The 57,085-nt window shown below is 65.1% G+C and carries 57 protein-coding genes (2 of these 57 running past the window's edge); 29 read left to right on the top strand and 28 right to left on the bottom strand.

The genetic code is table 11. The features are described from left to right. Nucleotides 1-105: the 5' end (the start) of a TM0106 family RecB-like putative nuclease gene (locus MVA47_RS04285; protein WP_247206807.1), read on the bottom strand. 1,593 nt of this gene lie to the left of the window's left edge; the window shows 105 of its 1,698 coding nt (coding positions 1-105); the start codon lies at nt 103-105; its stop codon lies off the left edge, out of view. A gap of 135 nt (nt 106-240) precedes the next feature. On the opposite strand from MVA47_RS04285, the gene MVA47_RS04280 reads away from it, so the two are divergent. The 6 genes from MVA47_RS04280 to MVA47_RS04255 all read left to right on the top strand — a co-directional run bounded on the left by MVA47_RS04280 (nt 241) and on the right by MVA47_RS04255 (nt 4,439). Next, nucleotides 241-936, top strand: coding sequence for a DUF6474 family protein (locus MVA47_RS04280; RefSeq protein ID WP_247206806.1), 696 nt, complete (start codon nt 241-243; stop codon nt 934-936). An 86-nt stretch (nt 937-1,022) separates the two neighbouring features. Further along, nucleotides 1,023-1,415 (top strand): YtxH domain-containing protein, encoded by a 393-nt coding sequence (locus tag MVA47_RS04275; RefSeq protein ID WP_247206805.1) that lies wholly within the window; start codon nt 1,023-1,025, stop codon nt 1,413-1,415. Between the two features lie 88 nt (nt 1,416-1,503). Beyond that, a complete protein-coding gene (locus MVA47_RS04270) occupies nt 1,504-2,205 on the top strand; it encodes a YcnI family protein (protein WP_374474089.1) in 702 nt (233 codons plus the stop codon). Between the two features lie 11 nt (nt 2,206-2,216). Next, the gene (locus MVA47_RS04265; protein WP_247206804.1) at nt 2,217-2,729 is read left to right on the top strand and encodes a copper resistance CopC family protein; all 513 of its coding nucleotides are present in this window, start codon (nt 2,217-2,219) and stop codon (nt 2,727-2,729) included. Between the two features lie 4 nt (nt 2,730-2,733). Continuing rightward, nucleotides 2,734-3,660 (top strand): copper resistance D family protein, encoded by a 927-nt coding sequence (locus MVA47_RS26945; RefSeq protein WP_247206803.1) that lies wholly within the window; start codon nt 2,734-2,736, stop codon nt 3,658-3,660. A gap of 113 nt (nt 3,661-3,773) precedes the next feature. Next, complete coding sequence (locus tag MVA47_RS04255; RefSeq protein ID WP_247206802.1) at nt 3,774-4,439, top strand: hypothetical protein; 666 nt, start codon at nt 3,774-3,776, stop codon at nt 4,437-4,439. Here MVA47_RS04255 and MVA47_RS04250 read toward each other — a convergent pair. Beyond that, nucleotides 4,428-5,093 (bottom strand): NAD(P)H-dependent oxidoreductase, encoded by a 666-nt coding sequence (locus MVA47_RS04250; RefSeq protein WP_247206801.1) that lies wholly within the window; start codon nt 5,091-5,093, stop codon nt 4,428-4,430. The two genes, MVA47_RS04255 and MVA47_RS04250, sit on opposite strands and share 12 nt — an antisense overlap. A 62-nt stretch (nt 5,094-5,155) precedes the next feature. On the opposite strand from MVA47_RS04250, the gene MVA47_RS04245 reads away from it, so the two are divergent. After that, a complete protein-coding gene (locus MVA47_RS04245; protein WP_247206800.1) occupies nt 5,156-5,569 on the top strand; it encodes a MerR family transcriptional regulator in 414 nt (137 codons plus the stop codon). On the opposite strand, the gene MVA47_RS04240 is transcribed toward MVA47_RS04245, so the two are convergent. The 3 genes from MVA47_RS04240 to MVA47_RS04230 all read right to left on the bottom strand — a co-directional run bounded on the left by MVA47_RS04240 (nt 5,536) and on the right by MVA47_RS04230 (nt 8,529). Next, nucleotides 5,536-6,090 carry a DUF1990 family protein gene (locus MVA47_RS04240; RefSeq protein WP_247206799.1) on the bottom strand — a complete coding sequence of 185 codons (555 nt, stop codon included), beginning with the start codon at nt 6,088-6,090 and terminating at the stop codon, nt 5,536-5,538. The two genes, MVA47_RS04245 and MVA47_RS04240, sit on opposite strands and share 34 nt — an antisense overlap. A gap of 81 nt (nt 6,091-6,171) precedes the next feature. Then, nucleotides 6,172-7,509: an APC family permease gene (locus tag MVA47_RS04235; protein ID WP_247206798.1), complete on the bottom strand. Its 1,338-nt coding sequence runs from the start codon at nt 7,507-7,509 to the stop codon at nt 6,172-6,174. A gap of 171 nt (nt 7,510-7,680) precedes the next feature. Continuing rightward, nucleotides 7,681-8,529: an SDR family oxidoreductase gene (locus tag MVA47_RS04230; RefSeq protein ID WP_247206797.1), complete on the bottom strand. Its 849-nt coding sequence runs from the start codon at nt 8,527-8,529 to the stop codon at nt 7,681-7,683. A gap of 247 nt (nt 8,530-8,776) precedes the next feature. Here MVA47_RS04230 and MVA47_RS04225 point away from each other — a divergent pair, with 247 nt between their 5' ends. After that, entirely contained in the window at nt 8,777-8,980 is a 204-nt protein-coding gene (locus MVA47_RS04225; RefSeq protein WP_308280481.1) for a hypothetical protein, read from the top strand. After that, on the top strand, nt 8,973-9,404 hold the full coding sequence (locus MVA47_RS04220) for a DUF309 domain-containing protein (protein ID WP_247206796.1): 432 nt from the start codon (nt 8,973-8,975) through the stop codon (nt 9,402-9,404). The genes MVA47_RS04225 and MVA47_RS04220 overlap by 8 nt, the downstream gene beginning before the upstream one ends. 40 nt (nt 9,405-9,444) lie before the next feature. Here the strand turns inward: MVA47_RS04220 and MVA47_RS04215 are convergent, their stop codons facing one another. The 3 genes from MVA47_RS04215 to MVA47_RS04205 all read right to left on the bottom strand — a co-directional run bounded on the left by MVA47_RS04215 (nt 9,445) and on the right by MVA47_RS04205 (nt 11,821). Next, nucleotides 9,445-10,998 (bottom strand): succinic semialdehyde dehydrogenase, encoded by a 1,554-nt coding sequence (locus MVA47_RS04215; RefSeq protein WP_247206795.1) that lies wholly within the window; start codon nt 10,996-10,998, stop codon nt 9,445-9,447. A gap of 10 nt (nt 10,999-11,008) precedes the next feature. Further along, nucleotides 11,009-11,494, bottom strand: a complete 486-nt coding sequence (gene rraA / locus MVA47_RS04210; protein WP_247206794.1) for a ribonuclease E activity regulator RraA — start codon at nt 11,492-11,494, stop codon at nt 11,009-11,011. Between the two features lie 87 nt (nt 11,495-11,581). After that, entirely contained in the window at nt 11,582-11,821 is a 240-nt protein-coding gene (locus tag MVA47_RS04205) for an RNA-binding S4 domain-containing protein (RefSeq protein ID WP_023955130.1), read from the bottom strand. A gap of 62 nt (nt 11,822-11,883) precedes the next feature. Here MVA47_RS04205 and lysX point away from each other — a divergent pair, with 62 nt between their 5' ends. Genes lysX through MVA47_RS04185 form a run of 4 tightly spaced genes read left to right on the top strand, consistent with a single transcriptional unit; the run spans nt 11,884 to nt 17,837 of the window. Beyond that, nucleotides 11,884-15,255: a bifunctional lysylphosphatidylglycerol synthetase/lysine--tRNA ligase LysX gene (gene lysX / locus MVA47_RS04200; RefSeq protein ID WP_374474084.1), complete on the top strand. Its 3,372-nt coding sequence runs from the start codon at nt 11,884-11,886 to the stop codon at nt 15,253-15,255. A gap of 19 nt (nt 15,256-15,274) precedes the next feature. Further along, nucleotides 15,275-16,033, top strand: a complete 759-nt coding sequence (locus tag MVA47_RS04195) for a hypothetical protein (RefSeq protein WP_247206793.1) — start codon at nt 15,275-15,277, stop codon at nt 16,031-16,033. A 41-nt stretch (nt 16,034-16,074) separates the two neighbouring features. Then, entirely contained in the window at nt 16,075-16,908 is an 834-nt protein-coding gene (locus MVA47_RS04190) for a class II glutamine amidotransferase (RefSeq protein ID WP_247206792.1), read from the top strand. Nucleotides 16,909-16,958: 50 nt separating this feature from the next. Further along, nucleotides 16,959-17,837: an alpha/beta fold hydrolase gene (locus tag MVA47_RS04185; protein ID WP_247206791.1), complete on the top strand. Its 879-nt coding sequence runs from the start codon at nt 16,959-16,961 to the stop codon at nt 17,835-17,837. 17 nt (nt 17,838-17,854) lie between these two features. On the opposite strand, the gene MVA47_RS04180 is transcribed toward MVA47_RS04185, so the two are convergent. From MVA47_RS04180 to MVA47_RS04135, 10 genes are all read right to left on the bottom strand, one after another. Beyond that, on the bottom strand, nt 17,855-18,022 hold the full coding sequence (locus tag MVA47_RS04180) for a hypothetical protein (protein ID WP_157366776.1): 168 nt from the start codon (nt 18,020-18,022) through the stop codon (nt 17,855-17,857). A 413-nt stretch (nt 18,023-18,435) separates the two neighbouring features. Next, nucleotides 18,436-19,329 carry a cutinase family protein gene (locus tag MVA47_RS04175; protein ID WP_247206790.1) on the bottom strand — a complete coding sequence of 298 codons (894 nt, stop codon included), beginning with the start codon at nt 19,327-19,329 and terminating at the stop codon, nt 18,436-18,438. Nucleotides 19,330-19,487: 158 nt separating this feature from the next. Continuing rightward, a complete protein-coding gene (locus MVA47_RS04170) occupies nt 19,488-20,954 on the bottom strand; it encodes a glutamate synthase subunit beta (RefSeq protein WP_247206789.1) in 1,467 nt (488 codons plus the stop codon). Beyond that, nucleotides 20,947-25,533: a glutamate synthase large subunit gene (gene gltB, locus MVA47_RS04165; RefSeq protein WP_247206788.1), complete on the bottom strand. Its 4,587-nt coding sequence runs from the start codon at nt 25,531-25,533 to the stop codon at nt 20,947-20,949. Before gltB ends, MVA47_RS04170 begins: the two co-directional genes overlap by 8 nt. Before the next feature lie 308 nt (nt 25,534-25,841). Beyond that, nucleotides 25,842-26,453, bottom strand: coding sequence for a response regulator transcription factor (locus MVA47_RS04160; protein ID WP_247206787.1), 612 nt, complete (start codon nt 26,451-26,453; stop codon nt 25,842-25,844). Further along, a complete protein-coding gene (locus MVA47_RS04155; protein ID WP_247206786.1) occupies nt 26,450-27,559 on the bottom strand; it encodes a sensor histidine kinase in 1,110 nt (369 codons plus the stop codon). The genes MVA47_RS04160 and MVA47_RS04155 overlap by 4 nt, the downstream gene beginning before the upstream one ends. Before the next feature lie 12 nt (nt 27,560-27,571). After that, a complete protein-coding gene (locus MVA47_RS04150; RefSeq protein ID WP_308280480.1) occupies nt 27,572-28,216 on the bottom strand; it encodes a PaaI family thioesterase in 645 nt (214 codons plus the stop codon). 57 nt (nt 28,217-28,273) lie between these two features. Then, on the bottom strand, nt 28,274-28,570 hold the full coding sequence (locus tag MVA47_RS04145; RefSeq protein ID WP_247206785.1) for a putative quinol monooxygenase: 297 nt from the start codon (nt 28,568-28,570) through the stop codon (nt 28,274-28,276). A 46-nt stretch (nt 28,571-28,616) separates the two neighbouring features. Next, nucleotides 28,617-29,408 (bottom strand): ABC transporter permease, encoded by a 792-nt coding sequence (locus MVA47_RS04140; protein ID WP_247206784.1) that lies wholly within the window; start codon nt 29,406-29,408, stop codon nt 28,617-28,619. Then, nucleotides 29,405-30,331, bottom strand: a complete 927-nt coding sequence (locus MVA47_RS04135) for an ABC transporter ATP-binding protein (RefSeq protein ID WP_247206783.1) — start codon at nt 30,329-30,331, stop codon at nt 29,405-29,407. Before MVA47_RS04135 ends, MVA47_RS04140 begins: the two co-directional genes overlap by 4 nt. Before the next feature lie 94 nt (nt 30,332-30,425). Between MVA47_RS04135 and MVA47_RS04130 the strand changes: the two genes are divergently transcribed. Further along, complete coding sequence (locus MVA47_RS04130; protein ID WP_247206782.1) at nt 30,426-31,184, top strand: ABC transporter permease; 759 nt, start codon at nt 30,426-30,428, stop codon at nt 31,182-31,184. A 24-nt stretch (nt 31,185-31,208) separates the two neighbouring features. Here the strand turns inward: MVA47_RS04130 and MVA47_RS04125 are convergent, their stop codons facing one another. Genes MVA47_RS04125 through MVA47_RS04110 form a run of 4 tightly spaced genes read right to left on the bottom strand, consistent with a single transcriptional unit; the run spans nt 31,209 to nt 35,507 of the window. After that, the gene (locus MVA47_RS04125; RefSeq protein ID WP_247206781.1) at nt 31,209-32,312 is read right to left on the bottom strand and encodes a glycerate kinase; all 1,104 of its coding nucleotides are present in this window, start codon (nt 32,310-32,312) and stop codon (nt 31,209-31,211) included. Continuing rightward, a complete protein-coding gene (locus MVA47_RS04120; protein ID WP_247206780.1) occupies nt 32,309-33,175 on the bottom strand; it encodes a sugar phosphate isomerase/epimerase in 867 nt (288 codons plus the stop codon). Before MVA47_RS04120 ends, MVA47_RS04125 begins: the two co-directional genes overlap by 4 nt. After that, on the bottom strand, nt 33,172-34,353 hold the full coding sequence (locus MVA47_RS04115; RefSeq protein ID WP_374474073.1) for a dihydrodipicolinate synthase family protein: 1,182 nt from the start codon (nt 34,351-34,353) through the stop codon (nt 33,172-33,174). Before MVA47_RS04115 ends, MVA47_RS04120 begins: the two co-directional genes overlap by 4 nt. Continuing rightward, complete coding sequence (locus MVA47_RS04110) at nt 34,350-35,507, bottom strand: Gfo/Idh/MocA family protein (RefSeq protein ID WP_247206779.1); 1,158 nt, start codon at nt 35,505-35,507, stop codon at nt 34,350-34,352. The genes MVA47_RS04115 and MVA47_RS04110 overlap by 4 nt, the downstream gene beginning before the upstream one ends. Nucleotides 35,508-35,717: 210 nt before the next feature. Between MVA47_RS04110 and MVA47_RS04105 the strand changes: the two genes are divergently transcribed. The 4 genes from MVA47_RS04105 (at nt 35,718) to MVA47_RS04090 (ending at nt 39,618) form a co-directional block, all read left to right on the top strand. Then, nucleotides 35,718-36,755, top strand: a complete 1,038-nt coding sequence (locus tag MVA47_RS04105; RefSeq protein ID WP_247206778.1) for a LacI family DNA-binding transcriptional regulator — start codon at nt 35,718-35,720, stop codon at nt 36,753-36,755. Between the two features lie 112 nt (nt 36,756-36,867). Next, nucleotides 36,868-37,743, top strand: a complete 876-nt coding sequence (locus tag MVA47_RS04100) for an ABC transporter permease (protein WP_062795980.1) — start codon at nt 36,868-36,870, stop codon at nt 37,741-37,743. 32 nt (nt 37,744-37,775) lie between these two features. Continuing rightward, a complete protein-coding gene (locus tag MVA47_RS04095; RefSeq protein WP_031331413.1) occupies nt 37,776-38,798 on the top strand; it encodes an ABC transporter substrate-binding protein in 1,023 nt (340 codons plus the stop codon). Nucleotides 38,799-38,808: 10 nt separating this feature from the next. Then, nucleotides 38,809-39,618 (top strand): ABC transporter ATP-binding protein, encoded by an 810-nt coding sequence (locus MVA47_RS04090; protein WP_062795982.1) that lies wholly within the window; start codon nt 38,809-38,811, stop codon nt 39,616-39,618. A gap of 69 nt (nt 39,619-39,687) precedes the next feature. On the opposite strand, the gene MVA47_RS04085 is transcribed toward MVA47_RS04090, so the two are convergent. Both MVA47_RS04085 and MVA47_RS04080 read right to left on the bottom strand, forming a co-directional pair. After that, nucleotides 39,688-39,885: a hypothetical protein gene (locus MVA47_RS04085; protein WP_247206777.1), complete on the bottom strand. Its 198-nt coding sequence runs from the start codon at nt 39,883-39,885 to the stop codon at nt 39,688-39,690. Nucleotides 39,886-39,973: 88 nt separating this feature from the next. Next, the gene (locus MVA47_RS04080; protein ID WP_247206776.1) at nt 39,974-40,855 is read right to left on the bottom strand and encodes a LysR family transcriptional regulator; all 882 of its coding nucleotides are present in this window, start codon (nt 40,853-40,855) and stop codon (nt 39,974-39,976) included. Between the two features lie 41 nt (nt 40,856-40,896). On the opposite strand from MVA47_RS04080, the gene MVA47_RS04075 reads away from it, so the two are divergent. The 5 genes from MVA47_RS04075 to MVA47_RS26940 all read left to right on the top strand — a co-directional run bounded on the left by MVA47_RS04075 (nt 40,897) and on the right by MVA47_RS26940 (nt 47,045). Then, nucleotides 40,897-42,207, top strand: a complete 1,311-nt coding sequence (locus MVA47_RS04075; RefSeq protein ID WP_374474069.1) for an MFS transporter — start codon at nt 40,897-40,899, stop codon at nt 42,205-42,207. Between the two features lie 51 nt (nt 42,208-42,258). Continuing rightward, complete coding sequence (locus tag MVA47_RS04070) at nt 42,259-43,650, top strand: glucose-6-phosphate dehydrogenase (NADP(+)) (RefSeq protein WP_247206775.1); 1,392 nt, start codon at nt 42,259-42,261, stop codon at nt 43,648-43,650. 131 nt (nt 43,651-43,781) lie between these two features. After that, nucleotides 43,782-45,587, top strand: a complete 1,806-nt coding sequence (locus MVA47_RS04065; RefSeq protein ID WP_247206774.1) for an amidohydrolase family protein — start codon at nt 43,782-43,784, stop codon at nt 45,585-45,587. Then, complete coding sequence (locus MVA47_RS04060; RefSeq protein WP_247206773.1) at nt 45,588-46,037, top strand: nuclear transport factor 2 family protein; 450 nt, start codon at nt 45,588-45,590, stop codon at nt 46,035-46,037. Nucleotides 46,038-46,244: 207 nt separating this feature from the next. Further along, nucleotides 46,245-47,045 carry a YsnF/AvaK domain-containing protein gene (locus MVA47_RS26940; RefSeq protein WP_247206772.1) on the top strand — a complete coding sequence of 267 codons (801 nt, stop codon included), beginning with the start codon at nt 46,245-46,247 and terminating at the stop codon, nt 47,043-47,045. Between the two features lie 48 nt (nt 47,046-47,093). Here the strand turns inward: MVA47_RS26940 and MVA47_RS04050 are convergent, their stop codons facing one another. From MVA47_RS04050 to MVA47_RS04040, 3 genes are all read right to left on the bottom strand, one after another. Beyond that, nucleotides 47,094-47,663: a YdeI family protein gene (locus tag MVA47_RS04050; protein ID WP_247206771.1), complete on the bottom strand. Its 570-nt coding sequence runs from the start codon at nt 47,661-47,663 to the stop codon at nt 47,094-47,096. Nucleotides 47,664-47,784: 121 nt separating this feature from the next. Further along, nucleotides 47,785-48,195, bottom strand: a complete 411-nt coding sequence (locus MVA47_RS04045) for a DUF779 domain-containing protein (protein WP_247206770.1) — start codon at nt 48,193-48,195, stop codon at nt 47,785-47,787. Nucleotides 48,196-48,248: 53 nt separating this feature from the next. Further along, nucleotides 48,249-49,772, bottom strand: coding sequence for an aldehyde dehydrogenase family protein (locus tag MVA47_RS04040; protein ID WP_247206769.1), 1,524 nt, complete (start codon nt 49,770-49,772; stop codon nt 48,249-48,251). A gap of 253 nt (nt 49,773-50,025) precedes the next feature. On the opposite strand from MVA47_RS04040, the gene MVA47_RS04035 reads away from it, so the two are divergent. The 6 genes from MVA47_RS04035 to MVA47_RS04010 all read left to right on the top strand — a co-directional run bounded on the left by MVA47_RS04035 (nt 50,026) and on the right by MVA47_RS04010 (nt 56,259). Further along, complete coding sequence (locus MVA47_RS04035; RefSeq protein WP_247206768.1) at nt 50,026-50,607, top strand: TetR/AcrR family transcriptional regulator; 582 nt, start codon at nt 50,026-50,028, stop codon at nt 50,605-50,607. A gap of 31 nt (nt 50,608-50,638) precedes the next feature. Further along, nucleotides 50,639-51,508, top strand: coding sequence for a TIGR03619 family F420-dependent LLM class oxidoreductase (locus MVA47_RS04030; RefSeq protein ID WP_247210571.1), 870 nt, complete (start codon nt 50,639-50,641; stop codon nt 51,506-51,508). Between the two features lie 50 nt (nt 51,509-51,558). Continuing rightward, entirely contained in the window at nt 51,559-52,215 is a 657-nt protein-coding gene (locus tag MVA47_RS04025; RefSeq protein ID WP_247206767.1) for a hypothetical protein, read from the top strand. Between the two features lie 11 nt (nt 52,216-52,226). Further along, on the top strand, nt 52,227-53,402 hold the full coding sequence (locus MVA47_RS04020) for an alkaline phosphatase family protein (protein WP_247206766.1): 1,176 nt from the start codon (nt 52,227-52,229) through the stop codon (nt 53,400-53,402). Nucleotides 53,403-53,515: 113 nt separating this feature from the next. Further along, nucleotides 53,516-54,325, top strand: a complete 810-nt coding sequence (locus MVA47_RS04015; protein ID WP_247206765.1) for a UbiA family prenyltransferase — start codon at nt 53,516-53,518, stop codon at nt 54,323-54,325. A 278-nt stretch (nt 54,326-54,603) separates the two neighbouring features. Further along, nucleotides 54,604-56,259, top strand: a complete 1,656-nt coding sequence (locus MVA47_RS04010; RefSeq protein WP_247206764.1) for an MFS transporter — start codon at nt 54,604-54,606, stop codon at nt 56,257-56,259. On the opposite strand, the gene MVA47_RS04005 is transcribed toward MVA47_RS04010, so the two are convergent. Then, on the bottom strand, nt 56,248-57,085 hold the 3' portion of the coding sequence (locus MVA47_RS04005) for a hypothetical protein (protein ID WP_247206763.1). 509 nt of this gene lie beyond the right edge of the window; 838 of the gene's 1,347 nt are visible here — the last part of the coding sequence; the start codon falls outside the window, past its right edge; its stop codon occupies nt 56,248-56,250. The genes MVA47_RS04010 and MVA47_RS04005 overlap by 12 nt on opposite strands.

Genomic DNA, 57,085 nt, shown 5'->3' with positions numbered 1-57,085 from the left:
GAATCGGGAATCGAGGGCAAGCCGATGTTCGCAACCGCTCAGATCCCTGGGACTGAGCAGCGGCGGTCTTGTCGGGCCGGATGGCACCGATGAACGAGTTGCCATCCACACCATCCTCTCCTCACCGATCTGGGGCACCTGCCGTACCCCCGCTATGTAATGCTTGTACCGCAACTGCAGGACAATTTCGTCAACCGCCGACGGCGATGCTCGACCACGCTAACGAGAGGTCCCCAACGCATGGGTTTGTTCAGTTCCGGACGCAAGGGCCGGGCGCAGCGCAAAGCTGAGGCCAAGGCCCTCAAGGCGAAGGCCAAGCTCGAAGCCCGCCTCGAAGACAAGTCCGGGCGCAAGTTCGCCAAGGAAGAGCTCAAGCAGCAGCGCAAGCTCGCCAAGAAAGCGCGCAAGGCGCAGGCCAAGTCGGACAAGAGTGCACTGAAGATCGCTGACAAGACGAACTCGGCGAGCGTCAAGATCGCGCAGGCCAACGCCAAGGCGGTCGCCGATGGCAAGGTGCTCTCGCCCGCTCGGGTCAAGCGCTATCTGCAGGTCGCAAAGGTGCTGTCGCCGATCCTGGTGCCGATCGCCTACCGCGCCAGCACTGCCGCCCGCGAGCAGATCAGCCGAATCCAGGCCGATCGCGCAGGTGTCCCTGTTGCCGAGCTGAACAAGTACAGCGGCCATGGCGCCGCTCTGTCGGCACGCATCGCCGGTGCGAACTCCTCCTTGCAGACCCTCACCGCCAAGCATCCGTCGGACGCCGAGACCAAGACCTTCGCGTCGACGATGAACCAGCGGCTGTCCGACCTGTCCACCGCTGTTGCGGCAGCCGAACACATGCCGGCCGCACGGCGCCGCAGTGCGCACGCCGCCATCAGCCGTGAGCTGGCCGCCATCGACGCCGACCTGCTCGCACGCCTCGGAGTGCGTCCCTGACCGCTCTGTCCATCCTCCTGACCGCCCCGGCGCTGGCAATTGCTGCCCACGGGGCGGCTTCAGGCGTTTTTCCTGACTCCGCGGGGATGCTGCTGCTCCTGCTGGTCGGAGTCGTCGCGGCCACCCTGTGTCGTCGGCTGAACTCCCCGCTCGCCCTGCTCGCGGTGCTGACCGGCGCCCAGATCTCCGGGCACGTGCTCCTCTCGGCCACCGCAGACCCGATGGCCCATGCGCACGGGTCGCAGACGCTGATGTTGGTGACCCACCTGATCGCGATCCCGGTGTGCGCGTTGCTCATCGCCGGCGGTACCTCGCTGTACGGGGTGATCACGTCGGTCCTGGCCGTCGTGCGCCGCCTCCTGAGCGGCCCGGTTGCCGAACTCGCGAGTTCACATCTTCCTTCTTCACCACATCTACGACCTCTGGTCGGGGTGTTCGCTCCTGGCGGGACAGGGGTTCGGGGTCCACCGGCGAATTGATCTTCGCCCACACCCTTCATCCGCCCGAGCCCGTGGATCGACACGGTCACCCGGGTGGGTTTTCACCCATCTCCGTTAGGAAACATCCATGTCTTTGTTCAAGCGACGCTTCCGTCTGCTCGGTGCGTCACTCGCAGCCGTCACGATGGTCGGTGGCCTGAGTCTGCTGGGCGCCGGTTCGGCCTCGGCTCACGTCACCGCGGCCGGCGACGGTCTCACGCAGGGCGGCTACGGCGTCATCACCTTCCGGGTCCCCAACGAGTCGGACACCGCCAGCACGGTGGAGCTGACCGTCGCCCTGCCCAACCTGACCTCCGCCCGCACCGAGCCGCTGCCTGGCTGGACCGCCGAGGTGAAGAAGGACCCGGCCACCGAAGAGGCCACGGAGGTGACGTGGAAGGTCGCCGACGGCAACCCCGGCATCCGCCCCGGCGAGTTCCTTCAATTCCGGGTGTCCGGTGGGCCCCTGCCGGAGCAGGAGACGGTCACCATGCCCGCGACGCAGACGTACTCCGACGGCGAGGTGGTCCGCTGGGACCAGCCGACCGTCGAGGGTCAGCCCGAGCCCGACAAGCCCGCGCCGACAGTGACGCTCGGCGCCGCAACCGCCGACGGTCACGCCCACACGGCGACTCACGAGGAGGACACCGAGACCGCCTCTGAGAACTCCGCGTCCTCAGACACCGACAGCACCGACGACACCGCCCGCTGGTTGGCCGGGGCCGGAATCTTGCTGGGCGCGTTGGGGATCGGCGTCGCGATCGGCGCCCTCGCGCGCAAACGCCGGTGAGGCGAGATTTCATGAGGCGTCTGACCTTCTCGATCGTCGCGCTGATGATGACCGTTCTCGCGACTGTGGTCTGGGCCCCGACCGCGTCGGCTCATTCGGCGCTGATCCGGTCTGATCCGGCCGATGGCGCGCCGCTGGCGGCCGGGCCCGCAGCGGTCACACTCACCTTCAACGAGCCGGTGCAGAAGAACTACGCCGTGCTGAAGGTGGTCGGGCCGGACGAGCACTACTGGCAGGACGGCGAACCGACGGTCACCGGCCGTACGGTCACCGTCCCGGTGCGCGAGTTGGGGCCGGCCGGCACGTACCTGATCAACTACCGGATCACGTCTGCCGACGGCCATCCGGTGGAAGGTCAGCTCGACTTCGAGCTCACCGTCGCGGGCTCGGGAACTCCGGGCCCTGCGGTGGACGCCGACGATTCCTCGTCATCAGGAATCCCGGTGTGGCCGTTCATCGTGGGCGGCGTCGTGGTGTTCGGTGCCGGCCTGGCGTTTGCATTGCGTCCCCAGCGGAAGAAGTAGCACAGTGACGACCGCGGGCGCGGTTCGGCGCGAGTGGTTGCTCGTCGCCGTGCCCGCGGTCTGGCTGGGCTTGTTGCTGGCCTGGGCGCTCGCCCGTCCCGCCGGCCCCGAAGCCGAATCGATCGCGGGGGCCGTCGCCCTGCTCGCCGGGATGACCGTGCTCGGGCTCTCCACCGTCAAGCTCCTCGGCGGCGAAGAGCTCACCCCGCCGGTGCTGCGTCTGGCATCGGTGCTCGCTGCGGTATGGGCGGTGTCGCTGCTGGTGGGTGCATGGCTGGGTGCCGCCGAACGGACGGGGCTCGCCCCGCACGAGGTGGGCATCAACGACTTCTTCCGGGTCAACGGCACCACCGCGGGTCTGATCGCGGCAATGTGCGCGCTGGCGGTCACCTTGTTCTGCGCGGTCTGGATCCGGTATCCGAGTCTGATCGCGCCCGAAGCCGTCGGCGCCCTCGCCGCGCTGGGTCTGTTGATCGGACCCGTCACCGGGCATCTGGGTCAGCTGACCGGCGGAGCACTGCTCATCGCCGTGCATGTACTCGCGGCGAGCTGGTGGTGCGGTTCTCTCGCGGCTCTCGCCCTCACCGTCCGCGGCCGAAAGGGCTGGGCAACCGTGCTGCCCGTGTTCTCGCGGTACGCGCAATGGCTGGTCCTGGCATTGATCGTCAGCGGTGTGATCGCTGCCCTGCTGGAGTTGGATTCGCTCAGCGAGGTCTGGTCCACCGGTTACGGCCGGATCCTGCTTGCAAAGTCGGTGGGCATGGTGGCGTTGCTCGCAGTGGCTGCCGACCAACGACGGCGGTGGCTGCCTTCGGCCCACACCCACCGCAGTTCCGAGCAGGCATCGCTGCGACGCGCGATCGTCGAGGTGCTGCTGATGGCGGTTGTCATCGGACTGGCCGCCGGGCTCGGGACCACCGCACCCAGCTGAGCCGGACCCGCCGGAACCGGGCATGATTGACGACGGCGCAGCCACGTACATGTGACATCGCCCCCGTCTCAGTGCAGGTCTGGATCAGTACCTCCGGGCCGAATCGAGACGCGGTGATCAGTCCGCCCGTCTTCGAAGGAGCTGAGCCGTATGGCCGACCCGGACTCCCAGCCCGACTCCGATCACTCGGGCGAGCGCCCCGTCCCGCCGGCCAAGAAGTCGGCTGCCAAAAAGGCTCCCGAGAAGAAGGCCGCGGCGAAGAAGACCGCTGCCAAGAAGGCGGCGAAAAAGCAGCCCCCAAGAAGGAGGTTGCGAAGAAGACTGCCGCCAAAAAGGCCCCGGCGAAGAAGGCTGGGCCCGGCAACACTCCACCCACAAAGGCGTCTGCGCGGAGAAGCTCTGACGCCGGCACGCCCGATCACGCCAACGCCGAACACGTCGTATCGCAGAAGGCACCCGCGAAGAAGCCCCCGGTACGCAAGGGTCCTGGCAAGCCGGGCAACACGGCTCCACCCAAGTCGACCCCGGCACAGTCGGCGGCTCCCCCGTCTCCCAAGACCGCTCCCGCCCCGGCCGCGACACCGGAACCCACACACCCGGAACCGTCGGCGCCTGCTCCGGCCGAGGATCAGCAGGCCCGGTTCACAGCTCTCAAGCGCACGGAACCTCTGCCTCTGCCTCTGCCTGAGCCGGCGACAACAGGCCCGGTGGTCAAAATCGGCAGCGCCGTGGTTTTATTGGCGCTCATCTTCCTGGCCGTGCGGCGGCTACGTCGATAGCCCGAGAGACGAAAGCTGTTGTGAGGATGCCAGTTCGCGTTGCCCGACCACACTCTCCGCTATCTTGGCGCCGATGACCTCTGCCTGAGCGATCAGTTCACGCCGGACGGCCGGGTCGTCGGAATCTGCGTCGTAGAGGAATTCGAGCGACGAAGCCTCGATGCGCGAGTAGTCCGCGATCCCATGGATCATCTGCAGCGTCATCGCCTCCTTGTATCCGTGACGCTGATGAGTCCCTTCGTCTATTCCGCCGATCGCCACCAGATGCAAGCCTTTGATGGCGCTCGGGGCGTCGGCGACTCGATCGTCATAGGCGAAGCCGCGGGTGAAGACGCGGTCGATCCAACCCTTGGCGAGTGCCGGCAGCGACCACCAATAGACCGGGAAAACCAACACCACCGCTGAGGCAGATCGCAACATCTGCTGTTGCTCCGCGACGTCCACGGGGACCCCGGCGAGCCCCCGGAAGTGGGCGAGATCGTCACTGTTGAAGGCGGGGTCGAATCCCGACGCCGCCAGGTCGTACGTTGCGGCAGTGAGGTTTTCGGCGGCGATGCTCTTCTTCATCGCTCGGGCCACATTCCAGGTGACCGATTGGGTGTCGGGGTGGACAACCACCAGGATGACATCGGGGTGCTCATCTGCGTTGCTCATACCGGCGACGGTAAACTATGACATCAGTGTCAAGGCAAGGTCCATCTCGAGAAGAGGCATCGATGTACATCAGCGACTTGAGTGACATCACCGGCGCCAGTTCCCGCATGCTCAGGCACTACGAAAAGGCAGGCCTGCTGACGCCGACGCGTGATCCGAACGGCTATCGGCGGTACCGGAAAGAAGACGTGCAGACCGTCGAGGACATCCGCTGCCTCTTGGCGTCTGGACTGTCGTTGTCGGAGTCCGCTTTCATCCTTCGCGTTGCGTGCGCCGATCCCGACGAGGCGACCGACGAGGAACGCCGTGAAGCACTACGTCAACTCGACGACCGCGAACGCCAGCTGGCCGACGCGATGCGTCGTCTTCGGGCACAGAGAGCCGGGATCTCCGAGCTACGAACGCATGTGCGCGATGCCATGCAGGCGTCGCGGTCGCCCGATCAGCTCTCTGGAGCGTCCAGCGCACGAAGATAACGCTTCGTCACCAGGCGTTGACCGACTCTCCCGAGCGGTCCCCCCGCCCTGGCGAGAATTGAGCGTGGCCGCGAGAAGGCTGCGACCACCAGCACCACACTGTCGTCGGCTCGGTGCTCGATACAGAACAGCTCCTCACCTGCCTCTGGGTGGCCGGGCAAGGTGCCGTAGGCGAAACCACAGCGATCGGGCTCGTCGAGCACGTACACAACTCGCACCGGCGCCTTCAGTCTGGCCGTACCCACGCCGAGCCCGACCAGCCCGACGCTTCCCTCGCTGACTGTCACGTCGGGACTGGTCACCGTCAGGCCGGCGCCGAGCTGCACCTGCCACCTCAGAACAGCGTCGCCGAGTTCACGAAACACTGCAGCACCGGATCCCACGACTCTTTCTCGTCGCAGGTGGTGGTAACCGGACGGCATACCGGTCTTGGTCGCGCCGACCTCCGGATAGGTGAAGTCCGCCGCCCGCAAACGACCCGCGGTATGCGAATCCATAGGTCGGACAGGTGGTTTGCTCATCTGTGGAGACTACCCACCAGGGTTTGCCTGCGGGCTGCTTCGCGACCACGTCGGCGCTGTCCACACCACGAGACGAGAGCGTCACGCGGCACGTCGACGCACCCACACCGCAGCAAAATGCAGCACGATACCCACTGCGAGAAGAAGCCCGCCATACATCCAGACCTCACCGCTCTGCTGGGTCAGCAGCAGCACGCACGAGGCGACACCGAGAATCGGGATGATTGTCGGTACCCGAAAATGCTTATGCTCGACGGGATCCCGACGAAGAACCAACACAGCGACATTTGTCGAGATGAAGACGAACAGCAGCAACAGCACCACCGTCTCGGCCAATGTCGACAGTTCGCCGTTGAGTGTGAGCAGCATGGCCACCAACGTCGTCGCCACAATCGCCGCCCACGGGGTACGCCGCTTGGGCAGCACCTTTCCCAGTGCGCTCGGCAGCAGCCTGTGCTCGGCCATACCGAAGGTGAGGCGGCTGGCCATGATCATCGTGAGCAGAGCGCCATTGGCCACGGCCACCAGCGCGATGAGACTGAAGACCCAGTCGGGGATGCCGACACCGGACTCCCCGACAACGGCCAGCAGCGGTCCCGACGACTCGGACAATGTGCTCGCGGGCAGGGCAATCGAGCTTGCGAGCCCCACGAGCACGTAGACGAGTCCGGCCGTTGCCAACGACCCGAAGAGGGCCAAGGGATACACGCGACTGGGATTGCGGATCTCTTCGGCGACGTTGGCCGAGGTCTCGAATCCGACAAAGGAGTAGTAGGCGATGATGGCACCGCTGAGGATGGCCATCGCGGGGGTCGAGCCGTCCGGGAACTCGGTCACCCGGGACACGTCACCTCGGCCTTCGCCGAGCATCACCCCGACCACCGCGATGACGATGACCAGTCCGCTGACCTCGATGATCGTCATGACCACGTTGCTCTTCACCGACTCACTGATGCCGCGTGCGTTCAGGCAGGCCACCAGTGCCAGGAACACCAGCGCGGCCGGGACGGTCGGCACATCGATGAAGGTCTTGAGGTATTCGCCGGAGAAGGCCAGCGCGAGTCCGGCTGCGCTCGTGACTCCTGCGGCCAGCATGCAGAAACCTACGAGGAACGAGACGATCGGTTGCTTGAAGGCCCGCTCGGCGAGTATCGCTGCACCGCCGGCCTGCGGATACTTGGTGACCAACTCGGCATAGGAGCCGGCGGTGAGCAGGGCCAGCAGAAGCGCGACGATCAGCGGCGCCCAGAGTGCCCCTCCCACCTCCTCGGACAGCACTCCCATCAGGGCATAGATACCGGCTCCGAGCACGTCGCCCAAGATGAACAAGAACAGCAGCGGACCGGTTATCTTCCGCTTCAGTTTGGATGCGGGCTCATCCCCTGTTGCCTGTGTTCCCGCTTCGGCATCAGCCGTCATTCGCATCTCCTGGTGCAACCGAGAATGTGCTGGTCGACGTAGCCCGAGGACCAGCTGTTCATACAGCGTTCGTATCCAGGTAGGCATAGCCTGCGAGCGACAATCGGAAACCTCGGCAAACCACAGGGGGCTGACGAGCGCTCCCTCCGGATCCTCAGCGATCGTGCACGATCACGCCGAGCCGACGATGAAGTCGCGCAATGTCATCGGCGGCCGGCCAGTGATGGTCTCCACATTGTCTGTCACCGCTGCCAGTTCACCCGCAGCAATCGCGGTGTAGGTGGACACCCAGGCGTCCACTTGCCAGTCCGGCGCCCCATAGGATTTCCGCGACTCGTAGGCTTCGTCGATCGTCTCGTTGTGGAATGTGACTGTGCGACCGCTGGTTTCGGTGAGAATCCGCGCCACCTCGTTGAAAGTGAGTGATTCGCGGCCGGTGAGGTCGTACGTCTCACCCCGGTGTGATGCCGGATCGGCGAGAACCGCGGTCGCCACTCGCGCGACGTCGGCGCGCGCCACCGCACCCACCGCGCCGTCTCCGGCCGGGCCACGGATCACGCCGTCGGTGCCGGCGAGGCTCGGCAGGAAATCGACGTAGAAGCTGTCGCGCAAGAACGTGAACTGCACTCCCGACGCGCGGATGTGCTCCTCCGTTGCCCAATGATCGCGCGCGAGAGTGAAAGTCGCGTCGGGTGCCGCATTCAGGAACGACGTGTAGACGATGTGTTGCACACCGGCCCGGACAGCCGCATCGACGAAGGTCCGGTGTTGGTCCAACCGGTCTTCGCTCTCCGAGGCCGACACCATGAACAAGGTGTCGACGTCCGCGAGTGCGGCGACCGCGGCGTCGTGGTCGCCGTAGCTCGTCTCCGCGACCGCTGCCCCGGGCAGCACTGGCGCGCGCCCGCGCGAACGCACCACCAACCGGAGAGCTGTCCCGGCCTCCGACAAGGCGCGCGCAACCAATCCCCCGACATTGCCGGTAGCTCCCGTGACCGCGATGGATGGATGTCGGGTCACCGGATTCTCCCGTCGTCGTGGACTCGCTGCGCCGAGCACGTGCTGTCAGTGCGGCACGTTGTCCTCGATGATGACACTGCGAACGACTCCGGACGATGGGACCCCGCAGCATGACCACAGCACAAACCATCGCGACAGCCAGCGTCTTCATCTGGCTGGGAATGGTCCTGGCCATATCCTCCCTGGACGTCCCACAGTTGGTATGTGACGGGATAGTTTTGACACCGACCGTCGGAAGGGAGGAATCGTGGACGAGAACGTGATCGAATCGCTGATCCGGTGGACGGATTCAGGTGCGGTATGGCGCGTGACGTCCCGGACCGCTTCTGCCGTGACCATCTCCATGTACACCTGCGACGGTGGCGAAGAAGTACAGCGCCTGCAATCGACTGATCCCGCGGTCCTCGCCTGGCTGGGCGACAGGACGGGCAACGAGGTGGACGATGCCTGAGCGTCGCGACCGCGACCCCGACGGCCGCGCACGGCAGGCCCGGCCGCGAGACGAGCTGGGCAGGCCGCTGCCGTACGGCGCCGAGGGTGTCGAACCGGTCTCCGAGGAACCGTTACCACCCGCCGAAACCATCGCGCTGGCACGTCAACTCATCGACGCCGGACGTCCGTTCGCAGCCCACGAGGTCTTCGAGGTCCGCTGGAAGACATGCCCGCCCGACGAACGGGAGCTGTGGCAGGGGCTGGCTCAGATCTGCGTCGGCCTGACGCATCACCTACGCGGAAATCCCAGGGGCGCAGCGCGTCTCGTCGAGCGCGGGGCGGGCCGACTCCTGCGTTACAGCCTGGTCGATGCGACGCCGTACGGACTCGATCTGGACGCGGTCATCGCGTGTGCGGAGCGACAGGTCCAGGACACGCGCTGAGTGATGCCGGCCGCGCGGAACACACGGCCGGCATCGTCGGTCACCGACCGGGCAGGAACTTCAGCGACTTCACGAACGCCGGAACGGTCCGCAGGAAGAGCCCCTGCGGCACGCCCTTGATGCCGCCAAGACCGATCACCCGCTGCTCGGCAATCGTCTGGGGCTCGGTGTATTTGAGAAGCCCTTCGGCGCCGTGGCGGCGGCCTACGCCCGACTTGCCCATACCGCCCATCGGAGCCGCAGTGGAACCCCATGCGGCCGCGTAGCCCTCGTTCAGGTTCACCGTGCCGGCGCGCAGTTCTGCGGCAATCTTGCGGCCTTCTTCCGACGACCCGGCGAAAACGCTTGCGTTGAGGCCGTATTCGGTGTTGTTGGCCTCTGTGATGGCCTCGTCCACGGAATCCACCGGGTAGATGGCGACAACCGGTCCGAAGGTCTCGCCGGCGAACGATTCCATCCCGTCGGCAACCCCGGACAGAACGGTCGGCTCGAAGAAGAAAGGTCCGAGTTCGGGACGGCGGTGTCCGCCGGCGAGAACCACGGCGCCCTTGGACTTGGCGTCCTCGACGTGCCGTTCGGCGGTGTCGACCTGGTCCGCCGAGGCCAACGACCCCATCTCCGTGGAGAAGTCGTAGGACTTGCCCACCTTCATCGCCGACACCCGCTGCGCGAACTTGGCGGAGAACTCATCGGCGATCGGCTTCTCGACGTAGATCCGCTCGATCGAGATGCAAAGTTGTCCGGAGTTCGAGAAGCAGGCGCGCACTGCGCCTTCGACAGCGTTGTCGATGTCGGCGGTCTTGGTGATGATCATCGGGTTCTTGCCACCGAGTTCGGCCGAGAAACCGATCAGACGACGGCCGGCCTGCTCGGCGAGCTGCGCGCCGGTTTCCGAGGACCCGGTGAACATGAGGTAGTCGGCCTGAGCCAAGATCTCTTGTCCCACAACAGAGCCCGGTCCGGGCACGACGGCGAACAGATCCTTCGGGAGACCTGCCTGGTAGAGCAACTCGACCACGGCGAGGGCGCAGTACGGCGTCTGGCTGTCGGGCTTGAGCACCACCGCATTACCGGCCATCAGAGCGGCGACCCCGTCCGAGGCAGCCAGGGTCATCGGGTAGTTCCACGGCGAGATCACGCCGACGACACCCTTGGGCTGATACCGAACGCGGGCGTCGGTGGCCAGGGGCAGCATCCCTTTGACCTTGCTCGCCGCCAGGAGCCGCGGGCCGGTCTTGGCGTAGTGCCGGGCAGTCATGGCCACGTCCAGCACTTCCTCCTGGGCGTAGGCGCGCGCTTTGCCGGTCTCGGCCTGTGCCATGTCCGCCAACGCATCCCTGTTCTTGAGCACCAGGGCCGCGAAATCGATCAGGATCTTGGCACGGTCACGCGGCCAGAGTTTCGCCCACTCGACCTGTGCGGCGCGCGCCCGCTCGAACGCGGCCTGCACGTCGTCGGCGGTGCCGACCGGAATTGTGGTCATCTCCTCGCCCGTGAACGCCTCGAGAACCGGGCGCGTAGAACGGGCGTCCGGATCATCGATGGCGATGAGCCCTCGCAAACGGTCGAACGTGGCTGTATCTGGCTTGCCCATGATCTGTCTCCTATTCGGCCGCGACGAGCACGATGCCGTCGTCGTCGCTGTATGCAAGGTCGCCGGGATTGAAGGTCAGACCGCCCAGTTCAACAGGGACGTCCCGCTCTCCGGCTCCGGACTTGGTGGACTTGCGCGGGTTGGTGCCAAGCGCCTTGATACCGATGTCGATGCCGGCGAGCAGCTTCGAGTCGCGGACCGCACCGTTCACGATGATCCCGCTCCAGCCGTTGGACCGGCCGAGTTCGGCGATCACGTCGCCCACAAGGGCGGTGTGCACCGACCCGGCACCGTCGACGACGAGCACCCCACCGTTGCCGGGTTCGCCGAGCACCTGCTTGAGCAGGGCGTTGTCCTGGAGGCACCGAACCGTGGTGACCCGGCCGACGAACTCCCTGCGCTTCCCGAACTGCGTGAACTGGAGGTCGCAGCTGCGTACCTCCTCGCCGATCTCGTCCACGAGGTCGGCGGTGGCTACGAAGGTGATCTCACTCATGCACCTCAGCCTAACGACTCTTACTTACCGACCGGTAACCACCGCTGACCGGCCCGCATCCGAGGCAGCTGAACGCGGCCGCGGACATCAGTCCGGGAGCACACCATCGTCTGGTCCGCCGACCACGGCCTCGGTGCCGCCGATCTCCACGACGTCGCCGGTGACCAGTTGTCGGCCGCGCCGCGTCTCGGTCTCACCGTTCACGCTGACCAATCCGTCCGCGATGACTTCTTTTGCCTCGGCCCCGGATTCGATGAGATTCGCCAGCTTCAGGAATTGGCCCAGTCGGATGGAATTGTCTCGGATCGGAACTGTTTCTCGGCTCACCGTTCAATCCTCCCATCTGAGAGATAACGTTACTGCGGACCAGCTGCGGAAAGGCAACACCTGTGAGCGTCGATTCACCCGAAACCACGGTCGACTCAATCGATGTGAGCAGGGAGGCAACTCCTGCGCCCCGTCGGCCGACTCGCCTGGTCCCGCCTGCGGGATGGTTCAAGAACGCGCCGCGGTACGTCAGTTGGGTTGCGGGCGTCCTCGCCGCCATCTCGCTGCTCAGCAGCATCTCCCTGCAGTTCCGGCGCCTCACCGAGGTGCCGCGCGACTACGTCGACAATTATCTGATCTCCGCACCCGACACCAGCTTCGCCTGGGCGTTCGTCTTGGCACTGCTCGCCTTTGCACTCGCATCCCGCAAGCGGATCGCGTGGTGGATCACGGTGGCGTACGTCGCCGTCTATGCCATCGGAAATGCGCTCTACCTATTCGAGCCGTTGTCGTCGGAGAACGGTGTGAACACCGTGGTGCGGATCAATATCTGCATCGGTGTCGTCCTGCACGTGTTTGCGCTGATGTATTTGATCGCGAGTTATCGGCAGTTCTATACCCGTGTGCGCCGTGGCGCTCTCTGGCGCGCTGCCGGCGTGCTGGTCGCCGGCCTGGTCATCGGTTCGCTGATCGGTTGGGCCCTCGTCGAGATCTTCCCCCACACCCTCACCGCCTCCCAGCGACTGCCGTACGCGATCAATCATGTGGTGACGTTCGGGTCCGTCGACCTGTCGACCGACTTCGACGAGCACCATTCCTATGCGCCCGTCGAGACGTTCTTGGGCCTGCTCGGCGCTCTGGCGCTCATCGCCGCAGCGTTGATCCTGTTCCGTTCGCAGCGGTCGAACAACTCGATGACCGCGACCGACGAGAGGTTGCTGCGGCTGCTCATCGATGGCTTCAGCGGCGACGACTCACTTGCGTATTTCTCCACCCGCCACGACAAAGCGGTTGTCTTCGCTCCCAACGGCATGGCCGCGATCACCTACCGGGTTGAGGTCGGCACCGCGATGGCCGGTGGAGACCCCGTGGGCGACAAGCGCTACTGGCCCGACGCGATCGCGGAGTTCCTCAAGATCTGCGACCGGTACGGCTGGCATCCGGGCGCCATCGGCGTGAGTGCCACCGGCGCGGAAGCGTGGGACGCTGCCGGATTCACCACACTCAACATCGGCGACGAGGCGATCGTCCACACCCGCGGTTACAACCTCAACGGGCCGGAGATGAAGGCCGTCCGGCAGTCGGTGGCCCGCACCAAGCGCGCCGGCATCACCGTGCGTATCGCCCGCCACGAGGATCTGTCCCCCGAACAGATGGCCGCGGTGATCGCGCGCGCCGACGAATGGCGCGACACCGACCAAGAACGTGGCTTCTCGATGGCTCTGGGACGTCTGGGTGACCCCGCGGACGGACGGTCCATCCTCGTGGAAGCCGTGCAGGACGCGGGCACCGCGAACGAGAAGGTCGTCGGCATGCTCTCGTTTGTCCCTTGGGGCCAGACCGGCGCATCCCTCGATGTGATGCGCCGCGACCGGGACTCGATCAACGGACTGGTCGAGACGATGGTGACCGAGTTCGCCGAGAACGCCGAGGCCTTCGGCATCCTCGACATCTCGATGAACTTCGCAGCCTTCCGTGTGGTGTTCGAAGAAGGCGGCCAGATCGGCGCAGGCCCGATCATGCGGGCGATGTACGGCGCCCTCACCTTCGCGTCGAAGTTCGTGCAGATGGAATCGCTGTACAAGTCGAACGCCAAATACCACCCCGAGTGGGTTCCCCGGTTCCTGTGTTTCGAGGACGGCCGCACGATTCCGCGGGTCGGCCTGGCCGCCGTGGTCAACGAGGGATTTGTGAAGCTGCCGAAGTTCGGGCAGGGCAACGACTTCACCGGCGATGCCTCCTCGGTGCCGCCGGGTGTCGACATCGACGCGATCGCCGCGGAGATCGCCAGCGAGGAAAAGGCCGAGCATCGCGGACCGCGGCGTCCCGAGCAGGTCCGCGTCCGTCTGGCCAAACTGGAGCAGCTGACCGCGGCCGGCGTCGATCCCTATCCGCCTGCCTATCCGCCCACCCACACCATCGCGCAGGCCGTCAGCGCGCCTGAAGGGACCACCGCCCGGGTGGCGGGCCGCGTCATCCGCATGCGTGACTTCGGCAAGGTCGTGTTCTGCGATGTGCGCGACTGGAGCGGGGACGTGCAGGTACTCGTGGATGCGAGCGCGCTGAAGCCGGAAACCCTTGACCTGGCAGGCACCGTCGACCTCGGCGACCTCATCGAGGTCAGCGGAGTGGTGGGGCGCAGCCGCAAGGGCGAGTTGTCGCTGCTGGCCAAGGACTGGCGGATGCTCGGCAAGTGTCTGCACCCGTTGCCGGACAAGTGGAGTGGGCTCACCGACCCCGAGGCGCGAGTGCGTCAGCGGTACGTGGACCTGACCATCAATCCCCGAGCCCGCGAACTCATGAGAGTGCACAGCGCCATCGTGAAGTCGATGCGCGACCACCTCTCCGGCCGCGACTACCTCGAGGTGGAGACGCCGATCCTGCAGCAGATCCACGGCGGCGCGAACGCGGCCCCGTTCCGCACACACATCAATGCCTACGACCTCGACCTGTATCTGCGGATCGCTCCCGAGCTCTACCTCAAACGGCTGTGTGTCGGCGGCATGGAGCGCGTGTTCGAGATGGGCCGCAACTTCCGCAACGAAGGTGTGGACTTCAAGCACAACCCGGAGTTCACCAGCCTGGAAGCGTATGAGGCGCACAGCGACTACGACCGCATGCTGCACCTCACCCGCGAGATGATCCAGAACGCCGCGGTCGCCGCGCACGGCGAGCAGGTGGTCTACATCGAGGGCAAGGACGGGGAGATCGAGAAGGTCGACATCTCCGGTGAGTGGCCGGTGAAGACACTGCACGGCGCGGTGTCGGAGGCGATCGGCGAAGAGGTCACCCCGTACTCGGAGGTGGAGTACCTCAAGGAATTGTGCGACAAGCACGAGATCCCCTACCGCAACGACTGGGATGCCGGGCAGGTCGCGTTGGAGATGTACGAGCACCTGGTGGAAGACCAGACCACGTTCCCGACGTTCTACAAGGACTTCCCGACGTCGGTGTCGCCGCTGACGCGTCAGCACCGCACCATCCCCGGTGTCACCGAACGCTGGGATCTGGTCGCGTGGGGTGTCGAATTGGGTACGGCCTACACCGAATTGACCGACCCGGTGGAGCAGCGCCGGCGGCTCACCGAACAGTCGTTGCTCGCCGCGGGCGGCGACCCGGAGGCGATGGAACTCGACGAGGACTTCCTGCAGGCCCTCGAGCACGGCATGTTCCCCACCGGCGGGCTCGGCATCGGAGTGGACCGCATCGTCATGTTGCTCACCGGACAGTCGATCCGGGAGACGCTCGCGTTCCCACTCGCGAAGCCGAAGTGACCGCTCTGAAGGTTGACGCTTGAACTGGTACATGACCCACGTGGTCGAGACAGGCCGGTCTGCGGCCGTGTTCGCCCTGGTCGGTTTCATCGTGACCTACGGCATCACGCGTTGGATCACCCGATCCATCCGGGCTCGGAGTGAGAACACGCCGAACGATGCTGAGGCCGCGTCAGGCGGACCAGTCAACGACATCTACATCGGTGGAGTACACATCCACCACCAGGTGTGGGGCATCTTGCTGATCCTCACCACCGGGCTGCTCGAGTTCCGGTTCCAACCCGACCCGCCGTGGCGCGAGGTGTTGGCCGCGGCGTTCGGGATCGGCGCCGCCCTCGCGCTCGACGAGTTCGCGCTATGGCTGCATCTGGAAGACGTGTACTGGTCTGAAGAAGGGCGCAAGTCGATCGACGCGGTGATGATCGCGACGGTGTTCGGTGTTGCGATGCTGGTCGGCACCACTCCCCTCGGCGGAATCGACGAGGGCAATCCGTCCAGCACCAGCGTGGCCATCACAGCGTTGATCGTGCTCGTGCACGTCGCCTACTCGGTCATCTGTCTGCTCAAGGGCAAGCTCGCGACAGGACTGATCGGGCTGCCGGTGCCGCTACTCGGGTTGATCGGCGCATTGCGGCTGGCCCATCCGACCTCGTACTGGGCGCGCAGGTTCTACTCTGAACGCAAGCTCGAGCGCGCCGAGCGCCGGTTCGAGCTGTACGTCGGTCGTCGTGACCGGATGCGTGATCTCGTCGGCGGTCGCGAACAGCGAACGCCCTGACCGCCGCACCCATCTCCGGCGCTCAGAGAACGAGATGACCCATGTGTCGCTGGCTCGGCTACTACGGGAATCCGATCAACCCCCAGGAACTTCTCTACGACCCCGAGCACTCGCTGATCCAGCAGAGTCGCCTTGCTGCGCCCGATGTTCCCACCGCAAACGCCGACGGTCACGGACTGGGCTGGTACAGCGAGGCGGGCCGTCCCACGCTGTTCCGTAGCGCCGCCCCCGCGTGGGGTGACGAAAACCTTCGCGAGCTGTCGGCGACGGTGCGATCGTCGTTGTTCGTTGCACATGTGCGGGCGGCCACCGGTACCCCAGTGCAACAAACGAATTGCCATCCATTTCGGTATGGACGGTGGATGTTCGTGCACAACGGCTTCATCGCCGACTTCCGACGTCTCCGACGCGACCTCATCCTCGCCGTGCGACCGGACCTGTTCGAGAGCATCGGAGGATCGACGGATTCGGAGGTGATGTTCTACCTCGCGCTGACCTTCGGGCTGGAGGACGATCCACTCGGCGGTCTGGAGCGGATGGCCGGTCACATCGAAGCGTTGGCGGCATCGCAGGACATATCCGAGCCTGTCCAGATGACGATCGGGCTCACCGACGGTGAGCGGCTCTACGCTGTTCGCTACGCGAGCGGCCCGGTGGTCAACACGTTGTACGTCAGCGGCGACGTCGAGTCGGTCCGCAAGCTGTATCCGGAGAACGAACGACTTGCGCACTTCTCCGAAGAAGCCCGCGTGGTGGTGTCCGAACCGCTGGTCACGCTTCCCGGGCTGTGGCACGAGGTGCCGCCGTCCAGCGCTCTCATCGTGCAGAAAGGTCCGGACGAACAACGACCGTTTCGGCCGCAGCCACCCACCTGACCAGTGTCCGCCGGCAGTGCCAAGTGGTGAGCCCGGCATAGAATGGCTCGATGCAGCTGCAGCCGCCCGGCGCGTTCTTCAACATCTGCGGCCTGCGCACCCATGTGGTCGTGGAGGGCCAGGGTCCACCACTGCTTCTCCTGGCCGCTCTCGGCGGCAACTGGTTCGACTTCGACCACCTGGCCGAACTGCTCCGCGACCGGTGGACGGTGATCCGATACGACCGGCCCGGCTACGGCTTGTCCGATCCACTCCCTCCCGGCCAGATCCCGTCGATCGACGACGAGAACCGGCGGATAGACGAGCTGCTGGACGCGCTCGGGGTCACCGAACCCGTTGTGGTCGCGGGGCATTCGCTGGCGTCGCTCTACGCGGAGGGATTCGCCCGCGGCCGTCCGGAGCGGGTGGCCGCAGCCATCATGCTCGACGGCTCCTACGTGATGCTGCCGCTGCAGATGGTGCCGCCAGGCCTCAGCAACCGGTTGGCGCACCTCACCGCACACCTCATCAAGGCTCTGCGGCTTCCCCGGTCGGCCGGCATCCGCGGCCATGCGATCGCGACGTCGCCCGGGCCACCGGGTGGGTACACAGCAGAGCAGCGCCACTGGATAGCGGAGGTGCTGGGTGGAAATCGTTATCCACGAGCACTTCTCGTCGAGCAGGCCGCATTCGGAGTTCTCAACTCAGAGCTGGTGGCCATGCGACGTACCATGCCCCTCCCGGCGCCGACTCTGGTTGTCTCTGCCCTGCCCGGGCGGCGTACACCGGTCCGACTGTTCTGGAACTGGAAGCAGGCCCGGTACGCCCGATTCCTCGGCGCCGACTACACGCCCGTCGTTCCCGCGCGCCACTTCTTCATCGTCCAGCAGCCCGATGTCGCTGCCGGGCTGATCGAGGATTTTGCCGCACGCGCGATCGCCGGCAGGTAGTCCCCAGCCGGGAGCGATCAGAGGTTGAAGTTCCGCAGGTCGGCGACCGTCACCAGTCGTTCGCCTTCTTCGGGCAGCATCCGGGCGAGTCGTCGATGCGCGATCAGCCCATCCGAACCGAAGATGTGCGGGTGTCGTCCGAGTAATGGGGTGCGGCGGCTGTTGTGCGACTTCGCCAGTTTCACGACTGATCACGTCCTGTTTGGTGCAGCGGATAACTTTCTGGGTACCGCGATCGTCCAGAGCCGAAACCCTTGGACATCCGTACCTTCGCGTTGTGTGTCGTGATGGCCCGCCGCGTCGTTACCTCTGCACAGGCCTCACCAGGGTTGTTGCTGCCACAATGTGGTGAACGTCACGCTACGCCCAGAGATGTCCGAATTCGGGTTGCCACGCGGGCGAGTCACATCTTCCCCAGGGGTAACACGGCGGGGGCGGAGATGTCGCCAAACCCTCCGATTCCGGTGAGTTCCTCCGACTGCAACCGGAGGAAGTGGCCGAAACCGGAGGAAGTACACCGCCCCTCGCCAAACCCTCCGACTCCAGTCAGACCCTCCTGTTGCAACCGGAGGAAGTGGTCGAAACCGGAGGAAGTACGTCAGGCCAGGCCTGCCAGGTAGTTCTGGGCCCACTGCAGCGCGGTGACGCCTGGCTGCACCTGGAAGTTGCCGTAGTTGGTGTGCGAGCCCGATTCGATGAAGCGATTGAACGCGATGATCTGCGAACGGGCCTTTTCGTTGCTGAGTTCGTTCAGTACGGCACCGGGTCCGCCGCGGGTGACCAGTTCGCTGAAGATCGCAGCGGCCTCGGCCTGGTACTGGGCGAACATGTCGGGATTGGGGTTACTGTTCTCGGCCAGGTACCCGACCACGCGGGAGACGTAGTAGTCCCGGGGGATGTTGCAGTACTGGTCGCCCGGATCGCAGATGGTAAAGGTGCGGTTCTTCACCCATCCGAACCCGCCCTGACGTGGTCCGCCGTTGCCCTCGCCCGACAGCGCCGGTCCGATGAGCGCATCCTGCTTCGAGCGGCGCGGGTCGGAGATCAGCACCGCGCCGGCGAACTTGGCGGGCGCGATGGCTCCCCGCCCGGTCCCGATGTCAGCGGCGAGGTCGCCGGCTGCGTCAGCACCCTGGCTGTAGCCGATCAGTGCGATCTTCGTACCCGGGCACCGTTTGGTCATCGTGATGGCCAGGCCTTCGGCGTTGGCCACGGCCTGCGCTTTCGACTCGCCGTAGACGGCACCACCGTTCTCCCAGGGGAAGGCGGTGGCGTTGTACCCGACCAGCTGAGTCTGGGTCTCGCCGCCGAGGCCAGTCGTGGGGTAGGCGAGCATTCCGCGGATCTGGGCGTCGGCCGACTTCTCCCAGGTTCCGGGAATGGCCAACACGTAGAGCTCTGGACAGCTCGCGGGATCAGCCGATGCGGTGGGTGCCGACACCGCACTCAATGCCCCGACCGTCACCACAGCTGCTGCCAACACACTCGTCATCGCGCGTGTACGGCGTCCACGCTGTCGCCGCCAACCAAGAACAGTGCCCACCCGCATGAACTTTCCTCCCGAGCAAAACTGCTGATCACAGCTCGATACCAATCAGAACACAGGTGTGTTCCGATTCATCTTGACAGGTCGGGAGCGATCCCGCACCTTCAGCGCTGCGGTGCCAGGGTGGGAACGATGGGTGCGGGGAGCAGGGTGGCGCCGGTGAGGAACTTGTCCGCAGCGGCAGCCGCAGACCGTCCTTCGGCGATCGCCCACACGATCAACGACTGGCCGCGACCGGCATCGCCGGCCACGAACACGCCGGGGACCGTCGACTGAAAGTTGTCGTCGCGCTTGACGTTTCCGCGTTCGTTGTACTCCACGCCGAGCTTGTCGAGGAAGTCCTCGCGCTCGGGTCCGACGAAGCCCATGGCCAGTAGAACCAGGTCGGCCTCGAGCTCGAAGTCACTGCCTTCGACCTTCTCGAAACGGCCGGCGTTCATCACGACTTCGTGCGCGCGCAAACCGGTGACCTTGCCGTCTTCACCGATGAACTGCTCAGTGTTCACCGAGAATACGCGTTCACCGCCCTCTTCATGGGCCGAGGACACCCGGTACATCAGGGGGTACGTGGGCCACGGGGTGGAGTCGGCGCGCTCGTCCGGCGGGCGCGGCATGATCTCGAACTGGTGGACGATCTCGGCGCCCTGACGCAGCGATGTGCCGAGGCAGTCCGCGCCGGTGTCACCACCACCGATGATGATCACCTTCTTGCCCTTGGCGTTGATCGGCGGCATGCCGTCACCGTCGACGACGTCGTCGCCCTCTTGAACCCGGTTGGCCCACGGCAGGAACTCCATCGCCTGATGGATGCCATCGAGTTCACGGCCCGGGATCGGCAGGTCGCGACCCTTGGTGGAGCCGTTGCACAGCACCACCGCATCGAAGTCGGCCTGGAGCTGTTCGACGGTCACATCAACACCGACGTTGACACCCGCACGGAACTGGGTGCCCTCGGCGGCCATCTGCTCCAGACGGCGGTCGATGTGGTGCTTCTCCATCTTGAACTCGGGGATGCCGTAGCGGAGCAGACCACCGATCCGATCGGCCCGCTCGAACACGGTGACATCGTGGCCGGCGCGCGTGAGCTGCTGCGCCGCAGCGAGACCGGCAGGTCCTGACCCGACGATCGCAACCGACTTGCCGGTCTTCTCGGTCGGCAGCACCGGCGTGACCCAGCCTTCATCGAAGGCGTTGTCGATGAGCTCGACCTCGACCTGCTTGATGGTGACGGCAGGCTGGTTGATGCCCAGCACGCACGACGCCTCACAGGGGGCCGGGCACAACCGACCGGTGAACTCCGGGAAGTTGTTGGTGGCGTGCAGACGGTCGATGCCGTCTGCCCAACGGTCCTTGTACACGAGGTCGTTCCACTCAGGAATCAGGTTTCCGAGAGGACAACCGTTGTGACAGAACGGGATCCCGCAGTCCATGCACCGGCTGGCCTGGACGCGGAGCTTGTCGCGATCGAAGTCCTCGTAGACCTCTTTCCAGTCCATGAGTCGCAGCGGGACCGGCCGCCGTTGCGGCAATTCACGTTCGGGGTGCTTGAGAAAGCCCTTCTGGTCAGCCACGTGCGGCCTCCATCACTGCTTCGTCCACGTTGCGCCCGTCCTTCTCGGCTGAGGCGATAGCGAGCAGGACTCGCTTGTAATCGCGCGGCATCACCTTCACGAATCGGCCGACGTTGCTCTCCCAGTCTTCGAGGATACGAGCGGCCACCGGCGAACCGGTTTCGTTGCGGTGCTTGTTCACGATGCCTTCCAGGAACTCGAGGTCTTCGTCCTCGAGCGGCTCCGGTTGCACCAGTTCGGTGTTGAGATTGCTCTCCAGTACGCCGTCGGGGTCGTAGACGTACGCGATACCACCGGACATACCGGCGGCGAAGTTGCGGCCGGTCGGTCCGAGCACGATCACGCGTCCGCCCGTCATGTACTCGCAGCCGTGGTCACCCACGCCTTCGACGACAGCGGTGACGCCCGAGTTGCGGACGCAGAAACGCTCGCCGACCACACCCCGGAGCAGGATCTCACCGGAGGTGGCACCGAAGCCGATGACGTTGCCGGCGATGATGTTCTCCTCGGCGACAAAGCCTTCCGGTGCGTTGTCCGCCGGAGCGATCACGATCCGGCCACCCGAGAGGCCCTTGCCCACGAAGTCGTTGGCGTCGCCCTTGAGTCGCAGCGTCACACCCTTGGGCACAAATGCACCGAAACTGTTTCCGGCGGAGCCGTGGAAATCGATGATGACCGTGCCGTCGGGCAAGCCGTTGGCGCCGTACGCCTTGGTGATCTCGTGCCCGAGCATGGTGCCCACGGTGCGGTTCACGTTGGCGATCTCAGAGGTGAACGACACGCGCTCACCCGAATCGATGGCCGCCCGAGCCTGGGTGATCAGCTGTTGATCGAGCGCCTTGTCCAGCGAATGGTCCTGGCTGCCAGAGCAATACAGGTCCTGATTCATGAACGGCGAATCGGTCTGGGTGAGGATCGCCGACAGGTCGAGCTTTCCTGCCTTGGCCGACTTCCAGTGTTGCAGCGCCTTCGTGGTGTCAAGCATCTGCACCTGGCCGACGGCCTCCTGCAGCGTGCGGAAGCCGAGGCGGGCCAGCAGTTCGCGCACTTCTTCGGCGATGTACATGAAGAAGTTCTCGACGAACTCGGGCTTGCCGGTGAAACGCTCACGCAGCACGGGGTTCTGGGTCGCGACGCCCACCGGGCAGGTGTCGAGATGGCAGACGCGCATCATGATGCAACCCGAGACGACCAGCGGCGCAGTCGCGAATCCGAACTCCTCGCCACCGAGCAGTGCGGCGACGACCACATCGCGGCCGGTCTTGAGCTGGCCGTCGACCTGGACCACGATGCGGTCGCGAAGGCCGTTGAGCAGCAACGTCTGCTGGGTCTCGGCCAGGCCGAGTTCCCAGGGACCACCGGCGTGCTTGACCGAGGTGAGCGGTGTAGCGCCGGTACCACCGTCGTGACCGGAGATCAGCACCACGTCCGCGTGCGCCTTCGAGACGCCCGCCGCGACGGTGCCGACACCCACTTCCGACACAAGTTTCACGTGAATCCTTGCCGACGGATTCGCGTTCTTCAGGTCGTGGATCAGCTGGGCGAGATCCTCGATCGAATAGATGTCATGGTGGGGCGGTGGCGAGATGAGGCCGACGCCGGGTGTGGAGCCGCGCACCTCGGCGACCCACGGGTACACCTTGTGCGGCGGGAGCTGTCCACCTTCACCGGGCTTGGCGCCCTGCGCCATCTTGATCTGGATGTCGGTGCAGTTGGTGAGGTAGTGCGCGGTCACGCCGAAACGGCCCGAGGCCACCTGCTTGATGGCACTACGACGCCAGTCGCCGTTCTCGTCGGGTTCGAAACGGCTCGGATTCTCGCCGCCCTCACCGGAGTTCGAGCGCCCGCCGAGTCGGTTCATCGCGATCGCGAGGGTTTCGTGGGCCTCGGCCGAGATGGAGCCGAAGCTCATCGCGCCGGTAGAGAACCGCTTGACGATCTCGCTGGCCGGCTCGACCTTGTCGATGGGGATCGGGTCGCGGTCGTCGAAATTGAACTCGAACAACCCACGCAACGACGCCATCTTCTTCGACTGGTCGTCGATCAGCTTGGTGTATTCCTTGAACACCGAGTACTGCCCGGTGCGGGTGGAATGCTGCAGCTTGAACACCGTGTCGGGGTTGAACAGGTGGTACTCGCCCTCGCGACGCCACTGGTATTCGCCACCGACCTCGAGCTCGCGGTGTGCGCGCTCCTCGGGCCGGTGATTGAACGCCAGTTGATGGCGTGCGGTGACGTCGGCAGCGATGTCGTCGAGACCGATACCACCGAGGTGCGACCGCAACCCGGTGAAGTACTCGTCGACGGTGTCCTGATTGATGCCGATGACCTGGAACAGCTGCGCGCCGGTGTAGGACGCCAGCGTCGAGATGCCCATCTTCGACATCACCTTGAGAACGCCCTTGCCGGCAGCCTTGATGTAGTTCTTGCGCGCGGTCTCGTAGTCGAGGTCGCCCAGGGCGCCACGCACCGACATGTCCTCGATGGTCTCGAAGGCCATGTAGGGGTTGATCGCCGCGGCACCGAAGCCCACGAGCGCGGCCATGTGGTGCACCTCGCGGGCGTCACCGGCCTCCACCAGCAGGCCGACCTGGGTACGGGTCTTTTCCCGCACCAGGTGGTGGTGCACCGCGGAGACCAGCAGCAGCGACGGGATGGGCGCCAGGGTCTCGTCCGACTCGCGGTCGGACAGGACAACCAGTCGGACGCCGTCCGCGATGGCCTCGGACACCTGGGTACGCACGTTGTCGAGCGCCTTGCGCAGTCCGTCGCCGCCCTCGGCGACCGGGTAGAGACCGCGGATCTGCACACTGCGGTAGTCGGCGTACTGCTCGTTGTCACCGAGGTGCACGAGCTTGGCGAGGTCGTCGTTGTCCAGGATCGGCTGGGGCAGCACGATCTGGCGGCACGACTCGGGCCCGGGATTCAGCAGGTCGGCCTCACGGCCGATGCTCACGCCGATACTGGTGACCACCTCTTCACGGATGGCGTCCAGCGGCGGGTTGGTGACCTGCGCGAACATCTGCTGGAAGTAGTCGAACAGCATGCGTGGGCGCTGCGAGAGCACCGCGAGCGGGGTGTCGGTACCCATCGAGCCGATGGGCTCGGCACCGGTGGTGGCCATCGGTGAGACCAGCAGGTCCACTTCTTCGGTGGTGTACCCGAAGACCTGCTGGCGCAGCCGGACCCGGTCGTGTGGCATGTGGGTGTGCGGCCGTCCGGGCAGCTTGTCGAGGTGCAGCATGCCCTCGTCCAGCCACTGCTGGTACGGGTGTTCGGCGGCGAGCTCGTCCTTGATCTCCGCGTCGTCGACGATGCGGCCGGCTGCGGTGTCCACCAAGAACATCCGACCCGGCTGCAGACGCAACTTCTGCACCACGTCGGAATGGTCGATGTCGAGGACACCCACCTCCGACGCCATCACGACGAGTCCGTCCTTGGTGACCCAGATACGGCTGGGGCGCAGACCGTTACGGTCGAGCACCGCGCCGATCACGGTGCCGTCGGTGAAGCACACCGACGCCGGTCCGTCCCAGGCCTCCATCAACGTGGAGTGGTACTCGTAGAACGCCCGGTGTTCGGGTTTCATCGACTCGTGGCGTTCCCACGCCTCGGGGATCATCATCAGGACCGCGTGCGGAAGGCTACGGCCGCCGAGATGCAGGAGTTCGAGCACCTCGTCGAAACGTGCGGTGTCCGAAGCGCCGTGGGTGACAACCGGGAAGATCTTGTCCGCGGTGCCCTCACCGAAGACGCTGGTGTCGATGAGCGCCTCGCGGGCACGCATCCAGTTCTCGTTGCCGGTGGCGGTGTTGATCTCGCCGTTGTGCGCAACCCGCCGGAACGGGTGGGCCAGCGGCCAGCTCGGGAACGTGTTGGTGGAGAAGCGTGAGTGCACCAGTCCGAGCGCGCTCTCGACCCGGTCGTCCTGCAGGTCGACGTAGAAGCCACGCAGCTGCGGGGTGGTGAGCATGCCCTTGTAGACGAAGGTGCGGCCGGAAAGGCTGGGGAAGTACACGGTTTCGCGTCCCGGACCATCCTGGCCGGCGCCCTTGTTGCCCAGCTCGGTCTCGACCCGTTTGCGCACCACGTAGGAACGCCGTTCGAGGTCTTCACCGCTGCAGTCACCGGCGATGAAGATCTGCCGGAACGTCGGCATCGCGTCACGGGCCAGGGCACCGAGCGAGCTCTCGTCGGTGGGCACGTCACGCCAGCCGAGAACCGTGAGACCTTCGGCCTCCACGATCTTCTCGACACCGTCGACCGCGGTCTTGGCGTCGCCGGAACCCTGCGGGAGAAACGCGATACCGGTGGCGTAGGAGCCTTCCGGTGGCAGCTCGAAATCGACCACGGCACGGAAGAACTTGTCCGGTACCTGGATCATGATTCCGGCACCGTCGCCGGTGTTCGGCTCGGCTCCTGCCGCACCTCGGTGTTCGAGGTTCACCAGGGCCGCGATGGCCTTGTCGACGATGTCGCGACTGCGTCGTCCATGCATGTCGACAACAAAGGCAACGCCGCAGGAGTCGTGCTCGTTCTGCGGGTCATAGAGCCCTATCGGGCCGGGAGCGTGCTTCATACTTTTCGCCCTTAACATCGCGTTCGCCGTGCGAGCGCACCGTTTCAGCTGTAGGTTACGGCGCACGGGTTGTGGCAGCCCTTGTCAGGACGACCGCACCGCGCTCACCTGCGCATACAGCGCTGCTGAGCAGCATTTCCGTGCACCGAGGCCAGCGCCATTGCTGACCGCGGATCGTGTTTGCCCACCGCATGGAGGATCACTCCTGCTTCAGGCATCAGATCATTTTCTCACGCCACCCGCGCCGTATTGAAATCGCGAGTGTGCCACGACTTCGAGATGACCGTCAAACCCTCTCTGAACAGGCGTTACAACCATCCGTGTCGCTGGGCGATCTGAGCGGCTTCGGCTCGCGTACCCGCTCCTGTCTTGCCGATCGCGCTCGACAGGTAGTTGCGGACCGTGCCCTGGGACAGATGTACCTGGGAGGCGATGACCGCGACCGTCGCTCCGCCGAGTGCACAGCGGAGGACGTCCTGCTCACGCTCGGTGAGCGGGTTCTGTCCGGTGGCGAGGCTCTCGGTGGCCAGGGTGGGGTCGATCACGCGGAGGCCGGCGTGAACCCTCCGCACCGCATCGGCGAGTTCGGCCGCCGGTGTGTCCTTCACGACAAATCCCGAAGCTCCCGCTTCGATCGCGCGGCGCAGATATCCGGGTCGGCCGAACGTGGTGACGATCAGACTGCGCACGTGCGGGAGTTCGCGGCGCAGCGCTTCGGCCGCCTCGATGCCGTCGGCCCCGGGCATCTCGATGTCGAGCAGGCAGACATCGACCTCGGCGTCGCGTGCGTGTTCCACGACCTCGTCACCGCGCCCCACCTGAGCGACCACCCGCAGGTCGGATTCGAGGTCGAGCAGGGCCGCCAGGGCACCTCTCACGAGCGCCTGATCGTCCGCGAGCAGCAGCCGGATCTCGGTCATGGGACCAACACTCGCAGTTCGGTGCCGTGGTCGCCGCCGAGGGTCAGGGTCCCGCCCGCGGCCTGGACCCGTTCACGCAGGCCGCGGAGCCCGTTGCCCGACAGCGAGCCGTCGAGCCCGACGCCGTCGTCGACGATGTCGATCGCGTTGGGCTGCAAGCGCACCCGGCAGGTCGTCGCTCCGGAATGACGTACGACGTTGGTGATCGCCTCACGCAGTACCCATGCGAACAACACCCGGTTCTCCGGTGCGGCGACGGTGGCGTCGGCAGGTAGATCGGCAGCGATCCGGGTGGCGGTGAGGGCCGTGTCGGCGGCCAGCAGTTCGGTCGCCAGATCCGGCGATCGCAGGCCTCCCACGGTGGTGCGGACCTCGGCGAGGGCTTCGCGCGAAATGCGGTGCAGGTCGGCGAGTTCGGCTCTCGCCGCGGTCGGATCGACGTCCATCAACCGGCCGGCGAGCTCGGACTTGACCGTCATCACCGTCAGTGAATGCCCGAGGATGTCATGGACGTCTCGAGCAACGCGCTCTCGCTCGGCGACGATGGCCAATTGCTCGTCGAGGCTGCGTTTCGCCGCTTCGGACTCCTCACGCAGCTCTTCGCGGGCGCGCAAGATCCTCACCGCGAGCACGGTCGGGCCGACGACCAGCAGCATCACCACGATGCCCGTGTCGAGCTCCCAGCCGTCGACGATCTCCGGCATCACCACCGCGGAACCGGTGAGGAGCACGAAGATGGCCACTGCCACCGGTATTCCGAATGACAGTGCGGCGACGGCCATCAGATAGGGGGCCAGCGCGAAAGCCTCTTGGTCGAGCGTGACCGTTGTCGCCGCGGCCACCACGGCGAGCGCGACGAACGCCACCGGCGCTGCCCGTCTCCGGTCCGAATGCCGGGACGTCCCGAACAGCACGTAGACGCATGTCAGGAGATACCCGACTGCGAAACCGCCGAGCAGGACCAGGCTGTAGACCCGCTCCGCCGTGCTCATGGTGTTCGACTTGACCACGGTCAGAACGGGATAGGCCAGGAAGAGCAACCACACAGCGGCGAAGGCCCAGCGCAGATCACGCCATGCGGTGAGCCGGCTGGAGATGGCGGACAACGCGCTCCCGTTCTACTCGATGTGTCTACTCACCGGGCTCGCGAGCCCACTTCGGGACGATGAACACCCCCGTGCCTCGGCGGTGACACCGTCCTGGTCGGACAGGGTGCCCACGACGTAGGTCTTGATTCCCTCGATCCGATCGATCCAGGCGTCGGCACGCACCGGACCCAGCGGGGTCGCCCGCAGGTACTTCACCTCGATGGTGCCCGTGAACTTCGTCCGCTTGCCGTGGCTCGAGGTCTCTCCCAGTATGTGGTCGAGAACCATGGCGCACACGCCGCCATGCACCATTCCCGGCGGGCCCTCATATGCGGCGCCGAGGTGGAACTCAGACCAGGCCTCGCCCTCCCGGTCGTGGTGGATCTTCAAGGGCGGCGCCAGGGCATTGCGGACTCCGACGACGGCGTTCCCCCACGGCATCGACAATCCCGAGGGCGTTATCCGAACACCGTAGGAACCGTCTATCTGCTGGGCCCTCAGCTGGGCGGTGGCCTGCTCGATCTGCGACTGAACCGTGCGTACGGTCTCCTCGTCGACCGTCGTACGGATCGTCGCGTCCACGAGGTCTCGTACGGCCACCGCGAGCGGCTCGAAGACCCCGCGCAACCGCGCGATCTCGTCGTCGCTCAGATGTTCCTGCAGAAATTGCACCATCGGAGAACTAGAACACGTTTCCGTTTTCGATGTCCACCATCGATCGGCGCCGCCTGGCTACACGCTGGTGTCGGTCTCGTACTTCGTCAGGCTGGGAGCGCCGGCAAGCAGTGGGCCGAGCTCGGTGATCGCACCCGGACCTGCCCGGAACTCCCGGTAGGCCGCGTCGTGCTTCTCCGATTCCCAACGCTCCACGATCATCCAGTGATTCGGATCAGCACTGTCGACCAGCACCTCGACGCCCTCGCACCCCTCGAACGCACGCGTGTCGGCGAGAACCTTTGTCATGAGCTTCTTGGCGTCTGACAGGGCTTCGGGCTTGAAGGTCACTTCGAGCAGGGCGGTCAACGACATCGTGGTCTCCGATTTCTGTGCACTGATGGTGTCCTGATCAAACTACTCACCGGCGCGCAGTGCTCCGCCGATAACAGCGAACTGCGGCGAGCCCGAAGACAGCTGCCCAGACCACGACGTTCAGCACACAGACCCACAGCGAGATGTGCTCGCCGTAGGCGGTGTCGCCGCCGGTCATCGGGTAGCCCGCCAGCGTGCTCACGCCGAACATCGGGGTGAACATCGAGAACGTCAGCATCGCGCCCTTGAGCGGCACAAAAAGGTTGCCGGCGAAAGCCAGCAGCGTCAGCACACCGCCGAGCACCTGAGTCGCCCCGTCCGATCGAAGCGCACTGCCGACTGCCAGGCCGAATGCCGCGAACACCCCGGAGCCCAGCCACCCCAGCACGACACACAACACCCACTGGCCTGCCGGTGCGCTGGCTCCGGTGGCCAGGCCGACCGCAGAGAGCAAGACCAAAGGCATCGCCGCGACCGCAAGGGCCACCGTCACCTTCGACATCACGTATCCCAGCGGTGTCAGCGGCGTCATCCGCAGCGTCCTCGTCCACCCGGCTTGCTGCTCGGAGGCCACCGAGGCCGCGGTGGTGGTTGTCGCGAGGATCGCGCCATAGATTCCCATGTGCACCATGACGTAGGCCGCGGTGTCGGCACTGCCGATCCGGTCGCTGCCGTAGTCGGTGGTGGCTCCGAAGATCACGTACATCAGCGTCGGGATGGCCAGGGTGAAGATCATCGCCCGCCGGTTGCGCAGCACCCGCCGCAGGTCGAGGCGTATGTACGTGGTCGAAAAGCCCCGGAGGGGCGACGCGGTGTGAGTGCCGGTCAGGGTGGTCACAGGGTGATCCTTTCGGGGGTCCGGTCGTGGTCGGAGGTGAGTGCGACAAATGCGTCTTCGAGGTTGCGCGAGCCGATTTCGACATCGCGCGCACCTGTCTGCGTGAGAAGGAAGCGCGCCAGGTCATCTGACTCGTCAGTGCGAAGAATGGTCCGTCCGCCCCGCTCGCTGACCTCGGCGAGATCTGCGAACGCGGCCTGCGTCCGGGCGACATCGCTCGGCGACATCAACGCCGAGACGCTGCGTCCACTGGCCTGCGCGCGAATACTCGCAACGGAACCGTCGGCGACTATGCGCCCGTTGGCCACCATCACGATGCGGTCGGCGAAAGCATCCGCTTCCTCGAGGTAATGCGTGGCGAACACCACGGTGCGGCCCCGACGGGCATCAGCACGCATCGTCGCCCAGAAGGATCGTCGAGACTCCACGTCCATGCCTGCCGTCGGTTCGTCCAGCACGATGAGGTCCGGGTCGGGCAACAGGGCCAGCGCGAACTTGAGTCGTTGCTGTTCGCCGCCAGAGCATTTCGAGACCTTGCGGTCCGCGATCCCGGTCAGCTGTGCGCGCTCGATGACCTCCGCGGCAGCGGCAGCGTCACCGAACGTTCCCGCGACGATGCGGACGGTCTCGGCGACGGTGAAGTCGGGAAGCAACCCGCCTGTCTGCAGCACCGCAGCAATCCGTCCACCGCCGGCGGCCGTCACCGGGTTCTGGCCGAAGATGCTGACCGTTCCCGAGTCGGGTGTCGAGAGTCCCAGCATCATGTCGATGGTTGTGGTCTTACCTGCGCCATTGGGCCCCAGAAACGCGACCATCTCGCCCGCCGCGATACGGAGATCGATGCCGTCCACGGCGCGCACAGGCCCGGCCGCCGAGTCGAATGTCTTTGTCAATCCGCTCAGTTCGAGCGCCGTTGTGTTCATGGTTTACAGCCTGCGTGCCACGGTGGTCCGTCACCCACGGCTAATGTCACGAGATCGGCATGACAGATGTCATCTGGGCAGGAGGTCGATCCCGTTGTCCGACACGGTCGTCCGAATCGGGCCGGCGCTGGCCGTCGCTGTGGTGCTGCTGGCCGTCGTGGCGGTCGCGGTCACTCATCTGGGCCGCACCGGGCACGAACGCGCCGTGGCCTGGTCGTCGATGCGTGCGGCCGTTCAGCTCGGTCTGCTGGCGGTGGTGCTGGGACTACTTGTCCGCCACATCTGGTTGTCCGCAGGGTTCGTGGTGCTGATGGCTCTGGTGGCCGCCTGGACGGCGGCGGGCCGGGTGATCGGCCGTCGTCCGACGGTGTCCGAGACCGCTCGATTACTGCTGCCGGTCGCCGCACCTTCAGTTGTTGTGGTGAGCGCATTGATCGTCGTAGGCGTGTTACCCGCAACCGGTCTCGCGCTGATACCCAGCGCCGGCATCATGATCGGCGGCGCGATGAACACCACCTCGTTGACGGGTCGTCGCGCCCTCGACGAACTGACGTCGCGACGCGGTGAGGTGGAGGCCGCGATGTCGCTCGGGCTGTCGAATCATCAGGCTCGGATGGAGATTTGCCGCACCGCTGCGTCCACGGCCCTGATCCCCGCCCTCGACCAGACCCGGACGGTCGGGTTGGTCACCATTCCCGGTGCGTTCGTGGGAATGGTGCTGGGCGGCGCGTCCACCACCGACGCCGCTGTGATGCAGCTCTTCGTGCTCATCTCCATCCTGGCGGTGAGCTCGTGCGCGATGGTGGCGACCACCGAACTGGTCGCGCGGGGTGTGCTCGTGGCGCGACGGTGAGCGAGTGAGTCTCGTCGAGTCGGGTCACGCCTGGTGCACGAGTTCGTCTGCGCGTTGAGCTGCTCGTCGGCCGATCTCGGTCAGCCAGTACGACGGGGCCTTCATCGCTTGCGTTGTGGACCCTGCCATTTCCGTCAGCGAATAGGTCGGCACGTCCATGCCCGCGTCGACCTGGCCGGCAACCACTACCACCGAGACGTGGCTTTCAGCGGCGAGGGAGACGATGTGCCCAACGATCTTGCCGGTCAGCGATGTGTGGTCGAACCTGCCCTCGCCGGTGATGATCAGATCCGCTTTCGGCGCGGCCGACGTGAGACCGGTCAGGCCGCACACCCGCGCTGCACCTGGGGTGATCCGTGCTCGCCACGCCGCCGCCAGGCCGAATGCGACGCCACCCGCCGCGCCCATTCCGGGCATCGAGGGATCGGCAGCGAGACCGGCGTCGGCCAACAGATCCACCCATCGACGCAGTCCCCTGTCCAGCTCTTCAACGATCTGTGCATCGGCGCCTTTCTGTGGCCCGAACACGCTCGCCGCTCCCGCCGGACCGAACAGCACGGCGGAGGTGTCGGCAAGCAGCTCGACGTCGGCCGGTGGACTGAGTAACGAGGACGTGTCGACACGCTCGGCGACGAGGAGACCCGCCCCGCCTTCGGGAACCGGCCTGCCTTCCCGGTCGAAGACTTCGAGGCCAAGCGCACGTAGAGCACCCAATCCTCCGTCCGTCGAGGCGGAGCCGCCCAGCGCCACAGTCAGTCTCGAACAGTCGGTGCGTCGGATCACCTCGCCGAGTCCGCGAGACGTCGCGCCGAGTGGGTCGAGCCGATCGAGGTAGGCGATTCCCGACGACTCGGCGAGCTCCACCACAGCGCGACCGTCAGGCATGTTCAGCCAGCGGGCTGACACCGGACGCCCGTGGGGACCGGTTGCGGTGTCGTGGGCGGACCACGTGGCATCTCCGATCGCCTGGGCAATCACCGCCAGCGTTCCCTCACCGCCGTCAGCCTGTGGCATGAGGACGAGTTCGTCACCCGGGCGTGCCCGGGCCCAGCCTCTGCTCAAGGCGTGCGCGACGTCCACCGCGCCAAGCGATCCCTTGAACGAGTCGGGCGCGACCAGAACTCTCATCCGGCCAGCGGCGGCAAGACGAGATCGCGGTACCGCTGTTTCATGTCCTCGATCACCTGGTGGCCGTCGGTTGACCACACTTTCTCGTTGAAGATCTCCACTTCGACATCGCCCTGGTAGCCGGCCGCTCGCACCCACGTTCCGATGGTGTCGAAATCGATGACTCCGTCACCCATCATTCCGCGCGAGAGCAAGGGGTCGGCTTCCATCGGCACCAACCAGTCACATACCTGGTAGGAGCTGATCCTGCCCTCTTTCCCGGCCTGCCGAATCTTGTTGTACAGCTCCGGATCCCACCAGACGTGGAAGGTGTCCACAACAACTCCCACGGCTTCGACGGGGTGCGGTGATGCCATTGACAACGCCTGTCCCAGGGTGGAGATCACCGCCCGATCGGCAGCAAACATGGGATGCAGCGGCTCGAGCGCGATGCGGACACCACGGTCGATCGCATAGGGAACCAGCTGCGCCAGACGGTCTTCCACCCGCGTGCGTGCCCCGATGAGATCGCGGTCCGGCAGACCGCCCATCACCATCACCAGCTCGGGAGCCCCGAGTTCGGCAGCCTCATCGAGTGCGCGACGATTGTCGTCGAGACCGTCATCGTGCACACCGGTCATGAATCCGCCCCTGCACAGACTCGACACTCGCAGACCTGCATCCGCCACTTGTTTTGCCGCATAAGCGACGCCGGTCTCTTGTACCCGATCTCGCCACAGACCGACTGCGCCGAGACCGGCACTGGCCGCCCCGTCCACAGCTTCTGCCAAAGTCCACGAGTTGACTGTCTTGGTGTTCAGAGACAGTGTCGCGTAGGGATTGTCGAGGTCGTAGGGAGATGTCCGTACAGCTGTGGTCGTCACGATCGGACTCCGTTCAGTTCGAGGTACAGACCCATACGATGAATTGCCAGCTCCGGGTCGGTGAGCAATCCCGCCTTGTCGGCCAGGACGAACAAGGTCGTCAGATGCTCCACACTCCTGCCGGACGCGAGCCCGCCCACCATGGAAAACCCCGACTGTCTGCCGCGTAGCCATGACAAGAACGCGATTCCGGTCTTGTAGTAGTAGGTGGGGGCGGCGAAAATGTGGCGGCCGAGTTCCTGGGTGGACTGCAAGATCTGTTCCGCACGTGCGACATTCCCGCGGTCGAGCTCCTGCAGGGCCGTGGACGCCGCCGGGTAGATACCCGCGAAGATACCGAGCAGCGCGTCGGAATGGCCGCGTTCATCCCCGATGATCAACTCGGGATAGTTGAAGTCGTCACCGGTGTACATCCGCACTTTCGGCGGCAGCGCGCGTCGAAGCGCGATCTCGTGCTGTGCGTCGAGCAGGGAGACCTTCACACCATCGACCTTGGAGCTGTTGGCCTCGATCAGTTCGCGGAACACTGCCGTCGCGCGCTCGAGGTCATCGCTGCCCCAATAGCCCTCCAGTGCAGGATCGAACATTGTCCCGAGCCAGTGAAGTATCACCGGTCGATCCACCTCGGCCAGCAAAGTGGAGTACACGGCCACATAGTCGTCGGGCGACCGTGCCACACGAGCCAGCGCTCGAGACGCCATGATGATGATCGTGGCGCCCGACTCACCGACCACTGCGATTTGTTCGCGGTAGGCGTCCAGGACTGCGGTGAGACCGGCGGCTCCCGATGGGAGAGTGTCGATGTCGAGCTGGTCGGTGCCCGCGCCGCACGCGAGCATCCCCCCGACGGTTGCCGCCTCGGCTCCCGATCGTCGGATCAACTCGGCGGTCGCCGCCCAGTCGAGGCCCATACCCCGTTGGGCGGTGTCCATTGCATCGGCGACCCCTAGCCCGTACGACCACAGTTCGTGCCGGTAGGCCAGCGTGGCCTCCCAGTCGATGTCGGCGGGTGCACCGGGCGTGTTGTCTGCCGTCGCGCGTGGGATCACATGGGCTGCCGCGTACACCTTGCGAGAGGTGATGGGCGATGACGGCTTCGTCCATTCCCCGGGTTCGACGAGCACATGGTTGCCCCTGGCCGGCAGAGCAATGGACAGGTGCGCATCTGTGACGGTCACAGCGTGATCTCCGGCACGGCGAGACGGCGGCCCTCGGCCGAGCTCCGCAGGCCGAGTTCGGCCAGTTGCACACCGCGGGCCGCCGACAACAGTCCATACCGATGTGGACGCTCGGCGATGACGTCTCGTAAGAACTCCTCCCACTGCAGTTTGAAGCCGTTGTCGAGGTCGGCGTTTGCAGGCACGTCGAGCCATTGGTCCCGGAATGGTTCAGTCACCGGCAGGTCGGGGTTCCAGACGGGTTTGGGTGTGTGAGACCGGTGCTGGGCCACACAGTTACGCAGTCCGGCCACAGCTGAGCCGTGGGTACCGTCGACCTGGAACTCCACCAGTTCATCGCGATGAACCCGCACGGTCCACGAGGAATTGATCTGTGCCACGACGCCGTTCTCCATCTCGAAAATGCCGTACGCGGAATCGTCTGCGGTGGCGGGATATTCGTTGCCGTCTTCGTCCCAACGGGTAGGGATGTGGGTAACAGCTCTGGCGGTCACCGACTCGACTTTTCCGAGGATGTTCTCGAGCACGTAGTTCCAGTGGCAGAACATGTCCACGACGATGCCGCCGCCGTCTTCGGCACGGTAGTTCCAACTGGGGCGCTGCGCCGGTTGACCGTCGCCCTCGAACACCCAGTAGCCGAACTCGCCGCGGAGAGAGAGGATCCGTCCGAAGAATCCCTCATCGACAAGGCGACGCAGTTTGACCAGACCTGGGAGATAGAGCTTGTCGTGGACGACACCGGTGGTGACCCCGGCGTTCTCCCCGATACGGGCGAGTTCGACAGCCTGCGCGAGCGTCTCGGCGGTCGGCTTCTCGGTGTAGATGTGCTTGCCCGCCTTCATCGCAGCGGCCAGCGCCTCTGCCCGCCGCGACGTCACCTGGGCGTCGAAGTAGATGTCGGTGCTCGGATCGTGGATGACCGCCGATGCGTCGGTGCTGTATTCGGTGATGCCGTGCAGAGAACACAGTTCCTGCAGTTTTGCCTCGTTGCGCCCGACGAGGATCGGTTCGAGCTGGACACGGCTACCGTCGGCCAGGAGCAGGCCGCCGGAGTCACGAATGGGAAGTATCGATCGCATGAGGTGCTGGCGGTAGCCCATGCGGCCGGTGACGCCATTCATGGCGATGCGCAGGGTACGAGTCGAGGGGGACATGAGAATGCCTTTTCTTTGAACAGCCGATGCTCGATCGGCGGCCGCCCGGAGCGCGGCAGAGCTGAAAGGGATGGACGGGAACACACGGGCGGGAAAGGTCACCCGAGTGGAATTCACAACTCAGCTTCGGAATGCGCTTTCCAAGCTATGCTGCTCTCATCGATTGGTCAATAGGCACATCGAGCCACGCAGAGGCGGAAGGTCGTTGAGATGGCGGCGGTGAGATTGCAGGACGTCGCGGCGGCCGCGGGCGTCTCGCAGGCAACCGCTTCGCGGGTGCTCAACGGGTCTTCACGCGTTCCCGGCGTGGGTGTTGCCGACCGTGTTCGCGCTGCCGCCGCCGAGCTGGGGTACGTCCCGAATGCGCAGGCCCAGGCGTTGGCGCGGTCGTCGACCGGACTGATCGGCCTGGTGGTGCACGATGTGGCCGACCCGTACTTCTCCTCCATCGTCCGAGGCGTTCAGGCGCAGGCCCGGGCAGCGGGGAAGCTGGTGTTGCTCGCCAGCACCGAACGCGATTTCGATGTCGAGCGTCAGTCGGTCAGCACATTCATCTCCCACCGGGCAGACGCCATCATCTTGGCCGGGTCCCGCCAGAGCGGAGACCTCGACCGCGACCTCGAGCAGGAGTTCGCGGTCTATCGCGAGAACGGCGGCAAGGTGGTCGTCATCGGCCAGCCCCTGTCGTTCGGAGCCGCCGTTGAGCCGGAGAACTGGTCGGCCTCAGGACAATTGGCCGAAGCCCTCTACCAGCATGGACACCGCACATTCGCGATCATCGGCGGACCGGGCAACATCCGCACGTCCGTCGACCGCCGAAACGGATTCGTGGATACCCTGAGCAGGCACGGGCTCAGCCCCATCATCGAGGTTTCCGGGGACTTCTCACGGGACGGGGGATACAGCGCGGCACGACGACTCGCCGCGGCGCTGGAGTTGAGTCCGCAGAGTCCTCGAGGCCGGCCACCCTGCGTTTTCGCGGTCACCGACGTGATGGCGATAGGTGCCATCGCCGCATGGCGCGAGCTGGGACTCAGTGTGCCCGAACATGTCTGCGTGGCCGGTTTCGACGACATCCCCACCCTGCGCGATCATGTCCCCAGCCTGTCCACAGTCGCCCTGTCGTTGGTCGACATCGGCCGGCGTGCAGTGGATCTGGCCCTCGACGAAGCAGCCGCTGGGCAGTGTGCCCACGAGTTCGTTCCGGGCACCGTGATCTTGCGTCACAGCAGCGCCTTGAACAGCTGATTCCTCCCAGCCTATTGACAGTGTGGTCGCGATCACATTACGTTGGCCTCAGCTTCGGAAAGCGCATTCCCGCGGACCTCGGTCTGCATCACTACTAGCTTTAGGACTCCTCATGGCGGTAACAACGTCGGTCGAGATCCGTTCTGCTGCGTTGCAGGCGTCACCCCTCACGCCGACGCGTCACCGACGGTTTCCCTCGTTCCGAAATACTTGGTCCGGCCTTTGGCGGCCGCTCGCCCTGGTAGCGGTGCTCGTCGCCGCCTGGTGGGCGGTGACCAAGTTCGAACTGGTTGCGCCGTACATCCTTCCGTCACCGGGCGACACCTGGCAGACGATGGTGGACAACGCTTCGTACCTCACCACCCACACCTGGGTCACCACCTACGAAACCGTCGCCGGCTTCCTCATCGCCGCCGTGATCGGCGAAGCAGTCGCGGTGATGATGCTCTACTCGCCGAGCGTCGAGAAGACGATGTACCCGTTGATCCTGTTCGCACAGGTCATCCCGAAGATCGCGATCGCGCCACTGTTCGTGGTGTGGCTCGGCTTCGGACCCAGCCCCAAAATCCTTGTCGCCGTGCTGATGGCGTTCTTCCCCATCGTCATCTCCGGGATGGCCGGTCTGCGCTCGGTGGATCCGGAGATCGTCGAGCTCACCTCCACGATGGGCGCCGGACGCTGGAAGACCTTCGCCAAGGTGCGCTTTCCTGCCTCTCTTCCGCAGCTCCTGTCCGGACTGAAGATCGCTGCGACGCTCGCCGTCACCGGTGCCGTGGTCGGCGAGTTCGTGGGGGCCAACGAGGGTCTGGGCTACGTGATCCTGCAGGCCAACGGAAACATTGACACCGCAATGCTGTTCGCGGCGCTGATCATCATGTCCCTGCTCGGGATCATCCTGTTCATGATCATCGAGCTCGCCGAGAAGCTGCTCATCCCATGGCATGCCTCGCGCCGATCCACCGCGTCTGTCGGCGCATCGGCCGTCTGAAACACTCGAACCTCACTCAACGGAGATTGAACATGAAACTGAAAACTCTTGTGGTCGCGGCCATTGCGACGACACTCGCACTCGCCGGCTGCGGTGGTGGAGCCGCGGAGAAGAAGCCCGGCGCCGACGGCCAGGCCACCGCGACATCGCTGATGCTCAACTGGTACCCCTACGGCGAGCACGCTCCGTTCTATTACGGGGTGCAGGAGGGCATTTTCGCCAAACACGGAATCGACCTCACGATCAAGGCCGGGCAGGGATCGACCAAGACCGCGCAGGCCGCCGGTTCGAACCAGACCGACTTCGGCTGGGCCGACACCCCTGCCGTGGTGAGCAATATCGGCAAGGGCGTCAAGATCAAGAGCGTCGGGGTGTTCTTGCAGACAACGCCATCGGCGGTGCAGGTCTACGCCGATTCCGGCATCACGAAACCGGCCGACCTGGCCGGCAAGACCATTGCAGTCTCGGCAGGCGACGCCCCGACCACGACGTTCCCGATCTACCTGGAGAAGGCCGGTGTGCCCGCCGACCAGGTGAAGCAACAGAGCCTCGACGCCGCCGGCAAGGTCGCGGCCATGTTGTCAGGAAAGGTCGACGGGCTCATCGGATTCGCACATGACCAGGGCCCGACCATCGCCAACAAGAGCGGGCGCGACATGCGTTACCTCCGCTATTCCGATGTGGGACTGAACTTTTACAGCAACGGCCTGATCGCCAACAACGGAATGATCGAGAGCTCACCCGAACTGGTGCAGGCAATGGTCGACGCCACCAGCGAAGCCTTCACCGCCGCCGCAGCCAACCCCGAGGCAGCAGTGGCCGCGATGGAGGGCAAGGATCCCCAGATGCCGCCAAAGGAAGTTCTGCTGCAGCAGTGGACGGAAACCATTCCGCTGCTCTCGACCGCCGGCACCAAAGGTGAGGCACCCGGAGTCAACACCGACGAAGACTGGGCCGCGACGATCGCGGTGCTGAGCGACTCCGGTCTGCTCGAGAACGCCGGCGAACCCTCGCAGTACTGGGATTCGGCCTTCACCCCCACCGATACCAAGTGAGTGAGCGACGATGAATGCCACGACTATCGAACCCCCGAACACCGTGACAGATTCGGCGGTGTCCGTCGAGAACCTGAGCGTGCACTTCTCCTCCAAGCGCGGTGAGGTCACCGCGCTCGACGACGTGCAGTTGCACGTGCGTGAAGGCGAGTTCGTCACGATCGCCGGACCGTCCGGTTGCGGAAAGTCAACGTTGCTGAAGGTGGTTGCGGGACTTACCAACGCATCTCACGGCAGTGTGCGGCTGCGCGGCAGCGAGGTCAAAGGCCCGCAGAGGGGCATCGGCTATGTCTTCCAGCGAGCGGCCCTTCTCGAGTGGCGGACCGTTCGCAAGAACATCTTGATCCAGGCCGAGATGCGCGGCATGAACAAACGCGCTGCCGCCGCGAAAGCCGATCAGCTGATCGAGATGACCGGACTCACCGGTTTCGAGGGTGCGCTCCCCCATGAATTGTCCGGTGGTATGCAACAACGCGTCTCGCTGTGCCGGGCGCTGTTGCACGAGCCCGAGGTGCTGCTGATGGACGAACCCTTCGGTGCGTTGGATGCGCTCACTCGTGAGCGGATGAACGTCGAACTCCATCGGATCTGGCGAGAGACCGGCACCACCGTGATGCTTGTGACCCACTCGGTCGCCGAAGCGGTGTATCTCGCGAATCGAGTGGTGGTGATGAGTCCGCGGCCCGGTCGCATCGTGGAGATCCTCGACGTCGACCTTCCGGCGGAGCGCGACTACAGCGCGACCATGGAACGACCCGAGTTCATCGCGGTCGCCAACCGGGTACGTGATCTCCTCGGGGCAACAACCAGCGCCGATTGACCGATGGCGGGCAGCGCACGCGCTGCCCGCCATCCCCATTCGCTCGGCGCGGGCGCTCCGCCGATCCGGTCAGTCCTCGCGGTACTCGTCTTCCAGCGGTGCGGTGACCACCTGCTCCTGTTCTCGGACGTCGGCCGGGTCCGCGTCGAGCGGCCCACTGCCACCGGCGTCTTCGGCGACATCGGCCTGGTCCGGATCCACGTCCTGCTGCTGCTCGAGCACATCTTCGACTGGCTGGATATCGCTTGGCTCTCCGATCTCGGTCATGGAATTCCCCTACCCAGTCGATGGTCCGAAAAAACCCTTGGCCGGAATTTTCTCGAACCGCCTCAGGGCGCGCGGATGAAGCGACAGGTCACCGCCGCTCGGCCGCCCATTCGGTCACGTAGTCGCGGAATCGTCTGGCAACCGGCGTCATCGCGCGGTCGCGATGCCAGATCAGCCCGACGTCGCGCGAACTGCGGTCACCGGTCAGTGGGAGCAGGGTGAGGCCCGTGGGCAGCTGCGGGTTGTCCTCGACCGGTATCACCGCAACCCCGAGGCCCGCGGCCACGAAGCCCGCGACCGTCCCCAGCTCGGTGGCCTCGAAGGTGATCTGCGGCCGGAAGTCCGCCTCAGCGCACAACTCCTCCAGGATCCGTCGCATGCCGAACGTCGGCCCCATCGCGACAAACGACTCGTCGCGCGCCTCGGTCATGGTGATCTCGTCGCGGACCGCAAACGGATGGTCGGCGGGTACGGCGAGGGCCAGGCGCTGACGCATGATCGGCGCCCACCCCACATCGTTGCTCCGTGGTCGCGGCGACACTATGGCGAGGTCCGCCGGCCCCGCGACCACCCGGTCGAGGATGGATTCAGCAGCACCCTGGGTGAGGGTGAAGCCGACCCGGGGCGACATCTGGCGCCGGAACTCCCCGATCAGGGTCGGCACCAGCCAGACCCCGAAAGAGTGCAGGAAGCCCAGGTCGATCGACCCTTCCACCGGACCGGCTCGGTCGGCGATCTCGTGGCGGGCGGCATCCATCTCGGCGACGGCCCGGCGCAGATGCCCGAGGTAGATCTGCCCATAGGCGTTGAGCCGGAGCCGCTTGGCGTGTCGGTCGAACAATTCCACCCCGAGCTCTCGTTCGAGCCTGCCGAGCATCCGCGACAACGTGGGTTGCGTCAGATGCAGCTTGCGAGCGGCCGCGGACGTGTTCTCGAGTTCCGCGAGGGTGATGAACCAGGCGTCGGCCATTGCAAGCCTCCTTATGCTGTTGATGCATTACAACGCATCAAATGATTCATTTCCACTCGTGGCCCACGAGTGGAACCCTGGGTTCGGTGACCCGCTCGCCGATCAGCCCTCCGCGCCCGATCCCGCCCCGCGCCGGATATCGGACCGGCGAGCGTGGCTACCGCAGAACTGCGTTCGCGCTGTTCACCGCGGGGATGGCGACATTCATGACGCTGTACTACGTGCAGGGTCTGCTGCCGATGTTCTCGGACCACTACGGGGTTACGCCGGCCGTCTCGGCACTGGCCGTCTCCGTCACCACAGGTCTTCTCGCCGTGGCGATCGTGCCCGCCAGCGTGTTGTCGGAGCGGTTCGGCAGAGTCCGGGTGATGACCATCTCGGCGGTGTCGGCCGCTGCGCTGGGCGTGGTGCTGCCGTGGAGTCCGACGTTCGAACTGCTGCTGGCGGGACGCGCAGTCCAGGGAATCCTCTGCGCAGGAGTCCCCGCAGTGGCCATGGCCTACCTCGCCGAGGAGATCGACGCCCGATCGCTGGGCACGGCGATGGGGATCTACGTCTCCGGCACCACGATCGGAGGCCTGACCGGCCGCCTGATCCCCACCCTCGTGGTCGACTTCACGGCGTGGCAGTGGGCGCTGGAGGTTGTGTCCGCGGTGGCGCTCATCTTCGCAGCGATGTTCTCGCGCCTGGTCCCGCCATCCAAACACTTTCGGCCACATGCGATCTCGACGAAGCGGACAATGCAGAACCTCGCCATCCACCTGCGCGACGTCCCGCTCCTGTGTTTGTTCGGGCTCGCGTTTGTGCTGATGGGTGGGTTCGTCACGGTGTACAACTTTCTCGGGTACCGCCTGCTCGCCGACCCGTTCGATCTGCCTGCAGTTCTGGCCGGAACGGTCTTCCTGCTGTATCTCGCCGGAACCGCATCCTCAGCTGTGGCGGGCAGGTTGTCGGATTCCTGGGGACGTGAACGCGTGCTCGTGACCGCGATGTGTGTGATGGTCGCCGGGTTGGCGCTCAGCGTTCCCGATTGGCTGCCAACGGTTCTGGCCGGCATCTTCTTCTTCACCGCCGGTTTCTTCGCGGCCCATTCGGTGGCCAGCGGGTGGGTCAGTGCCCGGGCCACCGATCACCGAGCCGAGGCATCCTCGCTCTATCTGCTCGGCTACTACCTCGGGAGTTCGATCGTCGGGGCCTGCGGTGGGGTCGCGTTCGCGGTGGGAGGCTGGATCGGCCTGGCCGGTTACGTGGCAGCGTTTCTGATCGCCGGGGTGGGCCTCACCGCCGTCTTGCTGCGATCGATCAGCCGGCCTGCGGCGACCCCGAAATTGCCTGAGCCCATCGAGAGCTGACCTAGACTCGGGTAAGCCATCGGAAAAACGTCGCCCTAGGAGCTCACCCACATGCCCGATGAGAGCAGCGCGGTTGTATTCGTTCTATTCGGTGCCACAGGTGATCTCGCCAAACGCATGGTGCTGCCGTCCTTCTACGAACTGGCCCGCGAGGGGTTGCTCCCCGACACGTGGGCGCTGATCGGCAACGGGCGGGGGCACCGCTCCGACGACGAGTTCCGCGACCACGTCCGGCAGTCGGTCACGACATTCGATGCGGCACCCGACGAGACCCAGTGGGCCGATTTCGCGAAGAACGTCCGATTCGCCGGAGGTGGCTTCTCCGTCGACGACCCGGGCGATCTGCCAAAAGTCATCGACGACCTCCGCGGACAACTCGGCGACGACATTCAGTTGGTCCACTACATCGCGCTGCCGCCCACCACCTTTTCCGATTACACCGCCGCCCTCGGGGTACACGGTCTCGCCGACGGCGCGCGCGTGGTCTACGAAAAGCCCTTCGGCACTTCACCGGACGACTTCCGGAAGCTCGATGTCGCCGTACACGACGTGTTCGATGAGAAGCAGGTCTACCGGATCGACCACTTCCTGGGTAAGGAGAGCACCCAGAACCTGCATGTACTCCGGTTCGCCAACGGCATGGTGTCCGGCGTGTGGAACCGGGAGCACGTCGAGCAGGTCCAGATCGACGTCCCCGAGACGTTGGACATCGATGACCGGGCGGTCTTCTATGACGCCACCGGCGCGTTCCTCGACATGGTGGTGACCCATCTGTTCCAGGTCGCCGCGGAGGTGGCGATGGAGCCGCCGCTGAGCCTCGACGCCGACGATCTGCAGGGCGCCCGCGAGTCGGTGATCGCCGCCTTCCGCCCGCTTGACCCGGCCGAGGTGGTCTACGGCCAATACGAGGGTTTCCGGGACACCGAAGGAATTGCCGACGATTCACAGACAGAGACATTTGTGGCGGCGCGCATGTGGGTCGACACCGACCGCTGGCGTGACGTGCCGTTCGTGATGCGCACGGGCAAGATGCTCAACCGCAGTACCCAGCGGGTGAGCCTTGTGTTCCGTCGACCTGACGGGCCGATCAAGGATCTCCCACCAGAGGGCACGGTGCTCACCTTCGATCTCAAGGGCGACGGGTCGATCGACATGGCGATGACCGTGAAGGAACCGGGCTCGGGCACCTCCTTGTCCGTCGGACACATGTCGCTGCCCCTCGACAGCGTCGCCGACGGCCTCGCCCCGTACTCACGGCTGATCCTCGACGTCTTACGCGGTGATCGCTCCCTGTTCACCAGGCCGGACGGTCTGGCACACGTCTGGGAGGTCGCGGCCCCGGTTCTCGACAATCCTCCTGTGCCACAGTCTTATTCCCCTGGGTCAGCAGGTCCTGATGCTGCCGACCAACTCGTCGGACCCTGTGGGTGGATCTCCGACTGACGCGTGCCACTCCACCATCCTGCGGTGGAATCGAACCTTGGTTCCGCAGGCGCATTTGCACTATGCCAACGGCATTCGGCGGTAGAAGGCCCACTGTTGACGCGCCTTGATCGGTGGGGTTACATCCGACTATGACCTACGACACACTGATTCGCCGTGGTCGGTGGTTCGATGGCACCGGCGCCCCTTCATCCATCGCCGATATCGGCATCCGTGACGGCCGGATTGTCGCTGTCAGCGCGCAGCCGCTGGATCCGGCCGACTGCCCCACCGTGATCGACGCGACCGGCCGGTGGGTGCTGCCCGGCATGGTCGACATCCACACCCACTACGACGTCGAGGTTCTCGGTGGGCCTGCGTTGAGCGAGTCGTTGCGGCACGGTGTGACCACCGTTCTGCTGGGTTCGTGTTCACTGTCGACGATCCACATCGGAGCCGAGGTGGCCGGCGATCTCTTCGGCCGCGTCGAGGCCATCCCGCGGCGACATGTGATCGCCAACGTCGACAGCCGCAAGAACTGGCGCAGTGCCGCCGAATACGTAGACGCGCTCGAATCGCTCCCCCTGGGGCCCAACCTCGCCGCGTTCATCGGACACTCGGACATGCGGGCGGCAACGATGGGCCTCGACCGGGCGACCCGCAAAGAGGTGACCCCCGAACCCGAAGAGCTCCTCCGCATGGAGAAGATGCTCAACGAGGCGCTGGACGCCGGCTTTGTCGGAATGTCGTCGCAGCAGCTCCTTTTCGACAAGCTCGACGGAGAGGTGTGCCGTTCTCGCACGCTGCCTTCCACCTACGCCAGGGCGCCAGAACTCCGCCGGTTGGGTGCCATACTGCGCACCCGCAATCGGGTCTTGCAGACCGGACCCGACATCTCGCGGCCGTGGAACGTGCTCTCCCAGGCGTTCGGCTCCCTGGGCCTCTGGCGACGTCGCCACCTCAAGACCAGCCTGCTCTCGGCGGCGGACATCAAGGCTCGCCCCGAGGTGATCCACGCGATGGGGCCGATCGCGCGGTTCATCAACAGGCTCGGCGGGAACTTTCGCTGGCAACACCTTCCGGTCCCTTTCGAGGTCTATGCGGACGGAATCGACCTGGCGGTGTTCGAGGAGTTCGGCTCGGGCGCGGCAGCTCTGCATCTGCAGACCGAGGTCGACCGCAACGAGCTCATGCAAGACGAGGACTACCGGCGCGCGTTCCGCAAGGACTACGGACGCAAGTACGGCCCCCGGGTGTGGCATCGCGACTTCTTCGACGCCGAGATCGTCGATTGCCCCGACACCTCGGTGGTCGGCAAGTCGTTCGGCCAGGTCGGTGTCGACCGTGGTGGACTACACCCCGTCGACGCGTTCCTTGATCTCGTCGTCGAGCACGGCAACAAACTCCGTTGGCGCACAACCATTTCGAACCACCGTCCCGAACTCCTCAAGAAGCTCGCGGTGGAACCGGGCGTTCAGCTGGGTTTCTCTGATGCCGGCGCCCATCTGCGCAACATGGCGTTCTACAACTTCGGACTTCGGCTGTTGCGCCATGTTCATTCGGCGGCAGAGGCCGGTACGCCGTTCATGACGATCGAACACGCGGTGCACCGGCTCACCGGTGAGCTCGCCGACTGGTACGACATCGATGCCGGGCACTTGCGCATCGGCGACCGGGCAGACCTCCTCGTTCTCGATCCCGACCACCTCGACGAGCAACTCGATGCCTATAGCGAATCAAGGCTCGAGCAGTTCGGCGGTCTGTCGCGAATGGTGAACCGCAACGACGAGACCGTCTGCGCCGTGATGGTCAACGGCGAGCTGATGTTCGAAAACGGCGCCCCCACACCAGTTCTCGGCAAACGACGGGTCGGGCGCTTTCTTCGCACCCGAACCGGTGACAGCCCGGCTCCATCGCCGCATGATCGATCCGCCCATCCAACACCTCAAGGGGTATGAGTGACGAGCACCAATGAATCCGTAGTTCTCGGCCTGTGGGCCGCTCTGAGCCGACGCGACTGGGAGGCCATCAAGGGTTTCGTGTCCGACGACTGCATATACGTCGACATGCCGGTGGGTCCTGCAGCTGCCGCGCGAGGGCCGGAGGACATCGTCAAGCGCCTGAAGATCGGCCTGGAGAGCCTGGCCGATTATGTCAACCATGACGGTCTACTGGTGGAGAACGGTCAGGACGTGATGTACGAACACACCGAGACCTGGACCTGGCCCACCGGCGAAACCGCGACCCTGGCTTTTGTGACCGTGCACAAGGTTGTCGATGGACGCATCACCCTGTGGAAGGACTACTGGGACTTCGGCGGCCTCGCCAATCACGCGCCGCCCAACTGGGTGGAGAACTTCAGTACCGCCGACATGTCGTGGATGTACGACGCCACCGGCGTCATCTGAGTCGGCCGCAGCGGGCCGCCCCACGGCCTCGATGGGACGTGGCGCACGGTGAGGTGGGTCCATGGAACGTGCCGGATAGATCGGACATACTGTCTAATTATCTTTAATCTCAGATGTTTTGGTGTTGATGATCACGGGCATACGTTCGGTAGAGCAGCATTTGCGACTGCAAATCGCCGTTCATTCCGAGCACTACTAGGAGACACCGTGACCATTTCCAGCAACCAAGTGAGCAAACTTTCCAGCGGCGGCGGAAACGTCGTGTCCGCAAGCGGCGGCAAGATCGGCAGCATCGGTCAGATCTACCTCGACAACCAGACCGACGACCCCACGTGGGTGACCGTCAAGACGGGCCTGTTCGGCACATCCGAGTCGTTCGCACCTCTCGCCGATGCGACCGTGCAGGGCAACGACATCGCCATCAACTACGACAAAGACAAGATCAAGGACGCGCCGCGGGTCGATCCTGACGGGAGCCTGTCGCCGGCCGAAGAGGACCGGCTCTACGAGTACTACGGTCTCGCAGGAACTGGCGGCGGCGTCGATGCGGGCCACGTCGGTACCGCAGCCGACACAACCGGTACGGGTGATTCCGGCAAAGGAGTTGTCGGACATGATACTTCGGGTCCCACCACGGACGATGCGATGACCGTCTCCGAGGAGAAGGTGCGGGTCGGGACCACCCAGCAGGAGACCGGCCGTGCGCGACTGCGCAAGTACGTCGTCACCGAGAACGTCACCAAGACGGTGCCGGTCAGTCACGAAGAGGTGCGCATCGAGCGCGAGCCGATCACCGACGCCAACCGCGGTGCCGCCCATGACGGCCCTGCCATCAGCGAAGAAGAGCACGAGGTCGTCCTTCACAGCGAGGTGCCTGTGGTGGAGAAGGACGTCGAAGCTGTCGAACGTGTCCGGCTGAACACCGAGACGGTGTCCGACGAGGCGACGGTCACGGACGAGGTTCGCAAAGAGCGCGTCGAAATCGACGAAGACGGCAAGAAGCACTAGCAGTCCGGCTCACGCCGCCATTCTCAATGGAATGGCGGCGTAGCCTTGTCACGGCCGTTCGTTCCGAGCGGCTTTCTGGACGATCGCGGCGATGCGCTTGGACTTGGTCTCCGGGCGCTTGGCAAAGGCGATCTGCGAGAGCCCGAACTTACGAGCACTCGGCGGAAACGCATCCCAGTTCTGGCGCGCAATGGGATCGGCATCGAGAGCTGTTGCCAATTCGGGTGATTCGACCAACGCCTCGGCATCGTCGAGCAAATTCCACAGGCCGCGGCTTTTGGCGTCGTCGATGACCGCTTGCCCCGCAGGTCGCATCCGACCCTGCGCGATCAGGTCGGCAACCCGCGCCTTGTTCGACGCCGCCCACGCACTGTCGCGGCCCCGGCGCGTGAACCACATGCCACGGCGGTGGTCGTCGATCGCCCGGGTATGGCCGTCGATCCATCCCCAACAGAGTGCTTCGCGCACGGCTTCGTCGTAGTCCAGTGGTTCGTGCCCGGATCCCTTGCGCCAGAACACGAGCCATACGCCCGAAGACGTGGCGTGGTTGTCTACCAGCCACCTGCCCCATTCGGTCAGATCCGCGGGATGCAATTGGGGTGCCTGGATGTCGGCCATGTCGGTAGCGTAGCGCCGGTGCCATCTGCGGCCCGCCGGAACGGCGAGACACCCGCCCCGGTCATCTCCGTCAGTGGCGGCCGTTGGAGATGTCCGGAGCGGGTGGGTGACCCTGGTCGGGTCAGCCGACCTCTGCGCCGCGCAGGGGTGGAGCGGCGTCGAGATCGGAGTTCTCGTCAACAGTGAATGCTCGTGAACGCGAGAGGAACCGGACACCCTCGGGCGCCTCGAGGCTGAACCCGGCACCACGCCCGGGGACGACATCGAGGATCAGCTGAGTGTGCTTCCACAGTTCGAACTGATCGCCGTTGATCCATACCCGCACCGCGGGTAGGGGTTCGGGCAGGTCGAGCGTTCCCACCAGCACGTCACGGCTCCCGACGCGGAATTCTCCGGCGGGGTAACACATCGGGGCCGATCCGTCGCAGCATCCACCGGACTGGTGGATCATGAGGCCGCCGTGGAGCTCCGACAGCTTGGTCAGGAGCTCCACGGCGGAGTCAGTTGCGACGACCCGTTCCGGTGCAGTCATCACACACTCACTTCCTGATGAAATCTCTTGTCACGCTTGAGGAAAAGCTTCGATCAGAAGAAGCCCTTGGCCTCTTGAGCGTAACCCACCAGCAGGTTCTTGGTCTGCTGGTAGTGCTCGAGCATCATCAGATGGTTCTCGCGACCGATGCCGGACTGCTTGTAGCCGCCGAAGGCGGCGTGAGCCGGGTAGTCGTGGTAGGTGTTGGTCCACACCCGGCCGGCCTGGATCTCACGGCCTGCGCGGTAGGCGGTGGCACCGTCGCGGGTCCACACCCCGGCACCGAGTCCGTACAGGGTGTCGTTCGCGATCTGCATGGCGTCGGCATAGTCGGAGAACTTGGTGACGGCCAGGACCGGTCCGAAGATCTCCTCCTGGAAGATGCGCATCCGGTTCGTGCCGGCGAAGATCGTGGGCTTGATGTAGTAACCGCCGGCAAGATCGCCGTCCAATTCGAGCGGCTCGCCGCCGGTGAGAACCTTGGCCCCCTCCTCTTTACCGATCGACAGGTATGAGGTGATCTTCTCGAACTGGTCGTTGGACGCCTGGGCGCCCATCATGCTGTCGGTGTCGAGCGGGTTGCCCTGCTTGATCTTCTTCGTGCGCTCCACCGCGAGATCGATGAAGTCGTCGTAGATCGAGTCCTGGATCAGCGCACGGCTCGGGCACGTGCACACCTCACCCTGGTTCAGGGCGAACATCGTGAAGCCTTCGAGAGCGCGGTTCCGGAAGCCGTCGTCCTGCGCCATGACGTCGGCGAAGAAGATGTTCGGGCTCTTGCCGCCGAGTTCGAGGGTCACCGGGATGATGTTCTCCGACGCGTACTGCATGATCAGCCGGCCCGTGGTGGTCTCGCCGGTGAACGCGATCTTGCGGATCCGGTTGCTCGAGGCCAACGGCTTGCCCGCTTCGACACCGAATCCGTTGACGATGTTCAGCACGCCGGCCGGGAGCAGGTCGGCGATCAAGCTCATCAAGTAGAGGATCGATGCCGGTGTCTGCTCGGCGGGCTTGAGCACCACCGCATTTCCGGCGGCCAGCGCAGGAGCGAGCTTCCAGACGGCCATCAGGATCGGGAAGTTCCACGGGATGATCTGGCCGACAACGCCGAGGGGCTCGTGGAAGTGGTAGGCCACCGTGTCTTCGTCGATCTCGGAGATCGATCCCTGCTGGGCGCGAAGTGCTCCAGCGAAATAGCGGATGTGGTCGATCGCCAGCGGGATGTCAGCGGCCAAGGTTTCGCGAACGGCCTTGCCGTTGTCCCACGACTCGGCGACGGCCAGCTTCTCGAGGTTCTCCTCCATCCGGTCTGCGATCCGCAGCAGCGTCAGTGACCGCTCGGCGACCGAGGTACGACCCCACATCGGGGCGGCCTTGTGGGCTGCGTCGAGGGCCAGATCGATGTCCTCGGACGTGGATCGGGCGACCTCGCAGAACGTCTTGCCGTTGACGGGCGACGGGTTCTCGAAGTACTGGCCCTTGACCGGTGCTGTCCATTGGCCACCGATCCAGTTCTCGTAGCGCGACTCAAAACTCATCACTGCGTCGGATGTTCCGGGATTGGCGTAAACGGTCATGATGCTCCTCTGTTACCTGTGGTGGCCCTGGTGACCCGCCCCCGCAGGGCGGCCACGTGTGACGTAAGGCACACACTATGACCGGTGCCGTTGCATCCGAGTTGCAACGAGAAATCAGCCCTCTCACCAGCGAGGATCAATCTTCAGCGTCTTGCTTTACAGGTGTATTTACACGTGTAAGGTACGCAAGACGGTCGCCGTCGCGATCCGGACCCTCTCCACAAGCTGATTTCACCCATCCTCGAGGAGCACGATGCTCGAACAATCCAGGTCGGGACGCCGATCACTGGCCGGCAGACCAAGTGAGACCGCCGACCGGCTCGTGAACGCCGCCGTCGAGGCGCTCCAGGAGGTCGGCTACGACCACCTCGCGATGCGAGACGTATGCCGCCGGGCCGGTGTCACCCACGCGACCGCCTACGGCTATTTCGCCTCCAAACCGCATCTGGTGTCGGAGGCGTTCCACCGCAGACTCCAGCAGTGGTGCGCCGAGCCACTCGTCGGGGCAGGGGCGACGACACGGCTCGAGCGAACCTTCACCGGCCTCGCGACCTTTCTGTCCGACGAGCCCGCGTTGAGCGTCGCGGCGATGGCCGCCATGCTCAGCGACGACCCCGATGTGAGCCGATTGCGAACCAGCGCAGGAGAATTGATCGCCGAGCGACTCGCCCACGCTCTGGACGACATGTACACGCCTGCCAGACTCGACGCGCTGAACATCGCCGTGGCGGGCGCGATGATGCATTCGGGTATGGGCTACATCTCCTACGAGACGATGGCGCAGCGGCTGATCCGGGCTTCGGAGTTCGTTCTGTCCGGTGCCGACAATGGCTGAGCGCGCCGCGCCGCACATCGACGGCGCCGACCTGAACTTCTACATCAGCACCGCTTACCTCCCGATCGCCGAGACCTTCGCGATCGCGAAGGCAGCCGACCGGTTGGGGTTCGACGGCCTCGGCATCCCTGACCACGTCGTGGACTTCGCCGAACTGACAACCCCTTACCCGTACACGCGTGATGGCAAGACCCGCTGGGAGCCGTTCACCGATTGGCCCGATCCGTGGGTGCTCATCGGCGGTCTCGCGCAGTGCACCAGCACGCTCCGCTTTGTCACGACCGTGTACATCCCAGCACTGCGCGACCCGTTCACAGCCGCCAAGGCCATCGGGACAGCGTCGACACTCAGCGGCGGGCGCCTAGAACTCGGGATCGGAGTGGGATGGAGCAAGGACGAATTCGACTTGCTCGGTGCGCGATTCGCCGGCCGGGGTAAGAGAACCGACGAGATGATCAGCCTGATGCGAGACCTGTGGACTCCTGGGTGGACCACATTCGACGGCGACGACTACCCGACCCCGCCGGTCGAGATGTCACCGACTCCACCGCACATCCCGGTCTTCGTCGGCGGCCTCACCGACCGTGCCCTCAAACGTGCGGCGCGCTACGACGGATGGGTCGGCGATCTCATCACCACTGCCGGAGCGGCCGACGTGGCCGAGCGGTTGCATTCCCTGCGTAGCGACGTGGGCCGGGCGGAGACGGCGTTCACCATCATCGCCCCGCTGATCGATGCGATCACTCCAGATGACTATCGCCAGGCAGCGCACACAGGCATCACCCACGTGCTGACGATGCCCTGGATGTTCTACAGCGGGCCCGACGCCACCACCGAGCAGAAGATCGAGGACATGGCGCGGTTCCGCACCGACGTCCTCGATCCGCTCCGCTGCACCTGATGCCCTGTGGTTTCGGATCTGTCGGGCAAGCCGCGCGCTAACCTGCGGGGGTGATCCGGCACCCCGTACGCACTGAGTGCTGGGGCTTTGCCATCGGATCGGCGGCCTTCGCCGTGGGTTCGGCGCCTGGATTCGCAGGCGCTGCCGGTTCCACCGCCTCCAACATCGCCTTCTTCGGCGGCTCGTGGTTCTTCACTGCCGCGGCATTGCTTCAGTTCCGGCTGTCCGGGCACCTCGGGGCCGCCTCCGCCATCACGGGATCACTCAAGGTGGGACGAGAAGTCCACGTTTCCGAATGGCTGTCGGGTCTCATCCAGTTCTTCGGCACCATCGCCTTCAACATCAGCACCGGTGCCGCGCTCATCGTGCACTCGATAGTGGATCAGGATCGATACAGCTGGCGCCCCGACGTCTACGGGTCCATCGCGTTTCTGGTGAGTTCTGCGCTCGCCGTCTTCGCCACCGACCTGTATCGACGACGTGACGAGCCCGATGCGCCCGCATGGCCCGCGACCGTCCTCAACACGGTCGGCTCCGTTGCCTTCGGCTTCTCTGCGGCCGGTGCCTACGTCGACAGCGCTGGCTCCCCGATCGCCCCGCTCCTCGATCAGGGCGGCACCTTCACCGGCGCCCTCTGCTTCCTGGCTGCCTCCCTCCTGAGTCTCCCCCGCAAGAAAGCGCCTGCGGGACAGGCGGTCGCAGGTTAGCGTCGTAGCCGATGAGCGAATTGGATCCCCACAGCACCCTGCCACCGTTGTCGTCGGTGCTCGAGTCGGTCGCCGCATCGCTCGGTGCGGCCGACTTCGACAACCGGCTGCACCTTGTCCCGGCCCACTCGGCAACAGTCCTACTCATCGACGGTCTGGGTGCGGAACTGGTGGCCGCCCATCCGACTGATGCCCCGAATCTCAATGCCGCGAGTCTGGACCATTCGACGGTGGTCGCCGCCGGCTTCCCGGCCACCACGTCGGTGAGCCTGACCAGCTTGAGTACCGGGCGCACGGTGGGACAACACGGGATGGTCGGCTACACGTTCAGGGCCGGTGCCGATGGGCTGGTCCCCCAGTCGCCGATCCTGAACACACTGCGATGGTGCGTGCACGGAGATCACGACCACGACCTGATGCATGTGGCGGTACCCGAGGACATCCAATCGGGGACAACGATTTTCGAGCGCTGCCGCGCACAAGGATTTGTCACCCGTCAGATCGTCCCGGGACACCACATCGGATCGGGTCTCTCGCGCGCAGCCTTCCGCGGGGCCGGACAGGTGATCGCCGCCGAGAAGCTCGATGAACTGCGCGTGGCGATCCTCGCCGAGATGACCGGGCGCGAACCGACCCTGGCATATGCCTATTACGGGGGCCTCGACCTCGCCGGGCACCTCGAGGGGCCGGGATCGGAGTCCTGGCGCGAACAGTTGCGCCTCATCGACGAGATGGTCGGCGCACTTGCCGATGAACTACCAGCGGGCATGCAGATCGTCGTGACAGGTGACCACGGGATGGTCGATACCTCGACCGGCCGATTCGACATCGACACCCACCACGAGCTGACGATCGGTACCACTGCGGTCGCCGGTGAGGCACGGGTACGGCACATCTACACCGAACCGGCAGCAGCGTCCGATGTACGGAGCGTCTGGCAGGAGACGCTGGGCGACCGCGCGACCGTGGTCACCCGGGAAGAGGCCATCGATGCCGGCTGGTTCGGGTCGGCAGTGACCGAGCGGCACAAGGTCAGGATCGGTGATGTGATCGCGGCGGCCCGCGGAGCGACCGCGATGGTGCGCTCCGTCGTCGAACCACTCGAGTCCCAGCTCGTCGGGCAGCACGGAGCCTGGGACTCGGCAGAGCAGTTGGTCCCGGCCATCGTTCTGCGGGGCACCCGCTGACCTGTTTGTGTTCGAGCAGGCTGTTCGGAACGAGTTCGCCGTACCGTTGGTTCGGTGAAGGCAATACGGACCACTCGACGTGCCGCCACCGGCCCCATGGTGATCGACGTAGCGTGCTGACGCTCCGGCCGGCAGTTGCGTTGGTGGGCGCGGCCCACGTGATCCCGGCCCTCGCTGTCACCGCGCTGACCGCGGCTGTCGCCTTCGCCGCCGACGTCGAGGCCCGGTTGGTCTTCGTGTTGATGGTCGCCGTCTTCAGCGGTCAGCTGATCGTCGGCTGGACAAACGATCTCATCGACCGGGACCGGGACCGGCAGGTCGGCCGGACCGACAAACCGCTGGCCGCCGGCCACCTCAGCTCCAGGACGGTGACCGTTTCGGTTGTCATCGCTGCCGTGGTGTGTGTGGTCGCATCGCTGGCGTGCGGAGTGGCACCGGGACTGGTCCACCTGGTTCTGGGCGTCGGTTCTGCGCTGGCCTACAACGCAGTTCTCAAATCGACGGTGTTCTCCTGGGTTCCCTACTTCGTCGCGTTCGGTTCGCTACCTGTGGTTGTGATGCTGACCGCCGAGCCGAGTCATCTGCCGCCGCTGTGGATGGTCGCGGTCAGTGGACTGCTCGGGGTGGGCGCACACCTGCTCAACGTGGTGCCCGACCTCGGAGACGATGCCGCCACCGGCATCGAAGGATTGCCGCATCTGTTGGGCGCTCGAAGAATCCCCTATGTCGCAGCAGGACTGCTCGTGGGCGCCACGGCAATCGCAGTGATCGCCAACGCCCATATGCCGTGGCTGTGGGCGGGACTCGGCGCGGTGGTTGTCATCGCATTGGCGACGATGCGCGCTCCTGGCCGGACCCCGTTCTATGGTGCGATCGTCATCGCCGCGGTCGATGTCACCATGCTTGTGCTGATCGCGCGGTGACCGGAACGGACAGGGCCTCAGAGTGGATTCATCTGTTGCAGCTCAGTGTGTTTCGAACGTCCAAAAACTGACGGGTCGTTGGGTCGGACGATTCGTCTTGGCGAGCCGGCACCAACCCCGTCGACTCACTGAAACCCACGTTGCCGGTGGAATGGCACGTTGCGAGGCAGCCGGAGGATCACCCGATTCGGGTGACTCGACAGCTTCGGACGCGTGCCACAGTGGCACATCGGCACCAGAGGCGCCAGGCAGGCTCCGGCGAGTGGAAGGGAGTGACGATGTCTGTGTCCGCTCGGCCAGATGGACACCACTCCGAGGTGGCGGGTGGCTCAGGACTGGTACTCACGGTTCTGGCGGCCGGACAGTTCCTCATGACGCTGGACAGTTCGGTGATGAACGTGTCCATGTCAACGGTCGCGAACGATCTGGACACCACGATCACCGGCATTCAGACCGCGATCACCCTGTACACGTTGGTGATGGCGACGCTGATGATCTCCGGCGGCAAGATCGGAACAATCATCGGTCGTCGAAAGGCTTTTGCGATCGGCTTGATGATCTACGGAGCGGGTTCGCTGACCACCGCATTGGCTCCGAATCTGCCTGTCCTGCTCATCGGCTGGTCGTTGCTGGAGGGGGTCGGCGCCGCCCTGATAATGCCGGCGATCGTCGCTCTGGTTGCCGCCAACTTCGTTGCTGCCAAACGTGCTGCGGCATACGGTCTGGTCGCGGCCTCGGGTGCGATGGCCGTCGCAGCGGGTCCACTGATCGGCGGCGCAGTGACCACCTTTGCATCCTGGCGTTACGTCTTCGCCGGCGAGGTTGTCCTGGTAGTTGTGATCCTGCTCGTGCTGGGGCGCATAAAAGAGACACCGCCTGCGAAGGTCCGCCTCGACCTCGTCGGCTCAGCCCTGTCGGTGACGAGTCTCGGCATGATCGTGTTCGGGGTGCTGCGTTCAAGCCAATGGGGATGGATCATCGCCAAACCCGGTGCCACACAGATCCTGGGACTGTCGCCGGTGATCTGGCTCCTGGTCGCCGGACTCGGGGTCTTGTACGTCTTTCTCCGATGGCAAAGTCATCTCGCTGCCACTGGTGGCGAGCCGCTGATCGACCCTCAACTTCTGCGTAATCGGCAACTCGCAGGCGGGCTGACGATGTTCTTCGCTCAGTTCACAGTGCAGGCAGGTGTCTTCTTCGCGGTTCCGCTCTTCCTTTCCGTCGTGCTCGAGCTCAACGCACTCGACACCGGCATCCGGCTGATCCCGTTGTCGATAGCGCTACTGCTGGCCGCGGCCGGAATACCCAAGTTTCGGCCGCAAGCCGATCCCCGCCGCGTGGTCCGTCTCGGCCTGGGCTCGATGATCATCGGAATCCTCATCCTGGTCGGCGGCCTCGATCCCGCCGCCAACGCGGGAATCGTCGCTGTTCCCATGCTGCTGATGGGGCTGGGATTGGGCGCTTTGGCTTCGCAACTGGGCGCGGTGACGGTGTCGGCGGTCCCCGATTCCCAGAGCGCCGAAGTGGGTGGGTTACAGAACACCGCCACGAATCTCGGGGCATCACTGGGGACCGCGTTGATCGGATCCGTGTTGATCGCAACCTTGACCACCTCGGTCATCACAGGGATCGAAGACAATCCGGGTGTACCGACAGCCGTCAAAGAACGGGCCACGTCTGAGCTCGTCGCCGGTGTTCCGTTCATCTCGGACACACAACTCGAAGACGCTTTGGAAGACGCCTCCGTCCCTGAGACCCAGGCAGAATCCGTTGTGTCACTGAACTCGGAGTCTCGGCTCAAAGCGTTGCGCGTCGCTTTCGGATTGGCGGCATTACTGGCGATCGTCGCTTTGTTCTTCACCGGCGGCCTACCTCGCGTACCCGTAGGTGCACCGACGTCCGGTAAAGCGTCAGGGACGGATTCAACTGCCTGACTCAGGTGCGTTCTGCACAACTGCTGGCCGGGCAACGAGTTCCACGACCACCATGGCGATCACCGTCACGAGAACGGTGGCCGTGACCACGAGCCCGGAGGGGTAGTCCCAGAACACCAGGACGGCAATCGCGACGGCAATGATGCTGAGACGCAACGGTATCCGATACCTCGCGGCGAACGTCTCGACGGGATGGGGCGCACGCGTACCCCTGCCGCGCAGGGATTCCACCGCATTCGAATATGCACCGCGAACAGCGCCTGCAGAACGTGAGGACCCGCTCAGATACCCGGCCAGCGCCACCACTACAGCAACGACGGCGAGGGCACGAAGCATGGAGCGCAGAGGTACCAACACCGCATCGATGAGGGCCTCCGCCGACCCGCGCGACAGCACGTCGGCCGGAACCGCGTCGAGGTACACCGACCGGCCGATGCTCAGCCCGATGGCCAGGACCACCATGGCCAGCGCGATCGAGACACCGACCAATGACATCGCACGTCGCCGAGATCCCCTGGGCGCAGCCCAGACCGCGGCCACTGCCACAAGCAAGGTCAGCCAGGGAAGGATCGCGGACGCCCTGTCGAGCGCGGAGACTGCGTTCTGCGCCTTGACCAGGTCCGGCGACCGGAAAATCACAAACGTTGTGTCGATGTCCGGGATGTTGTCCGCGAAGGCAAACCCACGATCCTTGAGCCGGTCGCGAACTTTCGCGACTATCGGCTCGAGTGCGATGCTCACGGTGCCCGAGTCGTCCACGACGATTGCCGCCCGCGCCTCACCGGTCAGAAGTTTCACCAGGGCCTCGTGCGCCTGTTTGTTGGCC

The sequence above is a fragment of the Williamsia sp. DF01-3 genome (assembly GCF_023051145.1).
In the GTDB taxonomy this organism is placed as follows: Bacteria; Actinomycetota; Actinomycetes; order Mycobacteriales; family Mycobacteriaceae; genus Williamsia.
Note: the sequence above shows the minus strand (reverse complement) of the source record. Positions and strands in the feature narration are given on the sequence as shown.

Excerpts from the sequence above, each read along its gene's own strand:
- MVA47_RS04145 (WP_247206785.1), bottom strand. The coding sequence starts at position 28,570 with ATGTCGTTGACCGCCCTGCTCGAAGTGACCTTCAAGCCCGAAGCCCTG.
- MVA47_RS04105 (WP_247206778.1), top strand. The coding sequence starts at position 35,718 with ATGGCGGCGGTGAGATTGCAGGACGTCGCGGCGGCCGCGGGCGTCTCG.
- MVA47_RS04125 (WP_247206781.1), bottom strand. The coding sequence starts at position 32,312 with ATGAGAGTTCTGGTCGCGCCCGACTCGTTCAAGGGATCGCTTGGCGCG.
- MVA47_RS04010 (WP_247206764.1), top strand. The coding sequence starts at position 54,604 with ATGTCTGTGTCCGCTCGGCCAGATGGACACCACTCCGAGGTGGCGGGT.
- gltB (WP_247206788.1), bottom strand. The coding sequence starts at position 25,533 with ATGAAGCACGCTCCCGGCCCGATAGGGCTCTATGACCCGCAGAACGAG.
- rraA (WP_247206794.1), bottom strand. The coding sequence starts at position 11,494 with ATGAGTGAGATCACCTTCGTAGCCACCGCCGACCTCGTGGACGAGATC.
- MVA47_RS04020 (WP_247206766.1), top strand. The coding sequence starts at position 52,227 with ATGAGCGAATTGGATCCCCACAGCACCCTGCCACCGTTGTCGTCGGTG.
- MVA47_RS04190 (WP_247206792.1), top strand. The coding sequence starts at position 16,075 with ATGTGTCGCTGGCTCGGCTACTACGGGAATCCGATCAACCCCCAGGAA.
- MVA47_RS04050 (WP_247206771.1), bottom strand. The coding sequence starts at position 47,663 with ATGGCCGACATCCAGGCACCCCAATTGCATCCCGCGGATCTGACCGAA.
- MVA47_RS04035 (WP_247206768.1), top strand. The coding sequence starts at position 50,026 with ATGCTCGAACAATCCAGGTCGGGACGCCGATCACTGGCCGGCAGACCA.
- MVA47_RS04185 (WP_247206791.1), top strand. The coding sequence starts at position 16,959 with ATGCAGCTGCAGCCGCCCGGCGCGTTCTTCAACATCTGCGGCCTGCGC.
- MVA47_RS04135 (WP_247206783.1), bottom strand. The coding sequence starts at position 30,331 with ATGAACACAACGGCGCTCGAACTGAGCGGATTGACAAAGACATTCGAC.
- MVA47_RS04160 (WP_247206787.1), bottom strand. The coding sequence starts at position 26,453 with ATGACCGAGATCCGGCTGCTGCTCGCGGACGATCAGGCGCTCGTGAGA.
- MVA47_RS04095 (WP_031331413.1), top strand. The coding sequence starts at position 37,776 with ATGAAACTGAAAACTCTTGTGGTCGCGGCCATTGCGACGACACTCGCA.
- MVA47_RS04265 (WP_247206804.1), top strand. The coding sequence starts at position 2,217 with ATGAGGCGTCTGACCTTCTCGATCGTCGCGCTGATGATGACCGTTCTC.
- MVA47_RS04250 (WP_247206801.1), bottom strand. The coding sequence starts at position 5,093 with ATGAGCAACGCAGATGAGCACCCCGATGTCATCCTGGTGGTTGTCCAC.
- MVA47_RS04235 (WP_247206798.1), bottom strand. The coding sequence starts at position 7,509 with ATGACGGCTGATGCCGAAGCGGGAACACAGGCAACAGGGGATGAGCCC.
- MVA47_RS04280 (WP_247206806.1), top strand. The coding sequence starts at position 241 with ATGGGTTTGTTCAGTTCCGGACGCAAGGGCCGGGCGCAGCGCAAAGCT.
- MVA47_RS04270 (WP_374474089.1), top strand. The coding sequence starts at position 1,504 with ATGTCTTTGTTCAAGCGACGCTTCCGTCTGCTCGGTGCGTCACTCGCA.
- MVA47_RS04220 (WP_247206796.1), top strand. The coding sequence starts at position 8,973 with ATGCCTGAGCGTCGCGACCGCGACCCCGACGGCCGCGCACGGCAGGCC.
- MVA47_RS04070 (WP_247206775.1), top strand. The coding sequence starts at position 42,259 with ATGCCCGATGAGAGCAGCGCGGTTGTATTCGTTCTATTCGGTGCCACA.
- MVA47_RS04245 (WP_247206800.1), top strand. The coding sequence starts at position 5,156 with ATGTACATCAGCGACTTGAGTGACATCACCGGCGCCAGTTCCCGCATG.
- MVA47_RS04085 (WP_247206777.1), bottom strand. The coding sequence starts at position 39,885 with ATGACCGAGATCGGAGAGCCAAGCGATATCCAGCCAGTCGAAGATGTG.
- MVA47_RS04080 (WP_247206776.1), bottom strand. The coding sequence starts at position 40,855 with ATGGCCGACGCCTGGTTCATCACCCTCGCGGAACTCGAGAACACGTCC.
- MVA47_RS04090 (WP_062795982.1), top strand. The coding sequence starts at position 38,809 with ATGAATGCCACGACTATCGAACCCCCGAACACCGTGACAGATTCGGCG.
- MVA47_RS04150 (WP_308280480.1), bottom strand. The coding sequence starts at position 28,216 with ATGGTGCAATTTCTGCAGGAACATCTGAGCGACGACGAGATCGCGCGG.
- MVA47_RS04110 (WP_247206779.1), bottom strand. The coding sequence starts at position 35,507 with ATGTCCCCCTCGACTCGTACCCTGCGCATCGCCATGAATGGCGTCACC.
- MVA47_RS04175 (WP_247206790.1), bottom strand. The coding sequence starts at position 19,329 with ATGACGAGTGTGTTGGCAGCAGCTGTGGTGACGGTCGGGGCATTGAGT.
- MVA47_RS04275 (WP_247206805.1), top strand. The coding sequence starts at position 1,023 with ATGCTGCTGCTCCTGCTGGTCGGAGTCGTCGCGGCCACCCTGTGTCGT.
- MVA47_RS04215 (WP_247206795.1), bottom strand. The coding sequence starts at position 10,998 with ATGGGCAAGCCAGATACAGCCACGTTCGACCGTTTGCGAGGGCTCATC.
- MVA47_RS04240 (WP_247206799.1), bottom strand. The coding sequence starts at position 6,090 with ATGAGCAAACCACCTGTCCGACCTATGGATTCGCATACCGCGGGTCGT.
- MVA47_RS04075 (WP_374474069.1), top strand. The coding sequence starts at position 40,897 with ATGATTCATTTCCACTCGTGGCCCACGAGTGGAACCCTGGGTTCGGTG.
- MVA47_RS04065 (WP_247206774.1), top strand. The coding sequence starts at position 43,782 with ATGACCTACGACACACTGATTCGCCGTGGTCGGTGGTTCGATGGCACC.
- MVA47_RS04040 (WP_247206769.1), bottom strand. The coding sequence starts at position 49,772 with ATGACCGTTTACGCCAATCCCGGAACATCCGACGCAGTGATGAGTTTT.
- MVA47_RS04045 (WP_247206770.1), bottom strand. The coding sequence starts at position 48,195 with ATGACTGCACCGGAACGGGTCGTCGCAACTGACTCCGCCGTGGAGCTC.
- MVA47_RS04100 (WP_062795980.1), top strand. The coding sequence starts at position 36,868 with ATGGCGGTAACAACGTCGGTCGAGATCCGTTCTGCTGCGTTGCAGGCG.